The organism is Bacillus sp. REN3 (genome assembly GCF_017912555.1).
Lineage (GTDB): Bacteria > Bacillota > Bacilli > Bacillales > Cytobacillaceae > Mesobacillus.
This window is the reverse complement of record NZ_JAERSD010000002.1, coordinates 191,406-249,076: the sequence shown is the minus strand read 5'-3', so window position 1 is coordinate 249,076 and position 57,671 is coordinate 191,406. Positions and strand designations below refer to the sequence as shown.

The 57,671-nt window shown below is 46.0% G+C and carries 57 protein-coding genes, 1 pseudogene and 1 riboswitch (2 of these 59 cut by a window edge); of the genes and pseudogenes, 49 read left to right on the top strand and 9 right to left on the bottom strand.

Going from position 1 to position 57,671, the window contains the following annotated elements; translation table 11 throughout:
• Both JJQ88_RS02675 and arsC read left to right on the top strand, forming a co-directional pair.
• A protein-coding gene (locus tag JJQ88_RS02675; protein ID WP_210364181.1) for an arsenic transporter crosses the window boundary here: on the top strand, window positions 1-529 show its end. 767 nt of this gene lie to the left of the window's left edge; only the last 529 of its 1,296 coding nucleotides appear in the window; its start codon lies beyond the left edge, outside the window; the stop codon is at window positions 527-529.
• Window positions 530-546: 17 nt separating this feature from the next.
• Complete coding sequence (gene arsC / locus JJQ88_RS02670) at window positions 547-963, top strand: arsenate reductase (thioredoxin) (protein WP_210364180.1); 417 nt, start codon at window positions 547-549, stop codon at window positions 961-963.
• Window positions 964-1,295: 332 nt separating this feature from the next.
• On the opposite strand, the gene JJQ88_RS02665 is transcribed toward arsC, so the two are convergent.
• The gene (locus JJQ88_RS02665) at window positions 1,296-1,736 is read right to left on the bottom strand and encodes a hypothetical protein (protein WP_210364179.1); all 441 of its coding nucleotides are present in this window, start codon (window positions 1,734-1,736) and stop codon (window positions 1,296-1,298) included.
• 9 nt (window positions 1,737-1,745) lie between these two features.
• Window positions 1,746-2,096, bottom strand: a complete 351-nt coding sequence (locus tag JJQ88_RS02660; protein WP_210364178.1) for an ASCH domain-containing protein — start codon at window positions 2,094-2,096, stop codon at window positions 1,746-1,748.
• A 338-nt stretch (window positions 2,097-2,434) separates the two neighbouring features.
• Between JJQ88_RS02660 and JJQ88_RS02655 the strand changes: the two genes are divergently transcribed.
• The 25 genes from JJQ88_RS02655 (at window position 2,435) to JJQ88_RS02535 (ending at window position 28,321) form a co-directional block, all read left to right on the top strand.
• Complete coding sequence (locus JJQ88_RS02655) at window positions 2,435-3,463, top strand: GGDEF domain-containing protein (RefSeq protein WP_210364177.1); 1,029 nt, start codon at window positions 2,435-2,437, stop codon at window positions 3,461-3,463.
• Between the two features lie 189 nt (window positions 3,464-3,652).
• Window positions 3,653-4,327 (top strand): helix-turn-helix transcriptional regulator, encoded by a 675-nt coding sequence (locus JJQ88_RS02650; RefSeq protein WP_246860886.1) that lies wholly within the window; start codon window positions 3,653-3,655, stop codon window positions 4,325-4,327.
• Window positions 4,328-4,363: 36 nt separating this feature from the next.
• Window positions 4,364-5,425 (top strand): PTS sugar transporter subunit IIC, encoded by a 1,062-nt coding sequence (locus tag JJQ88_RS02645; protein ID WP_210364176.1) that lies wholly within the window; start codon window positions 4,364-4,366, stop codon window positions 5,423-5,425.
• 21 nt (window positions 5,426-5,446) lie between these two features.
• Entirely contained in the window at window positions 5,447-6,112 is a 666-nt protein-coding gene (gene sdaAB, locus JJQ88_RS02640; protein ID WP_210364175.1) for an L-serine ammonia-lyase, iron-sulfur-dependent subunit beta, read from the top strand.
• A 24-nt stretch (window positions 6,113-6,136) separates the two neighbouring features.
• The gene (gene sdaAA, locus JJQ88_RS02635) at window positions 6,137-7,039 is read left to right on the top strand and encodes an L-serine ammonia-lyase, iron-sulfur-dependent, subunit alpha (RefSeq protein WP_210364174.1); all 903 of its coding nucleotides are present in this window, start codon (window positions 6,137-6,139) and stop codon (window positions 7,037-7,039) included.
• Window positions 7,040-7,697: 658 nt separating this feature from the next.
• A complete protein-coding gene (locus tag JJQ88_RS02630; protein ID WP_210364173.1) occupies window positions 7,698-8,879 on the top strand; it encodes a murein hydrolase activator EnvC family protein in 1,182 nt (393 codons plus the stop codon).
• Window positions 8,880-9,146: 267 nt separating this feature from the next.
• Window positions 9,147-10,811, top strand: coding sequence for an acyl-CoA dehydrogenase family protein (locus JJQ88_RS02625; RefSeq protein WP_210364172.1), 1,665 nt, complete (start codon window positions 9,147-9,149; stop codon window positions 10,809-10,811).
• Between the two features lie 136 nt (window positions 10,812-10,947).
• Window positions 10,948-11,066: riboswitch (SAM riboswitch) on the top strand.
• Between the two features lie 253 nt (window positions 11,067-11,319).
• Window positions 11,320-12,342, top strand: coding sequence for a methionine ABC transporter ATP-binding protein (locus JJQ88_RS02620; RefSeq protein ID WP_210364171.1), 1,023 nt, complete (start codon window positions 11,320-11,322; stop codon window positions 12,340-12,342).
• Window positions 12,332-12,994 (top strand): methionine ABC transporter permease, encoded by a 663-nt coding sequence (locus tag JJQ88_RS02615; protein ID WP_210364170.1) that lies wholly within the window; start codon window positions 12,332-12,334, stop codon window positions 12,992-12,994. The genes JJQ88_RS02620 and JJQ88_RS02615 overlap by 11 nt, the downstream gene beginning before the upstream one ends.
• Window positions 12,995-13,031: 37 nt before the next feature.
• Complete coding sequence (locus JJQ88_RS02610) at window positions 13,032-13,877, top strand: MetQ/NlpA family ABC transporter substrate-binding protein (protein ID WP_210364169.1); 846 nt, start codon at window positions 13,032-13,034, stop codon at window positions 13,875-13,877.
• Window positions 13,878-13,883: 6 nt separating this feature from the next.
• Window positions 13,884-15,101: a M20 family metallopeptidase gene (locus JJQ88_RS02605; protein ID WP_210364245.1), complete on the top strand. Its 1,218-nt coding sequence runs from the start codon at window positions 13,884-13,886 to the stop codon at window positions 15,099-15,101.
• A 357-nt stretch (window positions 15,102-15,458) separates the two neighbouring features.
• A complete protein-coding gene (gene tapA, locus JJQ88_RS02600; protein ID WP_210364168.1) occupies window positions 15,459-16,283 on the top strand; it encodes an amyloid fiber anchoring/assembly protein TapA in 825 nt (274 codons plus the stop codon).
• The gene (gene sipW / locus JJQ88_RS02595) at window positions 16,252-16,875 is read left to right on the top strand and encodes a signal peptidase I SipW (RefSeq protein ID WP_210364167.1); all 624 of its coding nucleotides are present in this window, start codon (window positions 16,252-16,254) and stop codon (window positions 16,873-16,875) included. The genes tapA and sipW overlap by 32 nt, the downstream gene beginning before the upstream one ends.
• A gap of 81 nt (window positions 16,876-16,956) precedes the next feature.
• Window positions 16,957-17,550 carry a CalY family protein gene (locus JJQ88_RS02590; protein WP_210364166.1) on the top strand — a complete coding sequence of 198 codons (594 nt, stop codon included), beginning with the start codon at window positions 16,957-16,959 and terminating at the stop codon, window positions 17,548-17,550.
• A 70-nt stretch (window positions 17,551-17,620) separates the two neighbouring features.
• Entirely contained in the window at window positions 17,621-18,277 is a 657-nt protein-coding gene (locus JJQ88_RS02585; protein WP_210364165.1) for an LPXTG cell wall anchor domain-containing protein, read from the top strand.
• 119 nt (window positions 18,278-18,396) lie between these two features.
• A complete protein-coding gene (locus tag JJQ88_RS02580) occupies window positions 18,397-18,711 on the top strand; it encodes a DUF5658 family protein (protein ID WP_210364164.1) in 315 nt (104 codons plus the stop codon).
• Window positions 18,712-18,819: 108 nt separating this feature from the next.
• Window positions 18,820-20,352, top strand: a complete 1,533-nt coding sequence (locus JJQ88_RS02575) for a SulP family inorganic anion transporter (RefSeq protein WP_246860902.1) — start codon at window positions 18,820-18,822, stop codon at window positions 20,350-20,352.
• A 305-nt stretch (window positions 20,353-20,657) separates the two neighbouring features.
• Window positions 20,658-21,494 carry a glycoside hydrolase family 16 protein gene (locus JJQ88_RS02570; RefSeq protein WP_210364162.1) on the top strand — a complete coding sequence of 279 codons (837 nt, stop codon included), beginning with the start codon at window positions 20,658-20,660 and terminating at the stop codon, window positions 21,492-21,494.
• A gap of 129 nt (window positions 21,495-21,623) precedes the next feature.
• Window positions 21,624-22,871 (top strand): glycosyltransferase family 2 protein, encoded by a 1,248-nt coding sequence (locus JJQ88_RS02565; protein WP_210364161.1) that lies wholly within the window; start codon window positions 21,624-21,626, stop codon window positions 22,869-22,871.
• A gap of 189 nt (window positions 22,872-23,060) precedes the next feature.
• Window positions 23,061-23,309 carry an ABC-2 family transporter protein gene (locus tag JJQ88_RS21425; protein WP_210364160.1) on the top strand — a complete coding sequence of 83 codons (249 nt, stop codon included), beginning with the start codon at window positions 23,061-23,063 and terminating at the stop codon, window positions 23,307-23,309.
• Window positions 23,310-23,311: 2 nt separating this feature from the next.
• On the top strand, window positions 23,312-23,683 hold the full coding sequence (locus tag JJQ88_RS21420) for an ABC-2 family transporter protein (RefSeq protein WP_210364159.1): 372 nt from the start codon (window positions 23,312-23,314) through the stop codon (window positions 23,681-23,683).
• A gap of 158 nt (window positions 23,684-23,841) precedes the next feature.
• Window positions 23,842-24,198: an SCP2 sterol-binding domain-containing protein gene (locus JJQ88_RS02550; RefSeq protein WP_210364158.1), complete on the top strand. Its 357-nt coding sequence runs from the start codon at window positions 23,842-23,844 to the stop codon at window positions 24,196-24,198.
• A 178-nt stretch (window positions 24,199-24,376) separates the two neighbouring features.
• On the top strand, window positions 24,377-25,621 hold the full coding sequence (locus tag JJQ88_RS02545) for an ATP-binding protein (protein WP_210364157.1): 1,245 nt from the start codon (window positions 24,377-24,379) through the stop codon (window positions 25,619-25,621).
• Window positions 25,622-25,827: 206 nt separating this feature from the next.
• Window positions 25,828-27,000, top strand: a complete 1,173-nt coding sequence (locus JJQ88_RS02540; protein WP_210364156.1) for an HD-GYP domain-containing protein — start codon at window positions 25,828-25,830, stop codon at window positions 26,998-27,000.
• A 142-nt stretch (window positions 27,001-27,142) separates the two neighbouring features.
• Entirely contained in the window at window positions 27,143-28,321 is a 1,179-nt protein-coding gene (locus JJQ88_RS02535; protein WP_210364155.1) for a hypothetical protein, read from the top strand.
• Window positions 28,322-28,343: 22 nt separating this feature from the next.
• Here the strand turns inward: JJQ88_RS02535 and JJQ88_RS02530 are convergent, their stop codons facing one another.
• Window positions 28,344-29,396 carry a M20 family metallopeptidase gene (locus tag JJQ88_RS02530; protein ID WP_210364154.1) on the bottom strand — a complete coding sequence of 351 codons (1,053 nt, stop codon included), beginning with the start codon at window positions 29,394-29,396 and terminating at the stop codon, window positions 28,344-28,346.
• A 270-nt stretch (window positions 29,397-29,666) separates the two neighbouring features.
• Here JJQ88_RS02530 and JJQ88_RS02525 point away from each other — a divergent pair, with 270 nt between their 5' ends.
• From JJQ88_RS02525 to JJQ88_RS02490, 10 genes and pseudogenes are all read left to right on the top strand, one after another.
• Window positions 29,667-33,152 (top strand): bifunctional 2',3'-cyclic-nucleotide 2'-phosphodiesterase/3'-nucleotidase, encoded by a 3,486-nt coding sequence (locus JJQ88_RS02525; RefSeq protein ID WP_210364153.1) that lies wholly within the window; start codon window positions 29,667-29,669, stop codon window positions 33,150-33,152.
• Window positions 33,153-33,530: 378 nt separating this feature from the next.
• Window positions 33,531-35,912 carry an immune inhibitor A domain-containing protein gene (locus JJQ88_RS02520; protein WP_210364152.1) on the top strand — a complete coding sequence of 794 codons (2,382 nt, stop codon included), beginning with the start codon at window positions 33,531-33,533 and terminating at the stop codon, window positions 35,910-35,912.
• Window positions 35,913-37,815: 1,903 nt separating this feature from the next.
• Window positions 37,816-38,958: a DEAD/DEAH box helicase gene (locus tag JJQ88_RS02515; protein ID WP_210364151.1), complete on the top strand. Its 1,143-nt coding sequence runs from the start codon at window positions 37,816-37,818 to the stop codon at window positions 38,956-38,958.
• Window positions 38,959-39,112: 154 nt separating this feature from the next.
• Window positions 39,113-40,600, top strand: a complete 1,488-nt coding sequence (locus tag JJQ88_RS02510) for an amidase family protein (RefSeq protein WP_210364244.1) — start codon at window positions 39,113-39,115, stop codon at window positions 40,598-40,600.
• 25 nt (window positions 40,601-40,625) lie between these two features.
• Window positions 40,626-40,760 (top strand): hypothetical protein, encoded by a 135-nt coding sequence (locus tag JJQ88_RS21415; protein WP_282597648.1) that lies wholly within the window; start codon window positions 40,626-40,628, stop codon window positions 40,758-40,760.
• A gap of 132 nt (window positions 40,761-40,892) precedes the next feature.
• Window positions 40,893-41,861 (top strand): CBS domain-containing protein, encoded by a 969-nt coding sequence (locus tag JJQ88_RS02505; protein WP_246860884.1) that lies wholly within the window; start codon window positions 40,893-40,895, stop codon window positions 41,859-41,861.
• A gap of 206 nt (window positions 41,862-42,067) precedes the next feature.
• Window positions 42,068-43,210: a trans-sulfuration enzyme family protein gene (locus JJQ88_RS02500; RefSeq protein WP_246860883.1), complete on the top strand. Its 1,143-nt coding sequence runs from the start codon at window positions 42,068-42,070 to the stop codon at window positions 43,208-43,210.
• A 34-nt stretch (window positions 43,211-43,244) separates the two neighbouring features.
• Window positions 43,245-43,601: pseudogene (locus tag JJQ88_RS21790) on the top strand (HAMP domain-containing protein); the annotation flags it as partial.
• Window positions 43,596-44,546 (top strand): methyl-accepting chemotaxis protein, encoded by a 951-nt coding sequence (locus tag JJQ88_RS02495; RefSeq protein WP_481748273.1) that lies wholly within the window; start codon window positions 43,596-43,598, stop codon window positions 44,544-44,546. The pseudogene JJQ88_RS21790 and the gene JJQ88_RS02495, both read left to right, overlap by 6 nt.
• An 80-nt stretch (window positions 44,547-44,626) precedes the next feature.
• Window positions 44,627-45,283, top strand: coding sequence for a general stress protein (locus tag JJQ88_RS02490; protein ID WP_210364149.1), 657 nt, complete (start codon window positions 44,627-44,629; stop codon window positions 45,281-45,283).
• Window positions 45,284-45,476: 193 nt separating this feature from the next.
• On the opposite strand, the gene JJQ88_RS02485 is transcribed toward JJQ88_RS02490, so the two are convergent.
• Window positions 45,477-45,620, bottom strand: coding sequence for a hypothetical protein (locus JJQ88_RS02485; protein ID WP_210364148.1), 144 nt, complete (start codon window positions 45,618-45,620; stop codon window positions 45,477-45,479).
• Window positions 45,621-45,747: 127 nt separating this feature from the next.
• Between JJQ88_RS02485 and safA the strand changes: the two genes are divergently transcribed.
• The 7 genes from safA to JJQ88_RS02450 all read left to right on the top strand — a co-directional run bounded on the left by safA (window position 45,748) and on the right by JJQ88_RS02450 (window position 50,472).
• Window positions 45,748-46,356, top strand: coding sequence for a SafA/ExsA family spore coat assembly protein (gene safA / locus JJQ88_RS02480; protein ID WP_210364147.1), 609 nt, complete (start codon window positions 45,748-45,750; stop codon window positions 46,354-46,356).
• Window positions 46,357-46,523: 167 nt separating this feature from the next.
• Window positions 46,524-46,871, top strand: a complete 348-nt coding sequence (locus JJQ88_RS02475; RefSeq protein WP_210364146.1) for a lmo0954 family membrane protein — start codon at window positions 46,524-46,526, stop codon at window positions 46,869-46,871.
• 13 nt (window positions 46,872-46,884) lie between these two features.
• On the top strand, window positions 46,885-47,529 hold the full coding sequence (locus JJQ88_RS02470) for a PspA/IM30 family protein (protein WP_210364145.1): 645 nt from the start codon (window positions 46,885-46,887) through the stop codon (window positions 47,527-47,529).
• Between the two features lie 181 nt (window positions 47,530-47,710).
• On the top strand, window positions 47,711-48,448 hold the full coding sequence (gene liaF, locus JJQ88_RS02465) for a cell wall-active antibiotics response protein LiaF (protein WP_210364144.1): 738 nt from the start codon (window positions 47,711-47,713) through the stop codon (window positions 48,446-48,448).
• Window positions 48,445-49,491, top strand: coding sequence for a sensor histidine kinase (locus tag JJQ88_RS02460; protein WP_210364143.1), 1,047 nt, complete (start codon window positions 48,445-48,447; stop codon window positions 49,489-49,491). Before liaF ends, JJQ88_RS02460 begins: the two co-directional genes overlap by 4 nt.
• Window positions 49,484-50,116: a response regulator gene (locus JJQ88_RS02455; protein WP_210364142.1), complete on the top strand. Its 633-nt coding sequence runs from the start codon at window positions 49,484-49,486 to the stop codon at window positions 50,114-50,116. The genes JJQ88_RS02460 and JJQ88_RS02455 overlap by 8 nt, the downstream gene beginning before the upstream one ends.
• 182 nt (window positions 50,117-50,298) lie before the next feature.
• A complete protein-coding gene (locus JJQ88_RS02450; protein WP_210364141.1) occupies window positions 50,299-50,472 on the top strand; it encodes a hypothetical protein in 174 nt (57 codons plus the stop codon).
• Between the two features lie 40 nt (window positions 50,473-50,512).
• Here the strand turns inward: JJQ88_RS02450 and JJQ88_RS02445 are convergent, their stop codons facing one another.
• Entirely contained in the window at window positions 50,513-50,692 is a 180-nt protein-coding gene (locus tag JJQ88_RS02445; protein WP_210364140.1) for a hypothetical protein, read from the bottom strand.
• A 241-nt stretch (window positions 50,693-50,933) separates the two neighbouring features.
• Here JJQ88_RS02445 and JJQ88_RS21410 point away from each other — a divergent pair, with 241 nt between their 5' ends.
• The 4 genes from JJQ88_RS21410 (at window position 50,934) to JJQ88_RS02430 (ending at window position 55,176) form a co-directional block, all read left to right on the top strand.
• Window positions 50,934-51,071 (top strand): RAxF-45 family protein, encoded by a 138-nt coding sequence (locus JJQ88_RS21410; RefSeq protein ID WP_481748272.1) that lies wholly within the window; start codon window positions 50,934-50,936, stop codon window positions 51,069-51,071.
• A gap of 131 nt (window positions 51,072-51,202) precedes the next feature.
• Window positions 51,203-53,110, top strand: a complete 1,908-nt coding sequence (gene abc-f / locus JJQ88_RS02440; RefSeq protein ID WP_210364139.1) for a ribosomal protection-like ABC-F family protein — start codon at window positions 51,203-51,205, stop codon at window positions 53,108-53,110.
• A 241-nt stretch (window positions 53,111-53,351) separates the two neighbouring features.
• Entirely contained in the window at window positions 53,352-54,683 is a 1,332-nt protein-coding gene (locus JJQ88_RS02435) for a polysaccharide biosynthesis protein (protein ID WP_210364138.1), read from the top strand.
• Window positions 54,684-54,810: 127 nt separating this feature from the next.
• Window positions 54,811-55,176, top strand: coding sequence for a DUF1284 domain-containing protein (locus JJQ88_RS02430; RefSeq protein ID WP_210364241.1), 366 nt, complete (start codon window positions 54,811-54,813; stop codon window positions 55,174-55,176).
• A 44-nt stretch (window positions 55,177-55,220) separates the two neighbouring features.
• Here JJQ88_RS02430 and JJQ88_RS02425 read toward each other — a convergent pair whose 3' ends face one another.
• Window positions 55,221-55,895 (bottom strand): TrkA C-terminal domain-containing protein, encoded by a 675-nt coding sequence (locus JJQ88_RS02425; RefSeq protein ID WP_210364137.1) that lies wholly within the window; start codon window positions 55,893-55,895, stop codon window positions 55,221-55,223.
• Window positions 55,896-55,990: 95 nt separating this feature from the next.
• Window positions 55,991-56,260 carry a hypothetical protein gene (locus tag JJQ88_RS02420; RefSeq protein WP_210364253.1) on the bottom strand — a complete coding sequence of 90 codons (270 nt, stop codon included), beginning with the start codon at window positions 56,258-56,260 and terminating at the stop codon, window positions 55,991-55,993.
• Window positions 56,261-56,452: 192 nt separating this feature from the next.
• Here JJQ88_RS02420 and JJQ88_RS02415 point away from each other — a divergent pair, with 192 nt between their 5' ends.
• Window positions 56,453-57,403, top strand: a complete 951-nt coding sequence (locus tag JJQ88_RS02415) for a magnesium transporter CorA family protein (RefSeq protein WP_246860882.1) — start codon at window positions 56,453-56,455, stop codon at window positions 57,401-57,403.
• Between the two features lie 41 nt (window positions 57,404-57,444).
• Here JJQ88_RS02415 and JJQ88_RS21785 read toward each other — a convergent pair whose 3' ends face one another.
• Both JJQ88_RS21785 and JJQ88_RS21780 read right to left on the bottom strand, forming a co-directional pair.
• The gene (locus tag JJQ88_RS21785) at window positions 57,445-57,636 is read right to left on the bottom strand and encodes a DUF3243 family protein (protein ID WP_481748271.1); all 192 of its coding nucleotides are present in this window, start codon (window positions 57,634-57,636) and stop codon (window positions 57,445-57,447) included.
• Window positions 57,609-57,671, bottom strand: the final stretch of a protein-coding gene (locus tag JJQ88_RS21780; protein ID WP_481748267.1) for a hypothetical protein. The gene runs 99 nt beyond the window's last position; 63 of the gene's 162 nt are visible here — the last part of the coding sequence; its start codon lies off the right edge, out of view; its stop codon occupies window positions 57,609-57,611. The genes JJQ88_RS21785 and JJQ88_RS21780 overlap by 28 nt, the downstream gene beginning before the upstream one ends.

The following is a 57,671-nucleotide window of genomic DNA, read 5'->3' as shown; positions in this document are numbered from 1 at the left end:
CGCAGTCGCGATTTTCTTTTTAATAATGGCTCGGCGGAGCCCCGCGGTCCATACAGCAAAGGTCATCAAAGGCGCGCCATGGGCGATTGTGTTCTTCTCGATTGGGATGTATGTCGTTGTTTATGGTCTGCGCAATGCGGGATTGACCAAATTGCTTGCGGATGTGATCCAGCTGGCGGCTGATCAAGGCTTGTTCGCTGCTACAGTGGGGATGGGTTTCATCGCGGCGATTCTTTCGTCGATCATGAACAATATGCCAACCGTCATGATCGATGCGCTGGCCATAGCAGATACGAATACAACTGGTATCACACGAGAAGCGTTGATTTACGCTAACGTCATCGGCTCCGATCTCGGTCCGAAGATCACGCCGATCGGTTCCCTGGCCACTTTGTTATGGCTCCATGTCTTGTCGTTGAAAGGTGTAAAAATATCATGGGGGACTTATTTCAAGACTGGTATCATTTTAACCATACCTACATTATTCATCACATTGGCAGGCCTGTATATTTGGCTGCGGATTATCTAAAAAGGGAGCGATTCAAGATGTCGAAGAAAACAATTTACTTTCTATGCACAGGAAACTCCTGCCGAAGCCAAATGGCTGAAGGCTGGGCAAAAAAATACTTGGGCGGCGAATGGAATGTGAAAAGCGCTGGCCTTGAAGCCCACGGCTTGAACCCGGACGCAGTCAAGGCGATGGACGAAGTGGGCATTGATATTTCCGGCCACACATCTGATGTCATTGACCCGGAAATCCTGAACCATGCGGACCTGGTTGTCACGCTCTGCGGCCATGCGGATGAGCATTGCCCGGCAACACCTCCGCAAGTAAGGCGCGAGCACTGGGGTTTCGATGATCCGGCAAAGGCAAAAGGCACTGAAGAAGAGAAGTGGGCTGTCTTCCAGCGTGTCCGTGATCAAATCGGTGACCGCATCAAGCGCTTCGCTCACGAAGAATGAGCTATTGGGCATTTGACCATCACGAACATTGTCCGCTGAGTTATTGGGCTAATCAAAAGCTGCCGGTGAAGTTGCAAGTCGGTTTTGCTTTTAGAGAGCGTCCGCGATCCAGGATGCCGGAACGATGTTGTTCATGCGTGCTGCAGACATTAAGGACGTTTTCCGGATGGAACTAGAATCAAACATTAATAGATGAACAGGAATCCAGCACTAAAAGATGACTAGGCACTCCAGCCGGCAACAAGAGAAGTGAAAAGGAGAGCCTGGAGAGGATATTCCAATCCATATAAAAAGTCCGGGCACCAGCCCGGACTTAGTCATGCCAGCAGACTTTACCAGGGTGCGGGCTTCACGACCATGAACCAGAGCATGGACATCAAGAGGATGATGTATATCCAGATCGTGCGCTGCAGCCTTGCTGAAAGTCTGGCTTTGTCGGTGCCTTTCTCCCCGAATTTCTTCAGGGTCGGCGAAAAGGCCCGTGCGAGGAAAAAAAGTGATGAAAACATGAGCGCCAGTGTCATGACGATCCATGGGGCTGACCATTTCCACGGTCCGAGAATCACCAGGAGGATACCGGTTCCGACCAGCACGTGGCCTGCATGCATGGAGAGCCTTACAATGGACCGCAATGTTGTCAGGTAGGCAGCCAATTCTTTTTCTTCAGCCAATGGGAGTTTTTTTATAATCGGCCTGACGATGAAGAACGGGCCGATCGAAGCGATGACACTGGAAACATGTAAATAAATGATGGTTCGGTAAATTAGATCCATGCGGAAAAATTATTCTTCAACAGGGCTGAACTCATGAACCCAAACTCGCATTTGCGGCAGCCATGGCATTCCCGGATGATAGGACAAGATCGACTGCTTGTATTCCTCGATTGTCCCGTAGCCCTCCCGATGGGCATCCTCATCGCTCAGTTCTCCAAGTGACTGGGAATAAACGTTATCCACAACGAATTTCTTGCCCTTCAGCACCATGATTTCGCCCACATCAGCGTATCGACCGTTGCGGCGTGTCGCCGTTTTCTTGCCTTCCAGCACTTTGTTGACATCAGCTTCCATTGTAACAAGGCGGTCGATTTCACAAGTCTTAGGCGGCAATGTGTTGTTTTGGTCGTTGTTTGTCATCGAAAAAGCTCCCTTCCTTTTTGTTCCTAACTAATTTACCATTTTTTTAAAAAAAGTGACAGGTACGATATAAGGAATCGCAGAAACTGGACGATTCTCCACGTTTCCCGGCAACCGGGCAGGGGAAGAAGGAGAAGGAACAAAGTAACTAAAGCTTTTTTTTACTTCTTTCATTCGCCTCTGAAATAGATTAAAATAAACTTCTCTAGTAAAAAAGAATCATATGAATGAATACGGTCGGGGCGAGATAATGGCGCAAAGCAAACCGAGGGAGCAGTTGTTCCGTGTTGAGGAAGCGTGTCGGCTAATCGATGCGATCCGTTTGGGAGATGAACAAGATGATTAAAAAGTATGAGTCGGTTGATGAACTGAAGCGGAGTATCTATCTCTGGGTGCTGCCGTTCGTTTCGCTGGCTGTTTTGATCAATAGTTTGATGAATCATGGCAATACTATTGATCTGGCAATCAATGCTTCTTTATTTTCCTGGTTTGTGTTCAGCTGGTTCCTGGTCTTTTATAAAAAAGGAATGCGCTTTGGAGAATACTCCAATCTATTATTGATCAGTGTCTACCATATCATCACGGTATATGAAGTGATCCATAGCCAGCTTGCAAGGACTGGAGTTGGCGATTTGGGGGATTTCATCGTCTGGATGCCTTTATACTTCATGCTGATCTTCGTGACGGTCGGGTCGAAGAAGGGTTTGTTTTTTTCCGTAGGGATATTTCTTGTCACGCTTTCCATCGGCTTGCTGGATGTTAAGCATCTATCATCCGAATCGATTGATTCGATCAGCCAGTTTTATTTTGCCAATCTTGTCTATATCCTGGTTCTCTATTATGCACAGTATTTGTTCAGAGCTTATACGGAGATTGAGATTTTCCGGAAGCATGCGTATGTGGATTCATTAACCGCGATTGCCAATAGGAGAAGAATCGATGAGTGGCTGGGAGAGAGACTGACTGCTGCTAGGCAGGAACACAGGCTGTTTTCAATCATCTTTTTCGATATCGACCATTTTAAAAGGGTCAATGACCGTTATGGCCATAAGATTGGTGATTGTGTGTTAAAAGAGCTTTCCGCCTTGGTGTCGGAGAACCTGGAAAAGGGCGACTGCTTTGGCCGCTGGGGCGGGGAGGAATTCATCCTGTTCACCGATTCTACAGGAAATCAAGTATGGAAAAAGGCGGAGTATCTCCGAAAGCTGGTCGAACAGCATCGGTTCAAGGAGGCTGGCAAGCTGACCGCAAGCTTTGGCATAGCGGAGTACCGGCCGGGCGATGATACCGATACGCTTTTGGGCAGGGCGGATAAAGCATTGTACGAGTCAAAACATTGCGGCAGGAACCGGGTAAGTGTCAATTGACCATCTCTCTTTTGGAGAGGTGGTTTTTTGTGCTGACAAAAATCTGACAAAGGTTGTTACAATTTTTTTGTAACTATTAAAATTTTATTTGAACTCTACTAATTTTATGTTATGATGTCTATGCCTTGAAGAAAAAAGGTATTTTTTTGAAAAGGAATGGAATCGCTTACATAATAGGGAGGGCTGGAATTGGAAGAGAAGAATGCGCCAGTTTTTAACCTGGCGATGCGGACAGCGGATATGCTGGTGAAAATGTTCGGTTCCCGCTGCGAAGTCGCAGTCCATGATCTTGCTGATCTGAAAAAATCGCTTATCTATCTTGCGGGGAATGTGACCGGGCGGGAGATTGGCTGTCCAATCACGGACCTTGTGCTGAACGAACTGGCAAAGCATCCATCTGATATAGAAGACATCCCGAATTACAAAACAAAATCCGGACATGGGATTACGATGAAATCTTCTACTGTATTCCTGCGGGATGATGAGGAAAAGGTGATTGGCGCTCTTTGCATAAACTATGATATTTCGTTGATGATGCAATACGGGGCGGAGCTGGAAGAGTTCATAAACTTTGATGCGGCAGAGGACAAGTCCGAGAATTTTTATACGACTGTCCAGGATGTCATCCAGAACATGGTAGACCAGGTACTGACAAGTTTCAAGAAAGCGCCTTCATTGCTGACGCTGGAGGAGAAAATTGAATGTGTCCGCTTGCTTGAAGTGAAAGGGGCCTTTCTGATAAAAGGCTCAACTGAGTATCTGGCATCAGTATTGGGAGTTTCCAAGTATACTGTCTACAACTATCTCCATAAAATCAGGACCCAGAATGAGTATCATCTTGAGGAGCCGGTCAAGGTGCGGTAACCATACAATGCAGACATAAAAAAAGGAGAGTGCAGCATGGAAATCATCAAGGGAACAGTGTTGTTATTATTGGTTTTGGGATTATTCTCGCTATTCAGCTTCAAAGCGCCGAAAGGGATGAAGGCAATGGCCGCACTGGCGAATGCCGCAGTGGCCGCATTCCTCGTCGAAGCATTCCAGAGATATGTAGGCGGCGACCTGTTGAAAATTGAATTTTTGGGAGAAGTCGGGGATGCTGCCGGAAGCATGGGCGGCGTTGCTGCTGCAGCGCTTGTTGCCCTGGCAGTCGGTGTCTCTCCGGTTTATGCGATGCTGCTTGGAGTTTCTGTTGCCGGACTTGGGCTTCTTCCGGGGTTCATTGCTGGCTATTTGGTTGCTTTCCTGGTGAAAGTGATAGAGAAAAAAGTTCCGGGCGGCCTGGATTTGATTGTCGTCATCTTGATTGGGGCTCCGCTTGTCCGTTTGATTGCGACGGGCATGACTCCGGTTGTGGACGCGACGCTTTTGAATATAGGCGGAATCATCACCGAGACAGCCAACAGCAACCCGGTCCTGATGGGAATCATCCTTGGCGGAGTAATCACGGTTGTCGCGACGGCTCCATTAAGTTCAATGGCCCTGACGGCGATGCTCGGGCTAACAGGGGTTCCGATGGCCATCGGTGCCTTGTCGGTATTCGGTTCTTCCTTCATGAACTATATCCTGTTTGACCGCATGAAATTCGGTGACAGGAAGACAACCATTGCGGTTGCAATCGAGCCATTGACTCAGGCGCATATTATTTCCGCTAATCCGATCCCGGTTTATGTGACCAATTTTATCGGGGGAGCGGGAGCTGGCGTAATCATTTCGCTTTCCGGCTTGATCAACAATGCAACAGGTACGGCAACACCGATTGCTGGACTGGCTGTCATGTACGGCTTCAATGATCCTGTGAAGGTGACCATCATTGCCCTTTCCTGTGCAGCTACTGGGCTGATCAGCGGATTCATTGGATCCCTTATCTTCAAAAACTATAAAATCAAGACGGTTGACCAATTAAAAGAAGTGCATGGGCAGAAAGAAGCAGCAGTCAGTGCTGGAAAGCTTGCCGTTTAAGGTATAAAGGAGCGTTGAATGATGAAATATCGGTCTGCATTTGATATTATCGGCCCTGTCATGATCGGGCCATCGAGCTCGCATACAGCGGGGGCAGCAAGAATCGGAAGGGTGGCAAGGACGCTTTTTGAAAAGCAGCCGACAAAGGCGGTCATCTCATTGTACGGTTCGTTTGCCAAAACATATAAAGGGCATGGGACCGACTTGGCACTTGTCGCGGGCATCCTTGATTTTGATACATTCGATGATCGGATTCCTGATGCGTTGAAAATTGCGGAGGAAACAGGAATCGAAGTTCAATTTTTAACAGAAAATGCCGTGACAGAGCATCCGAATACGGTTAAAATCAATCTGTATGACGGTGAGGGGAAAGAACTTGAACTCATCGGGATCTCGATTGGCGGCGGCACGATTGAAATCACCGAAATCAACTCGTTCAAATTGAAGCTATCCGGTGCAAACCCGGCAATCCTTGTCCTCCATGAGGACCGCTTCGGGATGATTTCCGCCGTCACAAGCATACTTTCGAGGAATGAAATCAATATCGGCCATATGGAGGTGTCGCGGAAGGACCGCGGCGATGTGGCTGTCATGGTAATCGAAATGGACCACCAGATCGATGACGGCTCGTTTGCGGAACTGAGTTTCCTGCCAGGCGTCACCCAGGTCATCCGGCTGGTCGATTAATAGTAAACATCAGGAGGACAAGCCATGTTTCGAAATGTTGCCGAGCTTGTTGAACTCGCAGAGCAAAATAAAGTCAAAATCGCCGAAGTCATGATTCGGCAGGAAATAGAAGTTACTGGCCGTTCGCGTGAAGATATCATTGCCCAGATGGACAACAATCTTTCCGTCATGGAACGGGCGGTTGAACGCGGATTGAACGGCGTGAAGTCCCATTCCGGGCTTACCGGCGGGGATGCCGTTCTGCTGCAAAAATACATTGAAAACGGCAAATCGCTTTCCGGCAATCTGCTCCTTGATGCCGTCAGCAAGGCAGTCGCGACGAATGAAGTGAATGCTGCGATGGGCATTATCTGCGCAACGCCGACTGCAGGATCTGCTGGCGTCGTGCCGGGCACGCTTTTCGCGGTAAAAGAAAAGCTGAAGCCGACACGCATGGAAATGATCGAGTACCTGTTCACGACCGCCGCATTCGGATTCGTTGTCGCCAATAACGCCTCGATTTCAGGAGCTGCCGGCGGCTGCCAGGCCGAGGTTGGATCGGCAGCGGGCATGGCGGCCGCAGCGATTGTCGAGATGGCAGGAGGCACTCCGCAGCAGTCAGCTGAAGCCTTCGCAATCACGCTGAAGAACATGCTCGGCCTCGTCTGCGATCCGGTCGCCGGCCTTGTTGAAGTTCCTTGCGTGAAGCGGAACGCGATGGGTGCTTCCAACGCAATCACCGCTGCCGATATGGCGCTTGCGGGCGTGACCAGCCGGATTCCGTGCGACGAAGTCATCGGCGCGATGTACGCCATAGGGGAAACCATGCCTTCGGCTTTGCGGGAGACCGCGGAAGGCGGACTCGCCGCAACACCGACCGGCCGACGCCTTGAGGAAGAGATTTTTGGGAAACCAAAAGCGAAACTAGTAGATTATCTGCTGAAATGATGAGGGACGCCTGCGTGAAGCAGGCGTTTTATTTTGTCTTTAGGCATAAATCTGTTTTCACTGAAATGAGAGCAATCTATCGTGCAAACTTCGTTCCAGATGGTTAATAAACTCCTTTTATTGAAAAAATACTCCTGCTCAGACGCTATTCCGCGAAATGTTCTCGAAATCTCGAAATAAAAAGCATGATTCCGCAGTTTGTTGATATCACGCAAATTGGAATTTACATATGTTGTTCACCAGTTCCCACCGATGAAAAAAACCGGTTCGTTTCCTATTCAGTCCAGCTATCGCCCGCGGCTTTTTCCGTGTGGAATGAACGCTGGGAAAGGATCACTGCTTAGAGGATGAAGCTGGATCCATAGGTAATAAGTATCATAGATGGTGCGGCAAAGGAGCTTAGTCCCATGCCACCCCCGTTCTCAAAAACCAGAATTGAAATCTGGCCGACGCTGGTACAGGCAACTAGGGGTGGCATCAGGATAGATGGATTTTCAGCGGTTTCCTGAACTTTTCCGCACTATTTCTTGAAAACTTTCTAACGATTTTTTGTACATTACAAAAGTAGACATGATTTGCGCTTCTGGAATAATATACTAGATAAGAGAGTGAGAGAGTTAGGTCATGCTGGCCAATTTATCTTAGGGGAGAAGGAGCCATGAAAAATAAATGCTTTGTTTTCACGATGACAGTCGGGCTTGCGTTCACTGGCGTTTTTCCGGCTGGAGCGGCTGAAAAAGCCTCTCCGGACGATTTAACGGAAATCCGTCAGCAGCGGGAGCAACTCCAGCATGATTTTCAACTGAAGGAAAAACAAATTGAGAAGATGGGGAAGGAAGAGCAAAAGTTCCAGGATGAACTAAAAGCACTGGATGATGAGGTAGCCTTCACCAATGAAAAAATCCGGAATTTGCAAACAAATCTTGAATTGACAACGCAAGTGATCGAAGAAATGAAAAAGGAAATCGGCCAGCTCGAGACTAGGATCGAAACCAGGGACTTGATCATCAAGGAACGGCTGCGGACCCTCCAGCAGCAGGAGGGTTTGAAGTTCTATGTTCATATGTTGATGGACACAAAAAGCTTATCCCAGCTGTTTGATGTTTCAACTGCGATCAGCACGATCATGAAAGCAGACCAGGAACTGATCGAGAAGCATAGGCAGGACCTAAATACAAAGGGCCAGCAGCAGGAGGAACTTAAGGACAGGATAGAATCGCTTGAAAAGGACCGCAAAGAGATGGAATCGTTAAAGGCTGAGCTTCAGGGAAAAGCAGCTGAAAAGCAGCGCTACCTTGATTCGGTCAAAAAGGAAAAGCGTGAAAGCGAGTCTGAGTTGATGGATATGTACGAAATCTACGTCAACTTGACTTCACAGGAAATCGCGATCCTAAAAGAAAAGCAGACGCAAAGGCTGGAGTACTTGAATGCCAATCCTGAAGATATTTTTATCATGCCGACAACAGGTACCTTGACGTCAGGTTATGGACCAAGGTGGGGAAAACTCCACGCGGGAATTGACATTGCCGATCCCTCACCGAAAGCGAAGGTGGTCGCCGCAGCTTCCGGAACAGTGATTCGCTCCTATTATTCCACTAGCTACGGCAACTGTGTGCTGATCACCCACCACATCAGAGGCACAACGTTCACAACGTTATACGCCCACCTTGAAAAAAGTACGGTCAGGACCGGGCAAACCATAAATAAAGGGGAAATGCTCGGATATATGGGCAATACCGGGGACAGCAGGGGAAAGCATCTCCACTTCGAAATCCATCAAGGACAGTGGAATCCGCAAAAATCAAACAGCATCGACCCGATGGGATTCTTCAAAAAATAGCTATGTTAAGGAACAGTGCTGATTTGCCATTTCTTGTTGAATTGGAAAAAAAGGAACTAAGGCTCTGCGAATGCAAGGGCATGAGGAGATCCTGAAGGTGCATAGCGCCGGGGAGGCAGTCCGGCATGCCAGTGGAAAGCGAAGTGCCTTGAGAGAAAAATCGATAACAGGGTGTCCGTTGAAATGCGGATGCCTTTTTCAATGCACATATTAATTTACTGATTATTCTGTTAAAATAAAAGCATCATGGATATGGGAGGGAGCCGGATGAGTTTTTACGAGGAAGAGCCGCAGTTCCGGATGCTGCTTAAGGAGCTGCTGGATGAGGATTTTTTTGCGTATGCGGACAGGGAGCTGATGGCCTTTGGGGAAAAGTGCGCCAACGAGATTGATGAGCGGGCAAGATTCACGGATCGAGAAGGGCAGCCGAAGCTGATCAAGTTCGATGCCTATGGCGAGGACATTTCAAAGGTCTGGGTCAATGAAGGTTATCGAAGGACGGTTGAGGAAACGTACCGGACCGGGATTGTCGGCTATGTACATAAAGATATCCCAGAGCTTGGACGGCGCGGCAATTATCTTTATTCCTATGCGCAGGGCTATTTATTGTCCCAGACGGAAGCGGGATTTTATTGTCCGGTGACACTGACGATGGCAACCGCGTATTTGCTCGATCAATACGCTTCGCCCGATGTGAAAGCCTTATTCCTTCCCCATGTGCTGTCAACCGGAGAGAACGTTTTATACGAGGGGGCGACCTTCCTGACAGAGCGGCAGGGCGGGTCGGATGTAGGAGCGAATGAGACGATAGCCGTCCAGGAAGAGGACGGTTACAAACTTTACGGTGAAAAGTATTTCGCTTCGAACGCTGGGATGTGCGGAGTGGCGATGGTGCTGGCGCGGCGGGAAGGAGCGCCGGATGGCACGAAAGGGCTGACGCTGTTTGCGGTACCTTGGCGAAGACGGGATGGGTCGCTGAATGGCATTAAGCTCCGCAGGCTTAAGGATAAACTCGGTGTGAAGGCTGTCCCGTCGGCGGAGGTTGAATTCGACGGTGCTGACGCCTATATCGTCGGCAATCCGACAAAAGGCTTTTATTACATGATGGAGGCACTTAACCTCTCCCGTGTCTGCAATACGGTCGCATCACTTGGCATCATGCGGCGTGCCTATCGCGAAGCTCGCGGGTATGCGCTGAAGCGGGATGCTTTTGGAAAGAAGCTTGCGGATTTTCCGATGATCCGGGATACACTGTCAAAAATGGCCGCAAAGCTCGAAATCGAGACACGTACCGTTTTCCACTACTTGCCGCTGTTTGAAAAAGTCATGAGGAATGAGCCAGGCATGACAGAAAAAGATTTTGTCCTGAATAGGCTTTTCATAGCGATTTTGAAAAAGGAATCAGCGGAACAAGCGGTCCTTTTCGCCCATGAAGCCATCGAGATGCACGGAGGCAATGGCTATATTGAGGACTTTGTAACCCCGCGCCTCCTGCGGGATGCCCAGGTATTGACGGTGTGGGAAGGGACTGCGAATATCCTTGGTCTTGAAGTGCTGCGTTTGATTGAAAAATTCAATGCCGGAGAGCTGTTTTTACAGGAGATGAAAGAGCGGATAAGGGGGCTGGACGGTAGGCAGGCCGACCAGGTCAAAGGAGGGATCGGCCAGCTGGAAAGGTTGCTTGCGGCACTGGAGACAGCGACCCCGGACCATAAAACGTTCCACTCAAAGCGTGTCGCCGAACTGATGGTGAAGATTTTTGAAAGCGTGGCGGCAGTGGAATACGGCTTGAAGGGAGATGATCGTGCGCGCAAGGTGATGGAGGTATATATCGACGATGCATGGAACCCTGAACATGAATTCGATGAAAAGTTGAAAACCGTCGACTACTTCGAAGAAATTTCCCTTCTCCATGAACCGGCAGTAAAATAATTTCTCAATGTTTGAGCCTTGAAAATACTGGCTTTCCGTCCGGTTGAGCAAAATTTTTAAAAATTTTTGCATTGACACCGTTTTTTTCTTGTCCTAAAATGAGGGACATATTACAAACCGAATAAAAAGTTTCGTTTTCTTATCCAGAGAGGTGGAGGGACTGGCCCAATGAAACCTCGGCAGCGGATCTGCGAGTAGCAGGCACCGTGCCAATTCCATCAGACTGATTTTAGCGATCAGCCTGGCAGATGAGAAGCAAGCGGGTACCGATATACCCTCTTCTTGTCTGTGTGTGCATGACAGGAAGGGGGCTTTTTGTTTTCAAGAGGGATGGTATGAGCGGCCTTTTATCTTTCATGCAGTATTTTTAATAAGGATGAAAGGCATTCCAAGTCTGCCAGAAAAAAGTATGGAATTTTTAGCTGCTTTCTGGAAGGGGAGAATGGGCTGAAGAGAGGTTTAGGTTTATAACCAAGCATTCTGATGTGTAAAGGAAGGATAAGAAGCCATGATTACATTCGAAAAAGTAACGAAGAAGTTCAAAACAAGGGATCGTGAACTAGCAGCGGTCAATGAGGTATCCCTATCGGTCAACAAGGGTGAAATTTTTGGCATCATCGGTTTCAGTGGGGCGGGAAAAAGCACATTGCTCAGGCTTGTCAACCTGCTTGAAAGGCCGTCTGCAGGAAAGGTCATCGTCAATGGGCTTGAAATCAGTTCTCTACCTCAAAAGGAATTGAGGAAGCTCCGCCAGCGGATCGGGATGATTTTCCAAAACTTCAATTTGTTCAATTCCCGGACTGTTTTTGGCAATGTAGCCTACCCGCTGAAGCTCGCGGGTGCGGCAAAGGAAGATATTAGCCGTAAAGTGAACGATCTGCTGGAGTTTGTCGGGCTTGCGGACAAAGCGAATCATTATCCTGAACAGCTTTCCGGCGGCCAGAAACAGCGCGTTGGAATTGCCAGGGCGCTGGCGACATCGCCAGATATCTTGATTTGCGATGAAGCGACTTCAGCGCTTGATCCAGAAACGACTGGAGAAATCCTGAACCTGCTTAGGAAGGTCAACTGCGAATACAATGTGACAATCTTGCTGATCACCCACGAGATGGGGGTCATCAGGAAAATCTGCGACCGGGTGGCGGTAATGGAAAACGGCGCGGTTATTGAAGAAGGAACAGTATTTGACTTGTTCACAAATCCCCAAACGAAAACGACACAGAATTTCATCCGTTCTGTATTGAATGACAACCTGTCCGAAAGCCTGCATAAAACGCTCGCTGAAAAGCAGTGCAGGCTGTACAGGCTGATTTTCAAAGGAGAAAGCACCAATAGACCGATTCTTTCGGACATCGCCAAAAAATATGATGTCCATGTCAACATCCTGAACGGCAATATAAACGAGCTTCAGGGAGTCCTGTTCGGCAACCTGATCGTTGAGCTGCAGGGTGAGGACCGGGTGATTGACCGTGTACTGGGGGAATTGGAGGAATACGTAAAGGTGAAGGAGGTTGTGCATCATGAAGGTTGATTGGAGTACATTTTGGCCGCGCATCGCGGAGGCCACGGGTGAAACATTGACAATGGTCCTTTTTACGCTGACTTTTTCAGCGATCATCGGGATCAGCCTCGGGTTGCTGCTGTTCGTGACACGGAGCGGCAACATCCTTGAGAACAAATGGATATTCGGGACACTGAATGTCTTGATCAATATCATCCGGCCGATCCCGTTCATCATTTTCCTCGTCGCAATCGGCCCGCTGACAAGGATGGTCGTCGGTACGACCATCGGGACATGGGCCGCGATATTTCCCATGACGATCGCAGCGTCGTTCGGGATTGCCAGGGTCGTGGAGAACAACCTTATATCCATTGATCCGGGGATCATCGAGGCCGCCAAAGCAATGGGAGCAAGTCCTTTGCAAATCATCTTTGGTGTCTTGATTCCAGAAGCGCTTGGCCCGTTGATCCTTGGCATCACTTTCATCACAGTCGGCCTGATTGATTTTTCCGCAATGGCGGGAACGGTTGGCGGTGGGGGGCTTGGCGATCTCGCAATGACTTATGGCTATCAGCGCTTCGACACCTCGGTCATGCTGGTGACGGTGGTGCTGCTAATCATCCTTGTCCAGGTCGCCCAGTTCCTCGGGAACCATTTGGCGAGGATCTTCCTGCGCCGCTAATGTGCGGGCTTATTTTAAAGAGAAAAGAGGAGAAGAAATGAAAAAAGCACTATTCATCATCATGGCAGTATTCTTAGTATCCATTCTTGGAGCATGCGGGAACAACCCGGCAGCAGGGGAAAAGGCACATGTGAAAATTGGGGTTACAGGCTCTGATGGACAGATGTGGGACATCATCAAGGAAAAGGCTGAAAAAGAAGGCATTGAAATTGAACTTGTCGAGTTCTCCGACTATACGCTTCCTAACCAGGCACTGGCAAATGGCGATATCGACTTGAATGCGTTCCAGACGATTGCGTTCCTGAACCAGTTCAAGGAAGAACATGGACTCGATTTGACGCCGGTTGGCACGACGCAGATTGCACCGATGGGTATTTACTCGGAAAAGGTAAAATCGATCAAAGAAATCAAGAAAGGCGCAGAAATCGCGATTCCGAACGATCCGACGAACCAGGCTCGCGCCCTGATGGTCCTTGAGCTTGCCGGGCTGCTTGAATTGAAAGAGGATTTCAGCCTGTTTGGCGATTTGAGCGGCATCGAAAAAAATCCGAAGAATCTTAAGATCACTCCCGTTACCGCCCAGCAGACACCTCGTGTACTGAAAGATGTTGCGGCCTCTGTCATCAATAACGGGATTGCCGGCCAGGCAGGCTTTACCCCGAATGAGGATGCGATTTTCCTCGAAGACCCCAAACAGGATGAAGTGAAGCCATATATCAATATCATTGCTGCCCGGAAGGAGGAGAAGGAAAAGGAAGTGTTCAGGAAAATCGCCAGAATCTACCATGAAAAAGAAGTAGTGGAAGCGATCAAAAAGGACACGAACGGGGGCTCGATCGTCGTGGACATTCCGATTGAAGAACTGAAGGACATCATTAAATAAAAGGAGCTGGTTTGCTTGTCAGGACAAAGAGAACGAATCACGAGAAATATTGAAAGATCTGCGAAGCTCTATATCGATACAAGCCGCCGAATCCACGAAAACCCGGAAATCGGCAACCAGGAGTTTTTTGCCTCGAAACTGTTAAGTGGCATTCTAGAAGAAGCAGGGTTTGAAGTAACAAGAGGGGTCGCGGGGCATGAGACAGGTTTTGTCGCAAGGAAAGGCGCTGCCAGGCCTGGCCCTGCAATTGGGTACCTCGCAGAATATGACGCCTTGCCGGGGCTGGGCCATGCCTGCGGCCATAACATCATCGGCACGGCCAGCGTGGCAGCAGGCATTGCGCTGTCGGAAGTAATCCAGGAAACTGGCGGCGAAGTGGTGGTTTTCGGGACTCCAGCAGAGGAAGGCGGCCCGAACGGAAGCGCGAAAGGAAGCTTCGTTAAAGATGGCCTGTTCGAAGGTATTGATGCTTCCTTCATGATCCATCCGAGCGGGAAAACAGGTTTGACCGGTCCGACATTGGCGGTGGACCCGCTCGATTTCCATTTTTACGGCCAGGCAGCCCATGCGGCTGGTTCGCCGGAACAGGGAATCAATGCACTCGATTCCGTCATCTTTTTATATAATGGGGTCAATGCATTGCGCCAGCAGGTCCCTGCTGATGTCCGAATCCATGGAATCATCACCCATGGCGGCGATGCGCCGAACATCATCCCTGATTATGCCTCTGCCCGATTCTTCATCCGCGCAGCTACCTGGGCACGCTGTGAAGAAGTCTCCGCGAAGGTCCGCAAGGTTGCCGAAGCGGCCGCGCTGGCTACCGGAGCTTCCTATAAAATCGAGCGATTCCAGAACGAAGTCCATGATTTCATCGTGAATGGGACTCTCGATCAGATTATTGGCGAAGAACTTGAGCAGCTTGGGGAGAAGGTAGACAGAGAAGAACGGAAGGGAATCGGCTCAACCGACGCAGGCAACGTCAGTCATGTAACGCCGACAGCGCATCCGTATATCAAGATTGGACCTGACAGCCTGATTGCGCATACACATGAATTCAGGGACGCAGCCGGATCTCCTCAGGGAGAAAAAGCTTTGTTGGCCGGGGCAAAAGCATTGGCGTTAGCCGGCTATCGGCTGCTCGTTGACCAGGAATTGCTTAAGCGGGTGAAAGCAGATTTTGAATTGGCACTAGAACCTACAGTGCAGGTTCACAGCGAGGTATAGACTGCATATGTGAGAAGGGAAGCACCTTCCAGGCAGGAAGCACTTGGTGGGCGAGGTCCAAAGAGCAAAGGACCTTCCAGCATTCATATAGAAAAATCATGAGCTGAAGGCAGGAAAGTCCTGCCCTCAGCTTTTTTTGACTGGGTTGTTCTTTATAAAGTATGAATCCTTCGCTAAAAAATGCTAAATAGTAAGGAAATAGGAGGTAAAGAGAGAAAACGAACGATTTTTGTTCTTTATCAAGAATATTTGGCTGTTTTCCAGGTTTTTCAAAAGTTTGAGGAAAGGTTATACTCAAAATGTAATTTCGTTAAAAAGAACGTTTGGTATTTAAAAAAGAACGATTGGTGACTGGAGGTGGACCCTATAAGATACGGCAGACTAAGAAAGTTCAGGAATAAAAATAAATTTCTTTTCCTCTTCATCAAGTTTTTAGCTGTATGGTACTTGTTTATAGGGATATCTACTATATTAACCGGACAAACAAATGCATATTTCAGTGATCAGGATAGAGTGAATGGCATTATCCAGGCAGGTGAATGGGAGACAGAAAGCAGCTGTGCTGAAAATGGAAAACACGGTGATTGGGATTGCAGTTCACTTAAGTTTATCGGCAGTAAATTTGATGGAGAGAAAATATCTGCCACGATTGAAAATACTGGCGAGGATATGAAGTCAGGCGGAAAATACGAGATTTACTATAGTGAGAAGGGCAATCCAAAACAAGGAGAAAGATTGGTCCGAACTTTAACCTTTAAGGCCTTAAAGAACGGAGAGAAGCTAGAGTTAACTTTTACACCGGAATTAAACGGAGTCTATATGTTCAAAGCATACCAGCATGAAGATCATCCAGGCGGAGGAGAGCTTTGGAGTGGAGAAATAAATGTGAAGCTGGCAGAGGTTGTCCAACCAGACAGCGGTCAGGAATCTGAAGTTAAAGAGAAACAACAGGGAGAGAAAGAAGCGCAATCAGATCACGCGAATCATCCGGACCAGGAATCGGATGACAATGCAGCCAAGAAAGAAGAGCCTGCTTCTGTAGAAGCAGAGGAAAAGCCTAAGGAAGAAACCGCAGAAGTTAAAGGCATCAGCAATGAAGATGCAAAGAAAGAAGAAGGCGCTCAGGCACAAAGCAATACAGCAGTGAAGGATGCTGCAGAAAATCCGGGAGAAGGAAATTAGGAAGGTGAATAGTTTGAAGAAAGTATTGAAAATCCTAAGCAATATTATTACTGCTGTCTTGTTCATGAACTTGATCCTAATGGCTTTTCTGGTCATCTCCTCAAAAGCGTCAGGTGGAGAACCCCAGGTATTTGGCTACCAGCTGAAGACTGTCCTTTCGGGTTCAATGGAGCCGACATTTAAAACGGGCTCCATCATAGCAGTAAAACCAGTCGATTCTGAAGAAAGAAAATCGCTCAGTAAAGGAGAAATCATCACCTTTCAGGCAAGTGAGAAAAAATTGATCACCCACCGGATCATCGGAATCAAAACTAGCGGTAACCACATGATGTATGAAACAAAAGGGGATAACAACAAAACGGCTGATTTGGAACCAGTACTTTCCGAAAATGTAAAAGCAGTTTATTCAGGTTTTACGATTCCATATGCGGGATATCTTATCGATTTTGCTCAATCAAAGGAAGGCAGCGCAATCCTTCTGATCGTGCCAGGACTTCTGCTTCTTGGCTACGCAGGATTCTCAATCTTCCAGGCATTAAGAGAATTAGATCCAAAACAGAAGGAAAAGGATCCGGAAGAAAAAACAGCTTAACATGGTTGCACTCCTTGTTTCAAGCAAGGGTCAATATAAAAAACTTTACATACCCGAATGGGGTAGGAGGAGGAATTTGTCATGAGTCTGAAAAAGAAATTAGGTATGGGGATTGCATCAGCTGTAATGGGAATTTCACTGATCGGCGGAGGAACATTTGCTTACTTTAGTGACACAGCAGAAGCAAACGCGAAGTTTGCTGCTGGCACATTGGACCTTAGTGTCAATCCTACAACAATTGTTGATGTTAATAACATCAAGCCTGGCGATACCATGCTCCGTTCATTTAAGTTAGTGAATGGCGGTTCACTTGACATTGCTGAAATCGACTTATTCACGGATTATACTGTAAATGATGTGAAAAATAACAATTCCGAAGACTTAGGAAAGCACATCCGTGTAAACTTCATGCTCAATGCTGACAAATTAGATTTTCCTGTCTGGTCTACAACATTGCATGATCTTAAGAATATGAGCCCAGATGTCATCGAAGGGAATTTCTGGAGTGAATGGTTTGCTGAACGTGGAGGAAATCTGGCAGCTGGAACAAATGATACTTTATATGTTCAGTATGAATTCGTGGATAATGGTAAAGATCAGAATCAGTTCCAAGGCGATTCATTGGAATTGAAATGGACATTTGATGGCATGCAAGGTGCGGGTGTTGCAAAATAAGTGACTATGGGAAAAGGGCGGGAAAACATATTCCCGCCTTTTCTTAAATCCTTAGTGATGAGGGAATATCATGAACAGATTATTAAGACTGGCGAAAGCCTTAACCATACTGGCTTTTCTTCCGATCATTCTCACCACTCAGATGAACGTTCATGCCGAAGGTGAAATCGATATCGATACTCTCCAGCATGGATTTTCCTTTGAGGCGGGAAATTTAAAACCAGGCGATTGGATTCCAAGGGAAATAACAGTCATGAATGAAGGAAAGCATGATTTTAATTATACAGTCAATGTCGGAAAAACAAAGTCCGTAAAAGGGCTGCTGGAAGAACTGGATTTCCTGGTAGCAAAGGGACCTGTAATCCTTTACAAGGGAAAGCTAAAGGATTTTAAAGGCTTCTCTCCAAGATTTTTGGAAGCTGGTTCGAAAGAGGAGTTATTTTTCCAAGTGACAATGCCATATGAATTAGGGAATGAATACCAAAACTCTTATGCAGAGGTGGAAATCATTTTTCTCGCAGAGGAAGCTGAAAGCAGTGCGGGCACACAACCGGATCAGGATAATGGGAAATCCGAAACGGATGCTGCCGTAACGCCCAAAATCGTGAACCACCTGCCAAATACAGCGACAAATCATTACAATCTCCTGTTAATTGGCGGATTATTGATTTGCGCAGGAGGGATTTTGAGTATCCTACATTATAGAAGAATCCGAAATGTAAATTAAATTGAAGGTCGAAGAGTAATTACTTTTTGACCTTCATTTTATTTTCATCCAGGTGCAGAAACTTTCTTGATGTTTCCAAACAATCTAGTAAAGGGAATAATATTTGCAGGATCAGACTGATGTTTGAGGTGAACTTTATGTCCTTCCTTTTCTGCTATTTAGCCATCCTAAATTTTTTCGACGCCGCTGTTACATGGTTTGGCCTGAGGCACGCATTCATCGCTGAAGTGAATCCGGTCATGGATGCGGTTTATGGGGCAAATCCATTTTTGTTTCTTGCCATCAAGTTAATCCTTTCTTTTTTTCTTCTATTCTTTATGATCCGCGGGATTGTCCCTCAATCTTCATTCGTTAAGGGAATCACTTTTTTCGCTGCCTTTCTCTACACCGCTGTTGTCTCGATGCACGGTTTCTGGCTGGCGAAGGTTTTCTGACGACCTCAACCTATAGGAAAATCGTTCCCTGTTACTTTTCACATTGTCCATTCCAATGAGGAAGGCGTATAATTTTCTTATCATAAGGAAAAGGAAGGCGAATGATTGATGTTTCAGACGCTCAAGCGTGAGCTTTTGGCCGGGATTACGGTTTCGGTCGTTGCGCTGCCGCTTGCATTGGCTTTCGGGATGCAGGCGACGCAAAACTCAGACGGTGCCATCATTGGTTTGTATGGCGCAATCATCACCGGTTTCTTTGCTGCCTTATTTGGCGGCACGAAGGGTCAGGTTACAGGTCCGACTGGGCCCATTACAATCATTTTCACTGGAGTCGTTGCCAGTCATGGCATTGAATATGCTTTTATCGCTGCGTTTCTCGGCGGTCTTTTTCAAATTGCCTTTGGCTTGCTGAAGGCTGGCAACTATCTGAAGTTCATTCCGTTGCCGGTTGTCAGCGGGTTCATGAATGGAATCGCAATCATCATCATCATGGGACAGTTGAAGTATGTGACCGGCAGCTTTATGGTCGTGCTGCTGACCATTGCATTTATGCTATTTTCAATGAAATCTATCAAGCTCATCCCGCCGAGCCTGATGGCCTTGATCTTGGGAACAATTGCTGTCATCCTTCTGGAAAAAGTGATGCCTGCTGTCCATTTTTCCTTGCCGTTCATTAATGATTTCATCTTTTTTGATACGGTTGACCGAATCGGAGAGATCCCAAAGGGGCTGCCGCAATTACAGTTGCCTGTAGCCGAAGCCGACATAATCCTCCAGTTGATTCCAGCAGCCTTGAGCATTGCCGTCCTTGGCTCGATTGACTCGTTGCTGACATCTGTCGTAATGGATAATATGACTGGTACAAAGCACAAGAGCAACAAAGAATTGATTGGGCAGGGGATTGGGAATACGCTTGCCGGCCTGTTCGGAGCAATGCCAGGTGCCGGTGCCACCGTCCGTTCCGTAGTCAACTTGCGCAGCGGCGGCCAGACAGTGATATCAGCAATGGTCCACAGTGTGGCCCTGCTGCTGTTCATGCTCGTATTCGGATCGCTAGCGGAAGAAATCCCACTTGCGGTACTAGCCGGGATCCTGATCATAACAGGGGTCACGATGTTTGATTATGATAGTTTCAAAATCTTAAAGGATGAACCGAGGTCAGATGCGGCGGTAATGGTCGTTACAATGGTCCTGACGGTGGCAATCGACCTGATGGTTGCTGTTGGAGTCGGAATCGTGATGAGTGCCTTGATTTTCATGAAGCGGATGAGCGAGGAAGGCTTCAAGATGACAAACAAGGCTGAAGGCGGACTGAGCCTCTATTTCCTTGAAGGCCCGCTGTACTTCGGTTCCGTTGAGCAGATCACCAGGACAATCACATCTGACAACAACCCGCATATCGCGATTGATATCGCGCAGGTAACAATCGTGGATGCAACAGGCGCCTTGACCCTGCTGCAGCTGAATGACCAGCTGAAAGAGCGGGGACAGAATCTATATCTTGTCGGTAATGATCTAGACCTCGGGGGAATTCTCCGCAAAATGGATATATTCAGCCGTATCGGGCACCATCGTCATTTCGAAACCATGGATGAATTAAATAGTTATTTACGGAAATTCCAAATGACAATCTCGTCTTAGTCATAAGGTGCCTGCTTCCTCAACGCGAGGGGCAGGCACTTTTTATCTTCATCGTCTCCTTCTTAAGACCTTCATGGTATCCCGCTTTTATCCCTTCCTTTTATTTTTGAAACGAATCTACCTTGGGCTGATGTTGTTCTTTTTAAGGAACGAAATGAGATGAAATCGGTAGTAAATCAAAGATATATCGAGGAAAAAGTTCTTTATTAAGGTCAAACCGGGAACTACGCGGTTTTTCTTTTTTTGCTTCTTCGCCTATACTTCTTATAAGTTCTTTATAATGAACAAGGAGTGTAGGTGAGATCGTGAAAACCAAAGTTTTTTTAATGTTTTGTCTCGTGGTTATTTCTTCTTCCTTGTTTGTAAGCAGTAAAATGAACGACGATCAACAAAATACAAATAGAAATGATGTCATCGATGATATTGAGGAAGCGTACAACATAACGAACAATTCAACTATAAAAAGTCAAGAAAAACAAGGAGAATGGAAGCTTGTTTTTGAGGAGGATTTTTCGGGAACATCTCTTGCCACTGAAAAATGGGAAGCGTTGGGCCGGAAGAAGAACTTCAATAACGAGCTGCAGGAATATCGCCCAGAAAATGCTGTTGTTCGCGATGGCCGATTATTTTTAACTGGAAGGAAAGAACGGGATCGATATACATCAGGTCTCGTTCAAACCAGGAAAAAATTCGAGTTTTTGTATGGAAAGGTGGAAGTGAAAGCTAAATATCCATCAGGGAAAGGCTTATTTCCAGCGATATGGCTGTTAAGAGCGGATGGAAAGGATAGCTTGCCGGAAATTGATATTTTTGAAGCAATTGGCAATGAGCCTCAGATCGCGTATTTTGTAAAACATTGGAGACATAATGGAACACTCCGCACGGTACATGATACGAAGGAAATTAAAAACCATCAAGAGGATCATGTTTTTGCTGTTGAGTGGGAAAAGGAGGCGATAAGGTGGTTTTTAGACGGCAATCTTATATTTGAAACCAGGAACCGGGATGCGAATTATCCCATGTATTTGATCATGAATCTGGCGATTGGCGGTAATTGGCCAGGAAATCCCAATGCATCTACTGTTTTCCCAGCAGAATTTTCGATTGATTATGTGAAAATTTTTGAAAGGGAGGAAAGATAGATGATGAATATTCTCAGCTTGGCAGGCATTATAATCGTTGGTATGTGTTTGGCTTTCCCACTATACCATATCATACATTCCTTTACGGGAAGAAGAAGGTTACCATATTATTTAGAGTTTAAACATGCATTGAAGGAGAGGCAAGTCAGTATTTTGGTCCCTTGCTATAATGAACAATCGATCATAGGGACGGCCGTGAAAGGAATAGACAGACTAAATTACAGCAATTACGAAATGATTTTCATCAACGATGGCTCTAAGGACGGTACTTTCCAGCTACTGGAGGAATTGTTGGAATTAGAACCTATCTATAAGGATCTGATCGGTTCCCTTGAATTTGAAAAGGTTAGAGGAATTTACAGCTCTAGGAAAAATCAGCGAATATTAGTGATAGATAAAGAAAATGGAGGGAAAGCTGACGCCTTGAACGCAGGGATCGCATATGCAAGCAGTGAAATCATCATTACCTTGGATGCCGACAGCATGCTTGATGAACAAGCACTGCGAATCATTAATCGAGCTTTCGAGGATCCTAATCTCGTTGCGGCTGGCGGGATGGTCCATGTCCTCCAGGGCAGGAAATTCCATGGAGGTATGTTAAAACCGTGCTTGAGAGTGAAAGCCATTGTAAGACTCCAAATTCTTGAATACTTCAGGGGATTCTATATATATAAGTCATCACTTTCAAAGGCAAAAGCCCTTTCCATTATTTCTGGAGCTTTCGGGGTATTTAAAAGGGAAGCACTCCTGAGTGTAGGCGGCTACAGGAAAACGATCGGAGAAGATATCGATATAACAATAAAAATTCAGAACTATATTAAGAGTAAAAATAATCTCAAGGTCATTTTCATTCCCGAGGCAATTTGTTACACGGAGGTCCCGGAGAACTGGGGAGACTTATTCAAGCAAAGAGTAAGATGGCAAAAGGCATTTACCGACTGCATCATATTGTATTTCAAGGAATTCATCTTGACCCTATTCAAAAGTCCGATTTCTTTTTTTCTTATAGTCGATGCCTTGTTTGTCGGTGTCGCCTGCTCTTTTTTAACGATCGCAGGACTGATTTTCATCATAATACTAAATGATTCCTCATCAATCTATCTTTTCCTGCTGCTCCTGTCTATCTCTATTAACTTAACGTATAATGTGGTTTCCCTCGCTGTTGCGTCCAGTTACGGACAAAAGTTCAGCTATAGAGAATTTGGTTTCCTGTCAATGACCTTACTAGCTGATTTACTGTTTTTTAGAATCATTTCACTTTATATTATTATTCATGGGACAATACAGTATTTTACTAATAAAGAGTCATGGAACAAGGTCGAACGAACGGGAAGAGCCTATCATATAGAACAGCAAAGCGATTTTTTTATCCCTTAGTGTTCTCTATTTAGAACAAAAAGTTCATTTTGTGGAATATATAAAGGTATTCTTTTAAAGTTTTCGCTCCTTTCTTGAACATATTGGCTTCAAGCAGGCTGGTCGTTTTTCTAGGTTAGGTGCTCCTGCCTGCTGGCTTCACTTGCTCCCCGGAAAAGCTAAAGCCTTTTCGCGGAGCACCCGATCCAATTGCACCTCTTCATACTGTTTGGACACGAACAGATCAACGGGTGGACCTTTAATGAGATATTATTCATTTATGGGATTGCGGCAACTGGAAGGTCGATCCACCAAATCTTCTTTGATAACTTGTGGACGCTTGGCTGGCAATACATCCATCCGGGCAAGCTTGACAGCCTGCTAATCCGTCCGGTGAATCCGTTGTTCCATGTCGAAGCAGACCCCTTCACTAGGATGGCTTTGGCCAGCTGTTCATAGGCGTGATCATCCTTTGGACTGCAATCCCAAAGCGCCTCGTCTGGGGAGCGGAAGAAATCGGGATGCTGATCGTGATGATGATTTCATCAGGGCTGATTTTTGTTGCAATCAATTTATTTTTCGCCACGTACAGCTTCTTAATGATTGACAGCCTTCCGATTGTCTGGACGGTCTTCAATCTGAGCGACTTTGCAAGATACCCATTGACCATTTACCATAAGGGCATCCGCATGTTCCTGACCTGGATCATCCCATATGGCTTCACGGCCGCATATTTCATAGACAAATCCGGCTACAAAGCATTTGCGCTCTGGACACCAGCAGCTGCAATCATTTCTGCATCGCAGCTATGCATTCTGGAACAGGGGACTTAAAGCCTTCTCCAGTAAAGGAAGCTGACCCTGACAGATTTCCTCAAGTTTTGCACCCGACGAATAACGGGGGGATGAAGGGAGGCACGTTGTTCGTCGGGATTGTGGGCGCTTTGTTTGGAAGGTATGATGAGGAAAAAAGAATGGCAGGTGGGTTATGAATGTTGGAGAATAAGTCAGTCCGGGAAGTCTGGCATGACCTCGAAAGAATGATGATTGAGAATCCAGGGCCGATCGAAGGCTTGAATGTCGTCTATCAATACGAAATCACAGGGGAGGACAGTGGTATGTTTGCGCTGAAATTGGCGGATGGAAAAGCCCTAGTCATCGAAGGACCAGCGGGAGATGCCGATTGCCTATTGAAGCTCTCAGACAAAAACTTCAAGAAGATGATCACCGGCAAGCTGAATGGGACAGCCGCCTTCATGACAGGCAAGCTGAAAATCCAGGGAAGCATGGGCCTCGCTTTGAAACTCGAAGGCATCCTGAATGAATACAATATGACCGAAACAGCATAATAAAGTGGATCAGGCACCCGATGCCTGGTCCATTTCTATATATAAAAGAAATTTTTAAGTTTATAAAAAAGTTTGATAGGTATAGGAGAGAGTCTGGTGACAAAATGTAACAATTTTAGACATATGCTGATATAATATGTTAATGAAAAGAGTCTTTTTTTGAAGAAGGAGTCCGAAGATGAACACAACTATCAGGGGACAAGTATTGATTTCCGAGGAAAACAAGGCGATTAAACTATTTATCGGATTGTTTTATCTTATTTATATAGGTTATGATTTCTTTTACTATTTTATTTTTCCATACTATTTGAAATCAGAAATTGGGTTACCAGATGGAGGGCTAGGCTTTTTCTTATATGTCTTAGTATTTTTACCATTGCCTGTTGCTATCTATCTCATTAGAAAAGGAAACCCATTCCCTATAAAATATATTTTCCTTGTCTTCTATCTTGTCTTAGAATTCACTAATTATTTCCTTATTTATTTTGGGAAGGACATACCTTTCAGTGGCGGCCATGTGATCGAGCTTTTTTTCATTTTGTTTTCACCAATATTTGTGAATAGAAAATTCTTTTGGCTTTCTGTAAGTTCAATGATATTAAAATATGCAATTTACGGAATGGTATTCCAAAGTCTGGATGTTATTTTAGCATCTGTTTTGATTGCTTTTATCTCTGTTGTAGCCTTCATTCTATTAAATCGTTTCTATTCTTATGTAAAAGCAATTACGTTAGCTTATGAGGAAGCAAGGGAAAATGAGAAGTTGGCGGTAATTGGCCAAACGGCTACTGCTATTGCACACGAGATTAAAAATCCTCTCTCCTCTTTGAAAGGGTTCACCCAGCTCCAGCAAGAAAAGGATAAAGGGGATGAACAGTATTATCCCATCATGCTAAATGAAATCGACAGAATCAACGAAATTGTCAATGACCTCCTAATTTTAGGGAAGCCACATACAGCCTTAAAAAAACCTGAAAGTTTGAAGGATATAATCGAATACGTCGTGAATGTGATAAAGCTTCATGCGGACCGTCAAAAAATAACGATTAATGTTGATATTGAGGATTCTTCTTCATTATTATGCGATGAACACCAAATGAAACAAGTGTTTATCAATTTAATCAAAAACGCCATGGAAGCTATGCAGGATGGTGGCACAATCATCATTCAGTCTGAAAATAGAGATGGTTTTGCCCGAATTTCAGTGATTGATGAAGGGTGTGGTATTGAATCTGATAAGCTCATGAAATTGGGCGAACCATTTTATACTACCAAGCAAAAGGGTACTGGACTAGGATTAATGGTGACCAAAAAAATTATCGAAGAGCATGAGGGGTTCTTTTCCATTTCCAGTGAGATAAATAAGGGGACTACTGTAGAAGTTAGTCTCCCTTTAGTCGAAAATGGTCCTGATTTAAAATAAGATGAATAATTTCCCAATAAATGAACCAAAAGGACTATTATTTAGATAGTCCTTTTGTTGTATAATGAAGAAAAATGTCGAAAAAAAATTAAATGACCAGTTCTAATGGTCTATATATTTCTTAATTCCTTTATACATATTAATTAATCAAAAAGCCTGGCGATAAGTAGGTTAAAGATAACATTTAAAAATAATGTGAGGTATTTATGTTTAGTGAGATAAAAACATTACCCCTGGAAAATGAAGAACAGAGAGCATTAAAATGGTTTCTCATGTTGTTTTATTTAATTTATGTATTTTATGAAGTTTTTTACCATCTCTTTTATAAAAATATCGATTTGCATCTTCCACGCGATGTGAATATATGGATGTACATTGCTTTATTGCTTTTGTTGCCTGTAAGCATCATTATGGCGAAAAAAGGAAAACTTTATTGGATAAAATATTTTTTCGTAACTAGTTATATTGTAATTTCAATAATTAATGAAACATTAATATATACACTTAATACACTTGAATATCAAAGTGGAAACGCAGTAGAAATTTTGCTTATATTATTTTCACCATTTTTCGTTAATAAAAATTTTTTCCTTTTGGTAACGTCAAGTTTATTGTTTAAATACGGTTATTTTGGAGTCTTGTTGCAAACTAAACAAGTTTTGGCACCAATTGCACTGGTTATCATTTTAAGCGGAATAGCTTTTATTCTGCTAAAAAGATTTGAAAGCTATATCTCTTCGATAAGGCTGTCATATGATAATCAGCTTTCAGCAATTGTAAAGGGGGTAATTGCTACAATTGAACTAAAAGATCCATATACAAGAGGTCACAGTGAGAGAGTAGCTTTTTATGCAAATTCATTGGCGAAGGAAACTGAAAGGTTCTCCTTACAAGAACTTGAGTCGTTTAATAAAGCGTGTTTATTGCATGATATTGGAAAAGTAAGTATCCCGGATTCAATCCTCATGAAGCCGGGAAAACTTACAAATGAAGAGTTTGATATTATAAAAACCCACCCATCCGTAGGTGCAGAAGCGATAAAGAGGGTAAAGGGATTAGCGGACAGTGTTGATATTATAAAATCTCATCATGAAAGATGGGATGGAAAAGGCTATCCAGACCAGCTTCAAAAGGAGCATATTCCATACCTCGCAAGAGTAATTTCTATCGCCGATGCATTCGATGCGATGACCTCCTCAAGATCCTATAGAGAAGCTTTGCCCGTTGAAGAGGCATATAAACGAATTTTAGAAGGACAAGGAACACAATTTGATCCCCAATTAGTAGAGGTGTTTAAAAAGGTTTATCCTAAATGGGTTGATTTTCATAATACCCATAAGTGGTCGGAAAACCTTTCTATCACAAAATCCCTAGGTTAAAGGAGGTGTTAATATGAAAATTCGCAAGTTAAATAGAGTGAAAACTACTTGCTGGTGGTGCATTATTAGGTTCTAGGTTGTCCAGGGAGGGGATGCTGACGGGGGTCTGCATCCCTTTATCATGATTGAATAAGGTGATTGAATGAGTTTTTCCGATGAAACGATTGTTTCCCTGCGCCCTTTGACGATCCGCAAAGATAAAAAACATTACATTGTCGAGGATAAGGAGTCTGGCGATTTTTATGAGATGCCGGAGGTTTGTGTGGCTGCGATTGAGTTACTTGATCAGGGGGTGCCGCTTGGCCAGGCTGAGGGAGCTTTAAGGGCACAGTTTCCGGATGAAGAAGTGGAGCTATTCGACTTTGTCTATCAGCTCCTTGAGCTTGAGCTCGTAGGAGAAATCGATGGAGCGGATGTTGAAAGAAAAACAATCACAGATTCTCAATCGGGGTTCGGGTGGATCCCGGCTGGGATTGGCCGCTTTTTTTTCAATCAATTGACGTCTAAGCTATATATATTGCTGCTTGTTGGCATTTTTTTGATTTTAATTTTTAATCCAGGATTCTTTCCGAAATATAAGGATTTGTTTGTCTTCAACTTGATGCTGAAGAATGTAGCTGCGTGGCTGCTAGTCACGTCAATCCTTGTCCTGGTGCATGAGTTTGGCCATGTCCTTGCCGCCAGGTCAGAAAACCTGCCCGCAAAGGTAGGAATCGGCCATCGTCTTTTCTTCGTTGTCCTGGAAACGGATTTAACCCAGGCCTGGAGTCTGCCTGCAGAAAGGCGAAACAAGCTGTATTTAGCGGGAATGTATTTTGATATCACTGTCCTGTTCGCAGCTCTATCAGCTCAGTTATTTATAGATGAAAACGCCCTTATTGCCAGTTTTCTCAGGCTTGCTGTTCTCGATACGTTCGTCCGTTTGGTCTACCAGACAGGAGTATTCATGAAGACTGATCTATACTATGTGCTGGAAAACATGACGGGCTGTTATAACTTAATGGAAGAAGGCCAGTTTTTCCTTGGAAGATGGCTGCCGTTCCTGAAAGAGAGGGACACAGAAGCCCTTACGATTGAGGAAAAGGTTGTTCGCCCGTATGCTGTTTTTTACCTGGCAGGCATTGCCGTGACATGTGCGCTTGCTGCCTTCTATTACATTCCGCAATTATTATTTGCCGTTAAGGAATTCATGCTCCCAGGCCTGGCTGAACCGTTGAATAGCCTGCGGTTCTGGGATTCGGCTGTCTTTATGCTGCAAATTGGCATCGTACTTTCGTTATTGCTTTATTCGTGGACGAAAAAATACCGTTTAAGCAGTTAAAAAGACAGCCAGTGGCTGTCTTTTAAAACTTATGCACGTAATCGATGAGGATCCTTTTATAAGTCTCAATGGATTGGTACTCAATGTATTCTTCATCACCATGCCAGTTGGCTCCGCTTGGTCCGAATTCGACCGCCGGAATTCCTTCCGCGAAGAAGAACTGAGTGTCCGCCGAGCCGTGCTGGCCAAATAGTGTTGCTTCACCGCCAATGTGTTTTTCCACGATCGGCCTCAAGCTTGTGATGAATGGATTGTCTTTTTTCGTAGCGACTGGAATGCCGTTCATCTTGACCCGGACATCGCCCTTGGTGACACCTTTGATCTGCTTGATAATTTCATCCGGATTTTGTCCCGGAAGATAGCGGATATCAAGAGACATTACACAGCGGTCGGGGACCTTATTGAATACTTCCCCGCCGGAAATAATCGCAAGGTTGACCGATGGGCCAGGATAAAACTCAGAGCTTTCTTTTGTAAAAGGCAGTTCCAGGATTTTTTCATAGGCCTTGTACGCATTGAGGATGGCATTCTCCCCTTCCCATGGACGGCTGCCGTGCGCTGATGTTCCGTGAACGTCGACCTCAAGCCTTAAAGCTCCCTTCGCCTGCAAGGCAATGCCAAGCTGTGTAGGCTCGGAACAGATGACAAAATCCCCCCGGTAGCCATTATCGACAAGGAATCCTGAACAATTGAACCCGCCGATTTCTTCATCTGAAACAATTTGCAATTGTATTTTGACCCCTGGAGGCTGACTGGCCAAATCAGCCATCGCTGTCATCATCGCGGCAACGCCAGCCTTCATGTCAGCCGCTCCGCGGGCATAAATCCGTCCGCCCTGTTCTTTAGGGACGAATTGTTCCTTTTTGCCGGTGACCACATCGACATGGCCGTTGAAGACGATTGTTTTATCCCCCTCGCCTACTTCGCAAATCAGCATCTTATATCCGTTATTTTCTATGATTTCTGGCTCAAGGTCATGCTCCAATAGCCATTGTTTGCAAAATTCCACTGCTTGATTGGCACCGTCTATCGTGGTGCTGTCAATCAGGATCAATTCCTTCAATAATTCCTTCATTTTGCCAACACTCCTTGTTTAGGTCTCTATCCTTTTTTACCACCAAACCGTTTTTTCAATCGTAGGAAAAGCTGGCAGGACTTTTAGAAGATAAAAAGGTCCGGAAAAAATCATTTTTTAGGAAAAAAATTCTCAAAAAAGGGAAATAAGTCCTGGGAATTCATGAAAATTTACAAAAGGTTAAGAAATTTCAGGTCTATTAGTCCATTTTCTTCCTAATGAATACTACTATAATTAGAACCGTATGTTACCAATTTATTCACTAAGGAGATGGATTTCTTGAAAAAGCCTTTGCGCAAGTTAGGAAAATCCGTTGTTGCTACAACAATGGCATTGTCGATCCTGGCAGCACCTGTTTCATGGAAAACATTTGCGGCCGGCAAGCCGGATAAAGCGGGGAAGCATGAAGTGCAGCTTCGTGTTTTAGGGACGACAGACATTCATACGCATTTATACAATTACGACTATTATAAGGATGCAGAAACACTGGAATTCGGGCTGGCGAAAACAGCGACATTAATCAAGCAGGCTAGATCCGAGGCTGCGGGCAAGAACAGTTTGCTTTTTGACAATGGAGACCTGATCCAGGGAAATCCGCTTGGGGATTACAAGGCGAAAGTCGACAAGCTTGAAGAAGGAGAAGTCCATCCTGTATTCAAAGCGATGGAGCTAATGGATTATGATGGAGCGACATTAGGGAATCATGAATTCAACTACGGCCTCGACTATCTAGATGAAGTTCTTGATGATGCACCGATGCCTTATGTAAATGCAAACGTTTTCAAATTTGACGGTGATGACAATCCGGACAATGATGAGAACTACTTCAAGCCTTACAAGGTTTTTAATAAAAAAGTAACGGATGGAAGCGGCAAGACTCAGGTCATCAAGGTGGGCGTGGTCGGTGCAGTCACTCCCCAAATCGTCCAATGGGACAAGGCGAACCTTGATGGCAAAGTCATCACGAAGGATATCGTAAAATCAGTAGAAGCACAAATTCCAAAAATGAAGGAAGATGGCGCGGACATCATCATCGCGCTTGCCCACTCCGGTATCGGCGATGAGAAGATTGTTGAAATGGAAGAAAATGCGGCCTATGACCTGACAAAGGTGGACGGCATTGATGCGATCATTTCCGGACACAATCATCTGACATTCCCAGGAAGCTTTAAGGATTTGCCAGGAGTGGATACGGAAAATGGCACCATCAATGGCGTGCCGGTAGTCATGCCTGGAAACTGGGGCAACCAGCTTGGCGTCATGGATTTGACGATTGCCAAGGAAAAAGGCAAATGGATAGTAAAAAATTCAAAGACCCATCTGAGGGCGATTTATGACAAGGCGAACAAGAAGAGCCTTGCTGAAGCTGACAAGGAAATTCTGGAAGCGGTAAAAGAAGATCATGAGGGAACAGTCAATTATGTCCGTCAGCCTGTCGGCACTACAACCTCAGACATCCACAGTTATTTTGCTTTGGTCCAGGATGATCCTTCTATCCAGATCGTAACGAACGCGCAAAAATGGTATGTTGAAAAGAAAGTGAAGGGAACTCCTGATGAGAACCTGCCAATCCTGTCAGCAGGAGCGCCGTTCAAGGCAGGCGGCCGCAATGGTTCTGAGTATTACACCTATATCCCTGCAGGGACGATTGCGATCAAAAACGTTTCCGATCTTTATCTGTATCCAAACACAGTTGCGACAGTGAAAATCAAAGGCAGTGATGTAAAAGAATGGCTTGAGATGTCCGCAGGCCAGTTCAACCAGATCGACGAGAACAGCACAAGTGAGCAGCCTTTGGTCAACACTAGCTTCCCGACATACAATTATGATGTCATCGATGGCGTTACATATGAAATCGATGTAACGGAGCCGGCGAAATATGATCAAGAGGGAAAATTGCTTAATCCTGAGGCAAACCGGATCAAGAATCTGCAATACAATGGCCAGCCAATCGATCTTGAACAGGAATTCCTTGTCGCCACAAATAATTACCGTGCAAATGGAAGCTTCCCAGGAGTACGGAACAAAACAGCAATAGAGATGTACCCGGATGAGAACCGCCAGGCAATCATTGATTACATCAGCGAGCTAAGCACCATTGATCCATCAGCAGACGGCAACTGGAACTTCTCAGCCGTAAGCAAGGAAGTGAATGTGACGTTCCAATCAACGCCGAGTGCACAAAATGCGCTGCCGAAGAACGGAATGATTGACTATATCGGCCCGGATGCCGATGGTTTCGCAAAGTACAAGCTTTCTTTGCCAATCGGCCTTCAGCTGTTGGGAATCAATGATTTCCATGGCCAGTTGGATACGTATAATTCTAAAATCAATGCAGGAGGAGTCGACTACCTTGCTGCCTATTTGAAAAAGCATGAGGCTGAAAACCCGAATACCCTGATGGTTCATGCAGGGGATGCAGTCGGAGCCAGCTCCCCGGTTTCTGCTTTGCTGCAGGATGAGCCGACAATAGCAATCATGAACAAGCTTGGTTTTGACGCCGCTACTGTTGGGAACCATGAATTCGATGAAGGCGTGGAGGAAATGCTTCGCTTAATCAATGGCGGCAGCCACCCGAAAACTGTTGGAAAATATGGTGAATTCGAAGGGGCAGACTTCCCATATGTAGCAGCAAACCTCGTTGACGCAGCAACAAATGAACTGATATTGGAGCCCTACCATATCGAGGATGTCAATGGCGTCCCGGTTGGCATCATCGGTGTTGCTCTGTCTGATACGCCAAGCATTGTCATCCCTAGCGCGGTAAAAGACGTAAAGTTCACGGATGAAGCTGAAGCGATTAATAAATACACAACTGAACTGAAAGAACAAGGTGTTGAGACGATCGTTGTCCTGGCCCACAATCCTTCAACATCGGGCATTGATGGCTCTAATCCTGGTGAAGAACTGGTCGAGATTGCCGGAAACGTCGATGATGAAGTCGATGTATTGTTTGGCGGTCACAACCATGCCTACACCAATACAAAGGTCGATGGAAAAATTGTTGTCCAATCATACTCATCCGGAACGGCTTTTTCAGATATCGATTTGCTGATCAATCCGAAGACGAAGGATGTTATGGCCGGAACAGCTGAAATTGTAACGACTTATCGCGATAAAATCGAACCTGATGCTGAAATCAAGGAAATCCTTGACCGTTATGTAGCCGATGTTGCACCGATCTTGAATGAAGTGATCGGAGCAACGCCAGCTTATATTACGAGGGAAACAAATGCTGCCGGAGAGTCCCCAATGGGCAATTTGATTGCGGATGCCATGCGCTGGCAGACAGGCACAGATTTCGCCTTCATGAATTCTGGGGGAGTGCGTGCCGACATCGATGCAGGCGATATTACCTGGAAAGAAGCTTTTACGGTCCAGCCATTTGGCAATGATTTGGTGAAAATGAATGTAACAGGCGGGCAAATCAAGACTTTGCTTGAACAGCAGTGGGGCAGCAAGGTCCGTATCATGCCAATTTCCGGGCTGAAGGTTTCCTATGATGATTCGAGAGCGGCCGGTGACCGCATTGTTTCCATCGCAAAAGAAGATGGAACACCAGTGGAAATGAATCAAACCTACTCGATCACAGTCAATAACTATATGGCCGGCGGCGGGGATGGCTATGCGATTCTCGCAACCATCAAAGACCGGACAATAGATGTAGTGGATTTGGACGCACTGGTGAACTATATCAAAGCACATGGTGAAATTAACCCGCAAATCGAAGGCCGCGTGACAAAATTGAATCAATAGAATGCAAGAAGAGTGCTTTTGCACTCTTCTTTTTTCATCGTGAATTTTTAGCCAAGGCTATCAAGCTTTTACTATATAAAAATAACCTGATACCAATTATTACCTTATAGGCCGATAGAATCAAATTTAGGGTACCGAAGTAAATTTTCCCAATCTCTATCTGGGAAAAATGCGGTTAATTGCCTATATGCTCATTAAGTAATCAGGTGAATGGTCACTTCCTTACGATAAATTCGTTAAAAAGAAAGGGTGAGGACTGGATTTTATAGGTAAATTTTATTATATTTAAAAAATTTACAATATTTTAAAACCCTGCTACAATTTCTAACAGATTCTTCAAAAAAATAGAAATCTAGTAAAATAGCAGGGGGTATTCGTTTGAAGAAGAAGAGCATTTTACGAGTTTTTTCCAGTATCGCAGCCAGCTCTGTATTTTCTGCTTCACTTTTTGCCGGAACGTTTGCAGGTACGACAGCAGCGCCAAAAAATGCAGCGGCGGCAACCGCTCCAGAATCAGCGCCGATCGACCTGAACATCATTGATCAGGACCGCCTGGCTAAGAGCTTGCAAGAAAGAGGATTGGTTGCGAAGGGAGCTTCAGAGGAGGAAATCAGCAAGGCTGTAAATGAGTATATCAAGCAAAAGCAGGGGCAAAAAACAGCTAAGGCTGGAAACCATGCTGAGAAGGACGCCTTGTCCAAGAAATCAAAAGACTTCCTTGCAAAGCAGAAGGAAAAGCTGACAAAGCAGCTTAATAAAGGCCACAAGAACTTCAAGAAGGGCAAGCCGGACGGATATGTGAAAGTCGACCCGGCAAAGCAAGCTCATTATAATGGAGCAGTGAGGGAAGACAAGGTCCTCGTCCTGCTCGCGGAATTTGCGGATTTCAAGCACAATAATGTTGAGCAAGAAGAGGGCTATATGTATTCTGAGGATTTCAGCCGTGAGCATTACGAAAAAATGCTGTTCGGTGATGAAGAATTCACCCTTTTCAATGGCGAAAAGGTGCAAACGTTCAAGCAATATTATGAAGAGCAATCAGGCGGCAGCTATACGGTCGACGGAACGGTTACAGACTGGGTGACGGTGCCTGGGAATGCGGCAGACTATGGGGATGACAATCCTGAAGGCGGCCACGACAACCTTGGTCCGAAAGGTCCGCGTGATTTTGTAAAGGATGCATTGAATGCAGCGGTTGAAAACGGTCTAGATCTTTCGGAATTCGATCAATTTGACCTGTATGATCTTGATGAAGACGGCAACCAGAATGAGCCGGACGGCCTTGTTGACCACCTGATGGTCCTCCACGCTGGTGTCGGCCAGGAAGCTGGCGGCGGGGCGCTTGGCGATGACGCGATTTGGTCTCACCGCTGGGTATTGAATGGAGTATACGCAGTACCAGGTACTCAGGCGAAAGTCGATTACTGGGGCGGCAAGATGGCAGCCTTTGATTATACGATTGAGCCTGAAGACGGAGCAGTCGGTGTATTCGCGCACGAATTCGGCCATGACCTTGGCCTTCCTGATGAGTATGATACTCAGTATACTGGACAGGGAGAGCCGGTTGCATCATGGTCAATCATGAGCGGGGGGAGCTGGAACGGAGCGGTTGCCGGAACAGAACCGACAAGCTTCTCTCCACAAAACAAGGAATTTTTCCAAAAAGTAATGGGCGGCAATTGGGCGAACATTACTGAAGTAAACTATGAAGATATCGATAAGAACGGTCTTGCGGCTGTAGTCGACCAGAGCGTGACAAAGTCGAAGAACAACGGACTCGTCAAGGTCAACCTTCCTGCCAAGAAGGTCCAGGGCATCCAGCCTGAATTCGGTGACAAGTACTACTACAGCACAAAAGGTGATGACTTGCACACCACCCTTGAAACACCTGAATTCGATCTGACTAACGCGACAACAGCCAAGTTCGATTACAAAGCTTGGTATGAAGTTGAGTACGATTACGACTTTGTTATTGTTAACGCGGTAACCTCAGCCGGGGAAACTGTACAACTTGACCTGATTGGCGACGAGAATACAGAAGACGGCACGGAGTCTTCCAAAGGCGTTTGGGAAGACAAATCCTATGACTTAAGCCAATTCGCAGGCAAGAAAGTGAAACTGGTATTTGAATATGTAACAGATGGCGGACTAGCCCCAGAAGGATTCGCAATGGATAACCTCAGCCTGAATGCCGATGGCGAAGAGGTATTCTCCGATGGCGCCGAAGCAGCTGAAAAAGTAACGCTGGATGGCTTCATCTCCACGAACGGCTTGTTCGATAAAAACCATTATTACTACATTGAGTGGAGGAACTACGCTGGTGCTGACAAAGGCCTGCTTGAAGGACGAGGCGTGAAATACAACACTGGCATGGTCGTCTGGTATGGTGATGACAGCTTCACGGATAACTGGGTAGGCGAACACCCTGGAGAGGGCTTCATCGGTGTCGTTGACTCCCATCCAGAAGCAATTGTCGGAACGAAGGCGGACAAGCAGACTGTGGCCCAGAGCACTCGCTACCAGGTTGCTGACGCAGCCTTCTCACTGGACAAGTCACCAGAATGGTATATCGATTCTCCATCTCGCGGAATCTTTGATTACGATGGACTTCCAGGCGTCACGACATTCGATGATTCCAAGAAATATATCAACGAATTGATTCCGGATGCTGGAAAAATCCTTCCAAACTACGGATTGAAGTTCCAGGTCATCGGCGAAGCGAAAGACAACTCCGCTGGTGCTGTCTGGATCCACAAATAAGATTGACATGAAAAGACATCAGGCGCATTCGCCCGATGTCTTTTTCAGTCAACTATTCTACTTATTCCGTAAGTTGTTATTCATTAATATTTCCGCTTTTTTCCGTAAGTGACCATTCTTTTTTTCGCAGGTGTTTACTTTTTTCCGTAAGTGACCATTCATTAATCCTATTTACTTTTTCCTCATGTGGTTATTCTTTAATCCTTTCCCCTTATTCCATAGGAATATACAAAAAATGGCAGAACGGGAGATTATGGGCCGTTTTTGGGAGATTCCTGCATACAATTGGGAGATTATGGGCATGAATCGGGAGAATTCCGCCCTTGATTGGGAGATTAATGAGTCTGTTTAGGAGATTCACTTCGTTCCGCAGCAAAACTGTAGCGATAGGACGGGAATATCTCCAGCGCAAGCAGCAAATTTGGCCATTTTGACTGGCAACCGACCAAATCATGATCTGCAAAACGATTTTTCACTCTTTCATACGTTTTATCGCCAAAGATTGCCAAAATGCAAATCGTTAACTCAGCCCCTTTTTATACAGAAAATGGCAGAACGGGAGATTATGGGCCGTTTTTGGGAGATTCCTGCATACAATTGGGAGATTATAGGCATGAATTGGGAGAATTCCACCTTTGATTGGGAGATTAATGAGTCTGTTTAGGAGATTCACTTCGTTCCGCAGCAAAATTGCAGCGCTGGAACGGGAATATACCATATGCAAGCAGCAAATTTGGCCATTTTGACTGGCAACCGTCCAAATCATGATCTGCAAAACGATTTTTCACTCTTTCTTACGTTATTTCGCAAATGTTGCCAAAATGAAAATCGTTAACTCAGTCCCTTTTTATACAGAAAATGGCAGAATGGGAGATTAAGGGCCGTTTTTGGGAGATTCCTGCATACAATTGGGAGATTATAGGCATGAATCGGGAGAATTCCACCTTTGATTGGGAGATTAATGAGTCTGTTTAGGAGATTCACTTCGTTCCGCAACAAAATTGCAGCGATGGGACGGGAATATCTCCAACGCTAACAGCAAATTTGGCCATTTTGACCGCCAACCGTCCAAATCATGATCTGCAAAATGATTTTTAACTCTTTCTTACGTTATTTCGCCAAAGATCGCCAAAATCAAAATCGTTAACTCAGCCCCTTTTTATACAGAAAATGGCAGAACGGGAGATTATGGGCCGTTTTTGGGAGATTCCCACAAACAATTGGGAGATTATAGGCATGAATCGGGAGAATTCCACCTTTGATTGGGAGATTAATGAGTCTGTTTAGGAAATTCACTTCGTTCCGCAGCAAAACTGTAGCGATGGGAGGGGAATATCTCCAACGCTAACAGCAAATTTGGCCATTTTGACCGCCAACTGGCCAAATCATGATCTGCAAAACGATTTTTCACTCTTTCATACGTTTTATCGCCAAAGATTGCCAAAATGCAAATCGTTAACTCAGCCCCTTTTTATACAGAAAATGGCAGAACGGGAGATTATGGGCCGTTTTTGGGAGATTCCTGCATACAATTGGGAGATTATAGGCATGAATTGGGAGAATTCCACCTTTGATTGGGAGATTAATGAGTCTGTTTAGGAGATTCACTTCGTTCCGCAGCAAAATTGCAGCGCTGGAACGGGAATATACCATATGCAAGCAGTAAATTTGGCCATTTTGACTGGCAACAACCGGCCAAATCATGATCTGCAAAAATGATTTTTCACTCTTTCATACGTTTTATCGCCAAAGATTGCCAAAATGAAAATCGTTAACTCTTCACTAGTTGAAGGGAGATGTCAGGCGGATCGCCTGTCCCCTGCTGGACTTCTCGCTTTGTTTTAGCTAGTATCATAAATATGAAAAGCTTAAATATGAAAAGCTTAATTTTAAGGAGAAAATCATGTCTGAAACTCAACTAATCATTTCGCAATTGAAACCGTTTTTGCAGCAAGCCTGGGAGAAAGCCGGATTCGATACTCTCACATCGGTCCAGGAAAAGGCGATCCCACTTATAATAGAAGGAAAAGATGTCGCAGCCGAATCGCCTACTGGGACAGGCAAGACTCTGGCGTATTTGCTGCCGGTGCTGAATAAAATCGATCCAGCCAAGCGGAATGCGCAAGCAGTGATTCTTGCCTCTTCACAAGAGCTCGTCATGCAGATCCTTTCGGAGATCCAGAAATGGGGAGAGGGCTCGGATATCAAGGCGACCTCGCTGATTGGCGGCGCCAACCTGAAAAGACAGCTCGAAAAGCTTAAAAAGAGTCCGCAAATCATTGTCGGAACGCCGGGAAGGATCCATGAACTGATCAAACAAAAGAAACTGAAAATGCACGAGGTGAAGACAGTTGTCCTTGATGAGGGTGACCAGTTGCTGACACCTGAGCACAATGAGACGGTAAAAAGTATCGTTAAATCAACTCTAGCAGACCGCCAACTTCTGTTATTTTCGGCAACGATGCCGCCTACTGTGGAGAAATCGATCCAAAGAATGGCCCCGGAACCCGAAATCATCAAGGTGAAAAAGGATGACACCATCGATGCTGCAAAAGTGGAGCACATCTATTTCATCAGCGAGCAGCGGGACAAGGTCAAAATCCTTGAAAAAATTGCCCGGCTTGAAGGGTTGAAGACGCTTGTTTTTATCAAGGATATCGCGAACCTGACAATCGCTGCTGAAAAGCTGAAATTCAAGGACATCCATGTCGGCCAGCTTCACAGCGACCTGAATAAACAGGATCGCCAGCGCTATTTGAAAGGGTTCAGGGAAGGCAAAAGCGAAATGCTGCTTGTTACGGATATCGCTGCACGCGGCCTTGACATCAAGGGAGTGACCCATGTGGTCCATTTTGATTTCCCGCGCGAGCAGGATATCTACGTCCACCGTTCAGGCCGTACAGGCCGATTCGGAGCCGAAGGAACGGTCATCTCCATTATCAACGAGAGAGAAGAACGCGATTTAAAGAAATATTGCAGGGCACTGAATATCGTACCAGTCCGCAAAGAATTCTTCGGCGGGAAAATTGTGGATGCAGGAGAATGATTTTGAAGCTATAGGGATTTCCTATAGCTTTTTTATGCTCCGCGGGAATACGTGTATCTCAAAGCTGCCAGCAAAACTGGCCTAGCAAAAAAGGATATCCGGCCAAGTACTAAGAATATATATCTTAGCTTATTTTGGAGAGGAAATGATGCACATGAACAATCCGCGATTGAATGCGATGATGGAGGAATGGCTTCCTGAAGCTGCAATAGAAAAAATGCAGGAAAAAATGGAGGCCGGGGAATTGTCTTCTCACGAACTGGTGCTGATGTACCAGGCGCGGATCGCGAAATATGATCCGGCCATCCATTCAGTTCTGGAGCTGAATCCTGATGCACTCCACATTGCTGCAGCGCTAGATGCGGAACGGAAGGCGAAGGGGCCGAGGGGGCCATTGCACGGTATCCCTGTCCTGATCAAGGATAATATTGCTACACAAGATAAGATGCATACGAGTGCAGGCTCTCTGGCGCTCAAGGATTCATTCGCGCCGAGGGATTCCTTTGTTGCGGCCAGGCTTCGCGAGGCGGGGGCGGTCATCCTTGGCAAGACGAACATGACGGAATGGGCGAATTTCATGGCCAATGGGATGAAGAGCGGATACAGTTCACGTGGCGGACAAGTCCTCAACCCTTACGGTCCGGACAAATTCGATGTCGGGGGCTCAAGCTCCGGGTCCGGGGCTTCTATCGCATCCAATCTCGCTGCTGCTGCGGTAGGAACCGAAACCGATGGCTCTATCCTTAATCCTGCTTCGCAAAACTCTCTTGTCGGCATCAAGCCGACTGTCGGCCTTGTGAGCAGGAGGGGAATCATTCCGATTGCCCATTCACAGGATACAGCTGGACCGATGGCCCGGACTGTGAAGGACGCTGTCTTCCTCCTGAGAGCAATAGCCGGACAGGATGAAGAGGACCCGGCGACTCTGGCAAATCAAATCGATTTAACTGCCGATGAGTTGTTTGATCCTGCAGCGCTAAAAGGTAAAAGAATTGCCTTCGTGACAGAGGAGTATCTTGGAAAGCTGTCAAAGGATAAGGAAGCAATTTTTCAAAAAGCAGTTGAAACGCTTGAACGGCTTGGAGCAGAAGTGTTCGAAGCTGCTATGCCGGCTTCGAAAGCTAAGTGGGGCTATAAAGTGCTGTTACATGAATTTAAAGCTGGCATTAATGCGTATTTGAACGATCTTCCGCCCCATTATCCTGTCCGTTCACTAGCGGATGTGATTGCTTTTAACGAGAAGCACCCGGCGGAAACCCTGAAATACGGGCAGGAAGTGCTGCTGGAATCCGAAGCGAAAAGCGGGACGCTGACTGAAGCGGAGTATCTGGAAGAACTTGGATATAATCTGTATATGGCAAGGGAACAGGGCGTCGACTATGTCCTTGAAGAATATGGGGCAGACGCGCTTCTTTTTCCGATGGATGGTTCGACTATCGGGCCAAAAGCTGGGTATCCGTCCATTACCGTCCCGGCAGGCTATGCAAACGACGGTGAACCAGTAGGAATCACCTTCACAGGTACAGCTTTCAGTGAACCGCTGCTGATCAAGCTGGCCTATGCTTATGAACAGGCAACGCTCCTCCGCAAATCGCCGGAGCTTCGAATAACAAGCTCTGAAAAAATCCATACTACATCTTGAATCCAACTAAAGGAGCGAGTGGGAAATGGGTAAAACAAAACGTGGCAATGCGAACGCGCAGCGTAACAACAATAAGAAAAAAGGCAGCAATACGAGCGAGGAGCTGGTTGAATTCACAACCGGCCATAAAGAAAAGAAGCAGAACAATCCAATGGATTGAGCATAAAGGCGCCCGCGATTGAGTGGGCCCTTTTTTAAAGCGTCCTTCTGGCAAAATCCGTATGAGGATTACATAAACACGCATTCAGGGTAAAAGGGGAAGGAACAAGTTTAGTAATTTGGAGGGACCATTTTGGCGAACGAAGCACAGATTAAAAATAAACCTAAAAAAAATCAGCAAGAAAACGATAAAAAGACTAAGGGGAAAAATCAGGCTGATGAGCAGAGCCATAATAGCAAGAAAAACCCAAAGCCTGTAAAGAGCAAAGGAGAATCGAATCCAAAACAACCGGACAAGAAGAATGGCCAGCTTGATGAGAAAAATAATCATGCTGCCAATAAAAGAAGCCAAACCGATCCTGGTAATCATGAAAACCGTGACATAAAGCATAAGGAACAATCCGGCCGATTCGAGACCGCATTCAACAGGATCCATAAAGCGCTGAAAGAGATGGTAAGGGATACGGAAAGTGACGCGTTTGTCGAACTGCTATACGCGGGATATAAAAACCATTCCTTGATTCGCAAGTTCAAAAAAGAACTGCATCAGTTTGCAAAGCTCCGCAACGCAATCGTCCATGAAAGGGTGAACGCTGATTATTACATCGCTGAGCCTCATATCGAGGTAGTCGAGCGGATCGAGGGAATATCCAGGGAATTCGAGAAACCGCTGACCGCTCTATCTATCGCGACAAGCCCTGTATTCTACTATTATGAGGATGCTTACCTTAAGGATGTTTTGAAGGTCATCAATAAATTTGATTTTACGAGATTCCCGATCTATGACAAAGATGATCAGTATATTGCCCTTCTGACCGCAACGGAAATCATCCAGTGGATGGCCAGGCATTTTTCTGATAATGTCGTCCATTTTGAAGATGTACGTATAAGGGACCTGCTGACAGGAAAGAAGAAATACTATGTTACGTTTGTTCCGCAAACAGCTACCCTGTATGAAATTGAAGAGAAATTTGAGGACTACCATACAAGAGGGAAGAAGCTTCAGGCTGTTATCATTACTGAAAAAGGGGACCGCGGAGGAAAGCCGATTGGCGTTATCACTCCCTGGGATCTTCTCGATAGTGATGCAGCCGAGGACTGAAACGAACGTGCAAGGGATTATTTTCAATAAAAGTTTCATTGCTGTCGCATCGCCCCCTGCACTATACTGCATCTAGTATTATATGGAAATGATTGAGAGTGAAGACTGGCACCTTTTTTTTGAAAGAAAGCTACCAGCCAAAAACACCTCTTCTATTGTGGAAGAGGTTCTTTCTTTTTAAAAATATGGAAAAGAGGGTGAAGGGATTGACTGAAAAATTCGAGACGGAAGTTCTTCATGCGGCCCAAAGGAAATTGGGCGGAATAAAAAGCAAGTCGATGCCTATTTACCAGACATCCGCCTTTACCTTCAACGACCTTGATGAGCTTGAAGGCTTTTATCAGGGAGAGGGGAATTACTTGTATTCAAGGGTTGGGAACCCGAATACGGATGAACTTGGCCAGTCTGTAGCGGCGCTTGAGCATGCCCCTGATGGGGTTGCGGCGTCTTCCGGACTGGCGGCAATCCTTGCTGGCATTCTTGCCATCGCGAAGTCGGGAGACCACATTGTTGCCGCTGATGATGTCTATGGCGGAAGTTTTCATTTGTTAAAATCAGAACTTGAGCGCTTTGGGATCGGAGCGACTTTTGTCCCCTTCTCGGATTTAGGTAGGGTGGAAGCCGCTATCAAAGATCATACGAAAATCTTATATACAGAATCAATCACAAATCCGCTGCTGCGTACAGAGAACCTGGAGGCAGTCATCAGCCTGGCAAAAAAACGGAAGCTGGCAGTCCTCGTCGATAATACGTTTGCGACTCCGCTCCATGTACGGCCATTTTCGCTGGGCGCTGACCTTGTTGTCCACAGTGCGACCAAGTATATTGGCGGGCATAGCGATGTGACGTCCGGAGTCATCGTTGGCAGGAAGGACTTAATCGCTGAGGCGCGCTCAAGGATAGTGAATCTCGGGGCGAATCTAAGTCCGTTTGAGGCATGGCTTACATGCAGGGGCTTGAAGACGCTCGCTCTGAGGATGAAGGCCCAATCGGGCAATGCCAGGCTACTTGCCGAAAGGCTAAGAGAAAACGAGAATGTCGCAAAGGTTTATTACCCTTTTGATAAAGACGAAAAAGGCTACGGCGCCATCGTTACGATTGAGCTTGCTGTCCAGGTGGATACAGACGCATTTTTCAAATGCCTTGACTGGGTAAAGATGGTCCCGACTCTTGGAGGAGTGGAGACCACGGTCTCCCATCCGCTAAAGACGTCGCACCGGGCACTTCCGCCTGGCGTCCAGCAGGAACTGGGAATAACCTATGGCCTTGTCAGGATTTCTGTTGGCATCGAACATGCTGAAGATATTATCGCACAATTCGAAAAAGCTTTAACTTTGGCTAAGAAATGATTATAGATTAGCAGTTTAACAGGAGTGGATAGAGATGCGGGGGTTAAGGGATCTTTCTTTAAAAACAAAGGTTTTTACATTCTTCGGGTTATTGTTTGTCGTCTATGCTGCATCAACGATTTATAATTTCTTTTTGCTGAACCAGTTTGGCAGGAGTTCGGATCCGTCTGGGCTTATCTCCAAGAGCATTTATTCCACCGCGGCTGCTGGAACGGTTATTACGCTAGGATGCCTTGTGTTCATCACCATTCTTTTCAAGAATGTATTCAAGCCGATCGACCAACTGACGAAGGCGACCCAGAAAATTGTCCATGGAGATTTGACAGGGCAGCTGGAGAGTCAGTCGAATGATGAAATCGGCCAGCTGACTGCCCATTTCAACTCGATGATCAGCCAGTTAAGGTCATTAGTCGGGCAATGCCAGAAGAATACGGAAGTATTGCATGATTCAGCACGAATGCTTTATGGGCATTCCCAGGACCATCAGGGCGAAAGCAAGAAGATTGTCGCTTCCGTCAGCCAGGTTTCTGCAGGGGCAGAAAAGCAGCAGGAACATTCGCACAAGCTCGAAAGAATCATCCAGGATATGGCGGAAAGGATCGGCGAGATCGCCAACCTGGCAAACGGGATTGAAGGGATGTCAGCTGATAATGCAGTAAAAAGTGAAGCGGGCATGGTGCTGATCAGGGAGACGGGCAATCAGGTAGTGAATATGAATTCGATTACCGCGAAGGCAACATACGATGCTGAACAGCTCGCTGAAAAGACAAATAAGATTGATGACATTGTCAATCTTATTTCCGGGATCGCAAACCAGACGAACCTGCTGGCGTTGAACGCTGCGATAGAAGCCGCAAGGGCTGGTGAACAAGGAAAAGGATTCGCGGTCGTTGCCGGGGAAGTAAGGGCTCTGGCAGAGAAATCAATCAAGGCATCAAAGGAGATCCAGGAGACAGTCGTGGAGGTCCGGTCCGAAATCAAAAGACTGGCAGAAATCATTGCTGGCGGAAGGCTTGAAGTCGAAAAAGGAAGCAAACTGTTCGGTGAGGTCGAACTGCAGTATGAGGATATGCGCAACGGCGTGATTTCGATCCAGGAGGAGATTGGACGGGTCGCAAACGCAGCGTCAGAGATGGACAGGCAGACAGCAGAGCTGACTTCCATGAAGGAAGAAACTGCAGCGATTTTAAAAATGAACGGTACCGGCATTGACGAAATGGCTGCCGGGGTGGAAAAGCAGGGTGCTGCCATCATCGAAATCCTCCGGACAGCGGAAGGGCTGAAGGAAGTTTCTTCTGTCCTGAAGGCATCCGTGTCAGCATACAGGAACGCCTAGAACCAATAGACAATCATGTTTATGCCTTTTTTTAGCGGGTAATTTTAAAAAAGACTACTTGTCTAAAGGAGGCTTTAACTATGTTTGAACATGAAAAGCATCTTGTTGGAGTTTACGATACGGAAAACGAAGCAATCCAGGCAGTTGAAGATCTAAAGAGACAAGGCTATTCGACGGACGATATTTCAGTTGTCGGCAGGAATGAAGGAGAAGTCGATGAAATAAATGAGGCAACCGGTACGAAGACTGAGGAAGGACTTGCAGCAGGGGCTGCGACCGGCGGTGTATTAGGCGGCCTTACGGGATTGTTGGCAGGCATCGGCGCTTTGGCGATTCCCGGTGTCGGACCGATTGTCGCTGCAGGACCGATTGCGGCCACACTTACTGGCGCTGCCGTTGGCGCAGGAGCTGGCGGCTTGGCCGGTGCTCTGATAGGCATGGGCATTCCTGAAGAGGAGGCCGATCGCTACGAAGGCTATGTAAAAGAAGGCAAAATCCTTGTCGTCGTTGACCGCGACGAAGATCGAATCGGTGTGCCAGAGGACACAACTGGTGCGGGCGTTGACCGAACAAGAAACGCACCTGGAGGGACGGGCAATCTTGATCTTGCTGATTCGACGAACCCAGCAGGAGGCATGGGCGGTTTAGGCGCAGATGCCACAAGGAGTCCAGCAGATGCGCCCCTGACAAAGGACAACCCTGCTAATCCTAATTTTGATAACACAAGGGATTTTTAAATCGAATGAACGATTAAACAGGCTGCCGGCTTCGGCAGCCTTTCATTTTGGCCACTTTCGTGGATAAGGAAATTCGTTGTGATTTTCCATAGGCTTCAGCGATATAATCCCTTTTCCATGCACTTTCGAGCCAGCACTTCCATAAATCCCCGCCACCCATAGGGAAACCCCTGTCTTTCGGCCAAGTTCTTACCTACTTTTTTTTCCTCGTATCAAGCAACTCAATCCGCTCTGCATCTTCCGGTTCAAGAACAGAAGCAATGAAAAACAACAGGATTCCGCATAATAGTCCGAGACAAATGACATAGCCAATGGTCATTACCGATAAATAGGCCATGATCCGCATTCCTCCCTTGTTAAAAACTATATGCTGCGTTTGAATGAGGTTTTTGCGCAGGTAGAAAAAATCCAAGGTATAATTTTCATCCTATTCCTCATGCTAACAATCGAGGAGGAGTTCATTGATGACCAAAAAATGGATAGGGGCTTTGGCATTCCTGCTGTTCGCCTTGCCGGCGAGTTCCTTTGCGCAGCGGATTCACACTGTCCAGCCGGGCGATACTTTATGGGAAATTTCCGTGCATTATAAAGTCGATTTTCCAGAACTTGTTACTGTCAATCGGCAATTGGGGAATCCTGATTTGATTTATCCGGGCCAAACAGTGAAGATTCCTGATTTGAGTGCAGCGAAGATCGTGGGGAACGAAGTGATCGAACTGACAAATAAGGAAAGAGCCAAGCACGGGCTAAGACCGCTTATTCCTGACGGGCAGCTTTCAAAAATAGCAAGATATAAATCCGCTGACATGCGGGATGGGAAATATTTTTCACATAAAAGTGCAACCTATGGGACCCCTTATAAGATGATGAGGGACTTTGGCGTATCGTATAATAGCGCGGCTGAAAATATCGCCGCGGGACAGAGGACGGCCCACGAGGCCGTCCAGGCGTGGATGAACAGCCCGGCCCATCGGCGGAACATCTTGCATGGGACGTACACCCATGTTGGCGCCGGCTATGTATCGGGCGGGGAATACGGCCATTATTGGACACAGATATTGATAGCGAAATAATCTGAAAATGCCTGGGAAACAGGCATTTTTTTCTGTTTAAACACTTGGTTCTTGCTGGGCCTGCCGCCGTCTAAGCCTCAGGTCCTAGCCGAAAATCAAGCTCAGGCTCGTTATGGAATTTCGGTGCTGGAGGTAAGATGGAAACATAGAAAGGAGGAGTTTTGACAATGAAAAAATTTGGTTTGCTTGCTGCGGGAGGGATTGCGGCACTTGTGCTGATTTCAAACCTTGGACCGCTTATCGGCCTCGCTGTCAGTCTGCTGGTGCTGTACTTTATCCTGAAACAATTTTTAAAGGCTAATTCGACTGCTGCAAAAATCGCCTGGGGTATGGCCGGATTCATCATCCTGATGGCGACAGCCTCCAATGTGCCGGCCATCATTGGAATCGCGGCAGCCTATGTCCTCTACCTTGTATATAAGAATTGGGATAAGAAGGAACAGCCAGTAAGCAAAGAATATTATGATCCATTCATCAACTTTGAAAAACAGTGGGAACAATTAAAAAACAACTAAAGGAGAGAGAAAAATGAGCAATCTTTTCTCAAGAATCAAGGATACTGTGAAGGCAGACCTGCATGAAGTGCTTGACCAAAAAGAACGGAAAAACCCAATAGCCCTCCTGAACCAATATTTACGTGAAGCCGAGCTTGAAACAGAGAAGGTCCGCAAGCTGGTTGAGCGCCAAAACCAATTGAAAGACCAGTTCAGGCGCGAATACCATCAGGCTGTCGAGCTGGCAGAGAAACGCAAGTACCAGGCTGGAGTCGCAAATAAGGCGGGTGAGGCGGAACTGGAAGCATTCGCGTCCCAGGAGCAGGCTCAATATGAAGAAAGGGCAGCCCGGCTTCAGGAAGCGATGGTCCATGCTGGGGAACAGCAGCTTGAGCTGGAGCGGAAATATGAAGAGATGAAACATAAGCTTAAGGATATGCAGATCCGCCGTCTCGAATTGATGGGCCGTGAAAATGTGTCCCGCGCCAATCATAAAATGAATCAGGTACTTGATAACAATGATTTCTCCAACAAGGCTTACTCCAAGTTCACAGAAATGGAGACGTATCTTGATCATCTTGAGCATCAGGTAAACAGCTCCTACTATCGAAACACAATTGACGGCAGGATTGCCCAGCTCGAAAAGGAATTGAAAACAAAGGAAGCTTCAAATTCCTGAAAACCTGTTTAGCGCAGTCCCTCGAAAAATGCATGAAAAAGTAAGGGAACTCATACTTTTCCATGGCCAAAACATGGTATTCTAAAGAGGCGCGGACATCTGCGCCTTTTCGGATATCACGCGCAGGATTCCTCAACAATTATTTATCCTATTAATCATATACTGAAGGGAGGAGACGGGTGTGTTCAACAACTTTAAAAGTGATTATATAAGCTGGATTGTCCTGATTGGACTCGTCCTGCTTTTGCTTGAGGTATCTTTCTTCAATGAAGGCCTGATATTCTCCCTTCTTGCAAGCGGGGCAATGGTCTATTTTGGCCGTTCGCTGATGCCAAGGATGACTGGGAAGATCCTGTTCTGGGCAGGACTGTTCTTCTTCCTGAGCAGCGTGTTCAGCATGATGACCTTCAGGTTTTTCCTGCTCGCCGCACTGATTTACATCCTCTATCAATATGGCAAATCGAAAAAGAAACCCGAGGTGATTGTGCCAATTTTGGAAGAACCAGCCTCAGCAGAGGCACCTAAGGAAACGGTCGTCCAAAAACAGCCTTTGTTCGAGAACCGGATGTTCGGCCATCAGGCAACACCGCCGCATCCTTATGAGTGGAATGATGTCAATATCCAGACAGGAATCGGCGACACCGTCATCGACCTGAGCCTGACCGTCCTCCCGAAAGGTGAAACAGTCATTTTCATCCGCAATCTCATTGGCAATATCAAAGTGTTTGTGCCTTATGATCTTGAAGTGGTTGTCCGGCATTCCTCCCTCTTGGGTTCCGCGGAGGTTTTGGAACATGAGGAAGACAAGATCCTGAATCAAAGTCTGTATATCCAGACACCTGGATACGAGATGGCTGAACAAAAAGTGAAAATCTTCACTTCATCAGTGGTAGGGAATTTAGAGGTGAAGAGAATATGAGCGCGCTCATCCGCCAGATCGTATGGGGTTTAGCCTTGGGCATCATTTCATTCATTGCTTTGACTTTATCTTATTTTTTTGTGTTCCCGTCCCTGCAGCTTTCGGATCTGTGGAAAAAGGAACTGATGGATATCCCTTTCATCGTTTTTTCCTTCAGTTTCAGTGTTGTCCTCGGCCTTGTGTTCGGAACAGTCTCTGGCGTGTACTGGAGAAAGCAATTCGAGGCCGTCGACGCGTGGCTGTTCCAGCTGGCTGAAGGACAGAAGCCTGAAATCGATGCGAATCAGGCTGTCACCGAAGTCTCTTCAATCTCTTCAAGGATTGGTACGCTACATAAACAAATCACTGAGAAAGCCATGCTCTCTCAACGGCTGGCAACAGAAAAAGCGGAAGAGAAGGAATCGAGAATCCAGGAAATCATTTCACAGGAGCGGAACAGGCTTGCCCGCGAGCTGCATGATTCGGTTAGCCAGCAGCTGTTCGCCGCGTCGATGCTGATGTCGGCCATCAATGAAACGAAAGCACCCGCTGATGATCGGGAATCAAAACAGCTGAAGATGGTAGAGGAGATGATCCACCAGTCTCAGCTTGAGATGAGGGCATTGCTGCTGCACTTGCGGCCAGTTGCTCTTAAAGGGAAATGCCTGCAGGAAGGAATCGAGGAACTCTTGCTCGAATTAAAGCAGAAGGTAACGATGGAAATCAAGTGGAAGGTGGAGCCATTCCCATTGGATAAAGGAGTGGAGGACCATTTATTCCGCATCCTCCAGGAATCTGTATCGAATACCCTAAGGCATTCCAAAGCAAATCAGCTCGAGGTATTGCTGATCGAGCGGGATGATAATGTGATCATGAGAGTTGTCGATGATGGCATCGGTTTTAATGTCAAAGAGGCGAAAGCAGGATCCTATGGCCTTCAAAATATGCATGAGCGGGCAGGTGAAATCGGCGGTACGTTGAAGATTGTCAGTGTTGAGAAGAAAGGAACCCGGCTCGAAGTGAAGGTTCCAATTTTACATGCGGGTGGTGAAGACCATGATTAGAGTTGTTTTTGTCGATGACCATGAAATGGTGCGGATCGGTGTTTCTTCTTATCTCTCTGCACAGCCTGATATCGAGGTGGTTGGCGAGGCAGATAACGGAAAGGCGGGCGTGGAACTTGCGCTTAAGCTGCGCCCCGACATTATCCTGATGGATCTTGTCATGAAGGAAATGGATGGGATCGACGCTACACGGAAAATCATTGAAAAGTGGCCGGAAGCGAAAATTATTATCGTGACAAGTTTCCTTGATGATGAAAAAGTATATCCGGCTCTTGAAGCAGGAGCGACCAGCTATATGCTGAAGACTTCGAAGGCAAGTGAAATAGCCGATGCAGTAAGGGTCACATATTCAGGGCAACCAGTATTGGAGCCGGAGGTGACCGGGAAAATGATGATGAAGATGAGGCAAAGGAACACAATGCTGCCGCACGAAGAGCTCACCGAAAGGGAAATGGAAGTCCTGAAGCTGATTGCCGAAGGAAAGACAAACCAGGAAATCGCTGATGAGCTGTTCATCGCTTTAAAAACGGTCAAGACGCATGTGAGCAATATTCTAAGCAAACTCCAGGTGCAGGACCGGACCCAGGCTGTCATCTACGCGTTCAGGCATTCGCTTGTAAAATGAAGTCTATGTTAAATTTTGATTATTGATTTCTGCTCGGGGCACATCGTTTTCCGCGGGAGTGCTGGGAAGCCTTCCCCGGCGGGAAGGAATTCTCTGGTCACGCTGAAAATAATGGAAATCATCCACTTGCTTCAAAAGCAACAAATTTTTACGTAATGTCAACGAAAGGGAGGCAGGCAGGTATGCCTATAATGGATGGCTTTTTCGGTTTGTTTGGACTGTTTGGAGTGTTGATTTCCATAGGAATCCCAGTCACGGTGATCGTCCTATTCGTAATACTGGTGGCCAGCACAAAAAGGCAGGAAACGCTTCTGAATGAGATATTAGCAGAGTTGAAGAAAAGGGACCACTTATAATGCCATAAGAAAGGGGCCAATTAAATGGGCCCCTAAGTTTTTATTCGATTACATCCAGCTTGATGAGCATTTCGCTCAGTGCGATTGAGATGATTTCCTGTTCTCTATATTCACTCGGATATTTTGAAGCCCAATTTATATAAGGATTCTCAGCTAACTTTTCTTTAATCTTTTTGCACATCCAGAGCTGGTAATCGGATAGTTCAAGGTTTCTAAGCATGCTACCCACTCCTTCGTTATCCATTACCCGCCGAGGGGTTTGGATTAAACTCCCATAGAGGAAAAAATCCGGCCTTCATCAAACGTTTGATGAAATGAAAAACGAGAAAATGCTTGATTTAAACAGGCATAAAGATGAAATGAAAAACGAGAAAATGCTTGATTTAAACAGGCATAAAATTGTAAAATAAGAATGAATATTCAGCGAACGGAGGTGGGGAGAGATGATCAAGACTGTTTTTATGCGCGGATATTGGATTAAGTTCCTTTATTTTTGCCGTGCGGAATTTGCTATTGCAGCTGTCAACGGGATACGTATGCCCTTTTTTAACAGCTCAATATCAAAAACAAACGGTAGGATCATCTCTATTCCCGCATGAAGTGAAGTTATGCGAAGGAGGGGGCTACGTCCCCCTCCTTTTGTGTATTCATTGAATGGTAAGCCAGGGGCAGAGCTTTTTCTGCCTCTGGCTTTTTTTTGCGCGGAGGGGGTCAATAGGAGGATAAACCAATGATTATATGCAGTGTGGACCAGATAAGCAAAATGTACGGCGGCAATCTGATATTCCAGGATGTATCCTTTGAAATCAGCAAGAATGATCGACTTGGCATTGTGGGCAGGAACGGCTGCGGCAAGACGACATTGTTGCGTTTGGTTGCCGGGATTGAAGAACCGGACAATGGCGTGCTCCATTGGAAAAAAGGGCTGGAGATCGGCTATCTCGCCCAGGTTCCTATATATATGGATGGAATGAGTGTAAAAGACATATTATCAACCGCTTTTGCTGATTTGCTCTCCGTCCAACAAGAAATGAAGGCACTTGAAGAGGAAATGTCCAGAGCGGCGGAGAATTCAGTGAGGCTGGAGTGGATGCTTGGGAAATATGGTGCCCTTCAGGAGCAATTTTCCCTTGGGGACGGTTATGAAATGGATGCAAAGATTGTCCGGGTTGCGAATGGGCTTGGAATCGAGGATATGCTTGATTCCGATTTCAACAGCTTAAGCGGCGGTGAAAAAACAAAAGCGGGCCTGGCATTAAGCTTGTTGAGAACCCCGGATTTGCTTCTTCTTGATGAACCGACGAACCATCTTGATATCAAAGCAGCGGAATGGCTTGCGGAATTTTTGCTTGCCTACGAGGGGACAGTTGTGATCATTTCGCATGACCGCTATTTTCTTGATGAAACAGCGACGAAAATCCTTGATATGGAAGATGGCGAGATTGAACTTTATCATACAAACTTTTCTGGCTATGTAAAGGAGAAAGAAGAAAAACTGCTCCGTGAGTTCCAGGCGTATGAGGAACAGCAAAAGAAAATCAAAAAGATGAAAGAAGCGATCAAGCAGCTGCGGGACTGGGCTAATCGTTCCAATCCGCCTAGTTCTGCGCTCCACAAGCGGGCGACGAATATGGAAAGGGCGCTGGCCAGAATGGAAAAACTCGACCGTCCGATCCTGGACAGAAAGAAAATGGGCCTGGAGCTGGAGGCGGGCAGCCGCAGCGGCAAAGAGGTATTGTCCATCAAGGAAGCGGGGATGGCTATTGGGAAGAAGCATCTCTTCAATGGATTGAATCTCCATTTGTTATACAAGGAAAGGGCGGCGATTGTTGGCGGCAATGGTTCCGGGAAAACGACGCTGTTGAAACTCATCATGGGAGATCTATCCCCAGACAGGGGAGAAGTGAAAATCGGCAGCGGTGTAAAAATAGGCTATCTATCCCAACATGTAGGGTTTTCGGCCAGCAAAGGAGATACAGTGCTTGACGTTTTCAGAAGTGAGGTCATCATGAATGAAGGGGAAGCAAGGAATATTCTCGCCGGTTTCCTGTTTTACGGTTCGGCTGTGTATAAAAAGGCATCCCAGCTGAGCGGCGGTGAGAGGATGAGGCTGCGCCTGGCACAGTTGATGCACCAGGATCTCAACTTCCTGATCCTTGACGAGCCGACCAACCACCTGGATATTGACTCACGGGAAGTGCTTGAAACAGCATTGGAAGGCTTTTCCGGGACACTCCTCGCTGTTTCCCATGACCGCTATTTCCTGAACAAGTTGTTTAATAAAATATATTGGCTCGAAAACGGCGAGCTTTCAGGGATTGAAGGAAACTACGACCGCGCCAGGGTGAAGATGGCTGAGAAAAGAAAGGAAGGAGAGAGGCCCCGTCAGGATCCAGCCATTCCAGCTGGGAAGAAACCGATATCCCCTCCTGCGAGGGTGCCAGCTGGGTCCCCGGCTCCCTTTCCAGAAGAGAAGCTCATGGAGAAAATAGAAGCTGTCGAAAGGGAAATTGCCCTGCTCCAAAACCAGATGGCGGAAGCAGAACAGCTTGGTGAATTACAAACGCTCTACCTCGAAAAAACCAACCTTGATAAAGAACGGGATGAACTTTATTCAATGCTTGATGAGATTTCCTGATGGCTGTGTGGAGAACTGCTTTGATGGGCAGTTCTCCCGATTGTAAAAAGCCATGCGGAGACGTACATGTACGGTTACCTGGGAGAAGTACCCTTGATATGCCAAAAGGGCAGCTTCACGGAAATCCGTTCAGCGACTGGCTTTCTATCCCCTTTTGTACTCCTTGATCGGTAAGAAAATGGACTTTTGCCTCTGCTTGTCTCATACACTAGTAAAAGTAAACAAGGTAGGGAGCGGAGCTATGAATACATTTTTTAAAGGATTATCCATCCTTGTGATCGCCAATTTCCTGGGAGAAGTAATTGAATTCATGGTGAATATGATTCTTGCCAGGGAGCTTGGGGAAAGCGGGCTTGGCCATTACATGACGATTTTGCCGACTATTTTTCTGATCATGATGCTGGCAAGCTTCGAATTGCCGGTTTCCATTTCCAAGCTTGTTGCGGAAAAGGATGAGCTTTATCATCGAAGCATGATCCGCCATGCCGTCAGGATGGCGTTGATTTTCACTACTGTCCTGTTTATTTTGGCAGCCATTGCGGTCCCGGCCATACCTGCATTTGGGCATTACCATCCTTTGCTGAAGTGGATCGTTATATCGCTGATTCCAGTGATGACGATATCCGCCATTGCCAGGGGTTTTTTTATGGGAAAGCAGCAGATGGGCAAAATCGCGGTTTCCCATTTCCTGCGCCGCATCGTCCAGCTAGGTTTATTGACTGTTGTCTTTCAATTTTTTGAATTCGGGAGTGCGGCTGCATTGCTGGTCGCTTTTTGCACTCTCGCCGGGAGTGAGCTTGTCGTTTTCCTTTATTTATTGCACTTATTCATTGTCACCTATCAGAAAATCAGGAGGGTTCCTGGGAAGCCGATGAGCGGCAGGGAGGTCAGGGAAAGCCTTGCGGCGGTTTCAGTCCCGACTACCGGATTGCGGATCTTCCATGCCCTCACGCATGCGGTCCAGCCATTCCTGATAAAGGCGGCGGTCATAACGGCAGGCTTCTCTCCGGATATGGCGACAGAACATTTTGGGATGCTCGCTGGTGTGGCCATGACGATCGGTTTTTTCCCGGCATTCATTGCGCACTCATTTTTAATCGTCTTGATTCCGACTGTTTCGAAAGCGTACGCGGAAAAAGATTCATACAAGCTGCAGCGATTACTGCAGCAGGTCATGATGCTGACAATTTTATATGGGCTGCCATCTGTCACCGTGTTTTATTTTCTCGCAGAGCCGTTGACAACGACTTTCTTTCACTCCGGGGAGGCAGCCTTCTATGTGCAGATGCTTGCACCGTATTTCCTGTTCCATTACTTTACGATTCCTTTGCAAGCCTATTTAATAGGGCTGGGATTGATAAAGGATGCGTTCATCCATACTGTCTGGGCTACAATCGTTTCTTTTTCATTGATCTATTTTATTGGTTCCCGGCCAGGCTGGGGAATGGACGGTGTGATCATAGGCATGAATGCCGGCAGTCTCGTTGTGCTTTTATTGCATTACTTGACAATATGCAAAAAGATTGGCATCCATTGGCTTGCCAAAAGTGAGCTCCGGGATTCACATTTTTGACGGCAGAAAAAGGGTTCTTGTCCCTCTCCGGAGAACTACATGGAGGAAACGAATTTTGATTAGGAGTGATGTTGTGAAGAAAACATTGCGCGGACATCATCTCCTCTGTGTGCACGGATTTAGAGGGATGGGGTACAGTCCTGGTTTTGTGGAAAGAATGAAGGACATCGTCACAGATATAAGGAAACCGAATCTGGATTTTCCCATCAAAGTCGTGGCCGCATTCGATGATGCCTGTATGGCGTGCCCGCATCGGGGACTGGAAGTATGTGAAGCGTCAGAAGGGTCGAACGATCATGTTCTGTCCATGGACGGAAAAGTCATCCGCCATTTGGGCCTTGCGCCGGGGAGCAGTTACTTGAAATCGGAGCTTATCAGTCTCACTGCTGAAAAAGTGGAACCCGACGACCTGGACGAACTTTGTGAGAACTGTTCCTGGCTGCCATATGGCGTATGCAAAGAAGGGATTGCTGAATTGCGCAAACGCAAATGAAAACGGTGACTGACCTTGGCGTTTCATACCTAAAACTGCCAGGGTCAGTCACCGTTTCCGTTTTTCGCTTCCAATCTTTCCTCGATCAAGGAATTGCGTCCATATACGATGATCCTGTCTCCAGGTTCGAGTTTGGATTGCCCGGCTTTGTGGCGGATGTTAACGTCTCCTCTTTTAATGAACAGGAGGAGAAGATCGTCTTCATCGTCGATGATTTCTTTGAAGGTCTTCCCGACGAACGGGGATTCTTCCCTGATTGAAATCTCCCTTACCTCATCATCGTCCTCGAGGAGCAGGACGTCCGAGATGGGAAGATCAGCCAGTTCATAATATTCTTTTATTTCCTTCTTCAGTTTTTTCCCTAAGCGTTTTTGCAAAAAAGGCGCCCGTACGATCAATAAAAGGACAATGAGCGCTGCAGCGATATATGCGATTTCCATCGTGTAAAAACTATCTGTAAGAAGGTTGCTGATCGCCGAAATGATGACAGCAAGGGAGAATGCACCAAACAGAATCAAAAAAGCACCCAATCGCCTCCTGACTGGGTGGTCGATGATCAGTTCAGATTCACCGGTCGTGAAGCCGGTTCCGGTAAGCATCGATATGACCTGGAATTGGGCAACCTTCCGTTCGAGGCCTGTCATGACGAAGATGGTAGTATTGATTTCAATGACTGCCAGGACAATCAACAAATAAACAAATATGAATAAAATGCCCATTTCCTCCCGCCTCCCAGAACGTATCTAACCCTATTATTCCGTTCCAGGGTTAAAATCAAACAAAAATAGTCCGGGGAAGGCTTCCCCGGATATCTTTATCGCTGTTCTTGAAGATTCTCGTTGTAGTAGTTGACTCCGTACATTGATCCTTCGCTGACCATCTTGTTGTCTTCCACGTCAAGTGGATCAGGATTCCCTGCTTTTTGTACAGGAATCACTTCCTGCTTTCCGGATGGCATGATCTTATCCTTCATCTGTGTTGCCATGTTGCTGATTTTCGTTCTATTTTCAGGTTTCATTGCCATCCATACTGCAGCAGCTCCAACTCCTAGCATGACAGCTGATTTCATTGGGCTTCTTTGCATGGTTATTACCTCCTGGAATGAACTCTCTAAAAGAGTATTCGAGGCTTTTCGTACTGCCTCGTATATCATCTTTACCCGGAATTGAAAAAATAAAAACATCTTTACACTGGCAGGAGAGGAAAGGATTAGCAGCAGCTTGTTTCAATCCTGTGTGTTTTGGGAAGATTATCTTTAATGAGAACGAGGAAAGGCATGAGACCGATGAAACAATCTTTCAATGATGAAAAGTGGCTTTGGTATGAGGTTGCCGAGGATGAAACCAGTGAGTTGGAGGAAATTGTCTCCAAGTATTCCGGCTGCCGGCAGCTTGTGGTGGATATCAAAAGCAAAAACACCAATTTCCTTCAGCTGAATACTGAAACGCACGGACAAGAGTATATATGGGGATCTCTCATCTATAGACAAGACATCAATATAAAGGATGAAAACAGTATTTTCCACTTTTATGTATCAAAGGAATTTTTCCTGACGATTGGCTTTGATTTCAGTTTGCTGAAGCAATCTGATCCAGACGCCGTCCTCAGGAAAATGGATCAGGCAGAGGACGGGATAGAAGGATTTTTTATTTTGCTCGGAGAAATCCTGACAAATTATTTATTCAGAATCGACGAGTATGAAGAACGTCTTCATGATTTGCTGTGGAGGATGAAAGAGCAGAATAAGCGGGAGATACTGGAGAAAATTTATGAAAATCGGCATGAACTGCTGACATGGAAAAACCTATTGATTCCCGTTACGGAAATCAAACTGATCGCTGAAGAAGCATTCAGCAGCAAAATCAAAGAGCAGCCGGAATTCAGCAGGGTAGCGACAAGGCTGGAACGGGCAAGGATCCTTGTGAAGGATTACCAGCAGGAAATCGACACAATGATCAATCTGGAAGAAGTGGTATCGACCCATCGCGGAAACGAAATCATGAAGACACTAACGGTGATGACAATCCTGTTCACGCCTGTCATGGCCTGGGGAGCATTGTGGGGCATGAACTTTAAAGCAATGCCTGAGCTGGAATGGAAGTCGGGTTATGTAATTGCCCTGATCATCATTATCGTTTCGACATTCGGCTTGTATTTTTACCTGAAGATGAAAGGCTGGATCGGCGATATCCTGCATAGCAAAAAGAAAGGCTCGTTTTTTGACTGATTGAAAAAATCGCCCTTATCATTCCAAGGGCGATTTTCATGTTATTCTGCCAACTTTACCAGCATATGTGCCAGGGCATGCTGTTCCTCTTCCGTGCCAACCTTCCAAAGTTCCTTCAACAGCTGTTCTTCGCGGTTGCGCGGTTCCACTTTATCCGCAAGATAGTCTGCTACCTTCTGCGCAGTGTTCGCAAGCTGTTCTTCATTCAAACCCGCAGTCTTTCCAAGCTGGATGCGCTTGCTGAGATAGCTTCTGAACTCATCAAAAT

What these genes read in the sequence shown, in the direction of transcription:
- arsC (WP_210364180.1), top strand. Translation starts at nt 547, where the DNA reads ATGTCGAAGAAAACAATTTACTTTCTATGCACAGGAAACTCCTGCCGA.
- JJQ88_RS02665 (WP_210364179.1), bottom strand. Translation starts at nt 1,736, where the DNA reads ATGGATCTAATTTACCGAACCATCATTTATTTACATGTTTCCAGTGTC.
- JJQ88_RS02660 (WP_210364178.1), bottom strand. Translation starts at nt 2,096, where the DNA reads ATGACAAACAACGACCAAAACAACACATTGCCGCCTAAGACTTGTGAA.
- JJQ88_RS02655 (WP_210364177.1), top strand. Translation starts at nt 2,435, where the DNA reads ATGATTAAAAAGTATGAGTCGGTTGATGAACTGAAGCGGAGTATCTAT.
- JJQ88_RS02645 (WP_210364176.1), top strand. Translation starts at nt 4,364, where the DNA reads ATGGAAATCATCAAGGGAACAGTGTTGTTATTATTGGTTTTGGGATTA.
- sdaAB (WP_210364175.1), top strand. Translation starts at nt 5,447, where the DNA reads ATGAAATATCGGTCTGCATTTGATATTATCGGCCCTGTCATGATCGGG.
- sdaAA (WP_210364174.1), top strand. Translation starts at nt 6,137, where the DNA reads ATGTTTCGAAATGTTGCCGAGCTTGTTGAACTCGCAGAGCAAAATAAA.
- JJQ88_RS02630 (WP_210364173.1), top strand. Translation starts at nt 7,698, where the DNA reads ATGAAAAATAAATGCTTTGTTTTCACGATGACAGTCGGGCTTGCGTTC.
- JJQ88_RS02625 (WP_210364172.1), top strand. Translation starts at nt 9,147, where the DNA reads ATGAGTTTTTACGAGGAAGAGCCGCAGTTCCGGATGCTGCTTAAGGAG.
- JJQ88_RS02620 (WP_210364171.1), top strand. Translation starts at nt 11,320, where the DNA reads ATGATTACATTCGAAAAAGTAACGAAGAAGTTCAAAACAAGGGATCGT.
- JJQ88_RS02615 (WP_210364170.1), top strand. Translation starts at nt 12,332, where the DNA reads ATGAAGGTTGATTGGAGTACATTTTGGCCGCGCATCGCGGAGGCCACG.
- JJQ88_RS02610 (WP_210364169.1), top strand. Translation starts at nt 13,032, where the DNA reads ATGAAAAAAGCACTATTCATCATCATGGCAGTATTCTTAGTATCCATT.
- sipW (WP_210364167.1), top strand. Translation starts at nt 16,252, where the DNA reads ATGCTGCAGAAAATCCGGGAGAAGGAAATTAGGAAGGTGAATAGTTTG.
- JJQ88_RS02590 (WP_210364166.1), top strand. Translation starts at nt 16,957, where the DNA reads ATGAGTCTGAAAAAGAAATTAGGTATGGGGATTGCATCAGCTGTAATG.
- JJQ88_RS02585 (WP_210364165.1), top strand. Translation starts at nt 17,621, where the DNA reads ATGAACAGATTATTAAGACTGGCGAAAGCCTTAACCATACTGGCTTTT.
- JJQ88_RS02580 (WP_210364164.1), top strand. Translation starts at nt 18,397, where the DNA reads ATGTTTGAGGTGAACTTTATGTCCTTCCTTTTCTGCTATTTAGCCATC.
- JJQ88_RS02575 (WP_246860902.1), top strand. Translation starts at nt 18,820, where the DNA reads ATGTTTCAGACGCTCAAGCGTGAGCTTTTGGCCGGGATTACGGTTTCG.
- JJQ88_RS02550 (WP_210364158.1), top strand. Translation starts at nt 23,842, where the DNA reads ATGTTGGAGAATAAGTCAGTCCGGGAAGTCTGGCATGACCTCGAAAGA.
- JJQ88_RS02545 (WP_210364157.1), top strand. Translation starts at nt 24,377, where the DNA reads ATGAACACAACTATCAGGGGACAAGTATTGATTTCCGAGGAAAACAAG.
- JJQ88_RS02540 (WP_210364156.1), top strand. Translation starts at nt 25,828, where the DNA reads ATGTTTAGTGAGATAAAAACATTACCCCTGGAAAATGAAGAACAGAGA.
- JJQ88_RS02535 (WP_210364155.1), top strand. Translation starts at nt 27,143, where the DNA reads ATGAGTTTTTCCGATGAAACGATTGTTTCCCTGCGCCCTTTGACGATC.
- JJQ88_RS02530 (WP_210364154.1), bottom strand. Translation starts at nt 29,396, where the DNA reads ATGAAGGAATTATTGAAGGAATTGATCCTGATTGACAGCACCACGATA.
- JJQ88_RS02525 (WP_210364153.1), top strand. Translation starts at nt 29,667, where the DNA reads ATGGATTTCTTGAAAAAGCCTTTGCGCAAGTTAGGAAAATCCGTTGTT.
- JJQ88_RS02515 (WP_210364151.1), top strand. Translation starts at nt 37,816, where the DNA reads ATGTCTGAAACTCAACTAATCATTTCGCAATTGAAACCGTTTTTGCAG.
- JJQ88_RS02510 (WP_210364244.1), top strand. Translation starts at nt 39,113, where the DNA reads ATGAACAATCCGCGATTGAATGCGATGATGGAGGAATGGCTTCCTGAA.
- JJQ88_RS21415 (WP_282597648.1), top strand. Translation starts at nt 40,626, where the DNA reads ATGGGTAAAACAAAACGTGGCAATGCGAACGCGCAGCGTAACAACAAT.
- JJQ88_RS02495 (WP_481748273.1), top strand. Translation starts at nt 43,596, where the DNA reads ATGATCAGCCAGTTAAGGTCATTAGTCGGGCAATGCCAGAAGAATACG.
- JJQ88_RS02490 (WP_210364149.1), top strand. Translation starts at nt 44,627, where the DNA reads ATGTTTGAACATGAAAAGCATCTTGTTGGAGTTTACGATACGGAAAAC.
- JJQ88_RS02485 (WP_210364148.1), bottom strand. Translation starts at nt 45,620, where the DNA reads ATGGCCTATTTATCGGTAATGACCATTGGCTATGTCATTTGTCTCGGA.
- safA (WP_210364147.1), top strand. Translation starts at nt 45,748, where the DNA reads ATGACCAAAAAATGGATAGGGGCTTTGGCATTCCTGCTGTTCGCCTTG.
- JJQ88_RS02475 (WP_210364146.1), top strand. Translation starts at nt 46,524, where the DNA reads ATGAAAAAATTTGGTTTGCTTGCTGCGGGAGGGATTGCGGCACTTGTG.
- JJQ88_RS02470 (WP_210364145.1), top strand. Translation starts at nt 46,885, where the DNA reads ATGAGCAATCTTTTCTCAAGAATCAAGGATACTGTGAAGGCAGACCTG.
- JJQ88_RS02460 (WP_210364143.1), top strand. Translation starts at nt 48,445, where the DNA reads ATGAGCGCGCTCATCCGCCAGATCGTATGGGGTTTAGCCTTGGGCATC.
- JJQ88_RS02455 (WP_210364142.1), top strand. Translation starts at nt 49,484, where the DNA reads ATGATTAGAGTTGTTTTTGTCGATGACCATGAAATGGTGCGGATCGGT.
- JJQ88_RS02450 (WP_210364141.1), top strand. Translation starts at nt 50,299, where the DNA reads ATGCCTATAATGGATGGCTTTTTCGGTTTGTTTGGACTGTTTGGAGTG.
- JJQ88_RS02445 (WP_210364140.1), bottom strand. Translation starts at nt 50,692, where the DNA reads ATGCTTAGAAACCTTGAACTATCCGATTACCAGCTCTGGATGTGCAAA.
- JJQ88_RS21410 (WP_481748272.1), top strand. Translation starts at nt 50,934, where the DNA reads ATGCGCGGATATTGGATTAAGTTCCTTTATTTTTGCCGTGCGGAATTT.
- abc-f (WP_210364139.1), top strand. Translation starts at nt 51,203, where the DNA reads ATGATTATATGCAGTGTGGACCAGATAAGCAAAATGTACGGCGGCAAT.
- JJQ88_RS02435 (WP_210364138.1), top strand. Translation starts at nt 53,352, where the DNA reads ATGAATACATTTTTTAAAGGATTATCCATCCTTGTGATCGCCAATTTC.
- JJQ88_RS02430 (WP_210364241.1), top strand. Translation starts at nt 54,811, where the DNA reads ATGGGGTACAGTCCTGGTTTTGTGGAAAGAATGAAGGACATCGTCACA.
- JJQ88_RS02425 (WP_210364137.1), bottom strand. Translation starts at nt 55,895, where the DNA reads ATGGGCATTTTATTCATATTTGTTTATTTGTTGATTGTCCTGGCAGTC.
- JJQ88_RS02420 (WP_210364253.1), bottom strand. Translation starts at nt 56,260, where the DNA reads ATGCAAAGAAGCCCAATGAAATCAGCTGTCATGCTAGGAGTTGGAGCT.
- JJQ88_RS02415 (WP_246860882.1), top strand. Translation starts at nt 56,453, where the DNA reads ATGAGACCGATGAAACAATCTTTCAATGATGAAAAGTGGCTTTGGTAT.